Here is a 55,399-nt window from a genome sequence, read left to right as displayed (position 1 = left end):
CGCCCGCGCCGCTGGGCGCTGGATGCCCAAGGGCGAGATCCGCCGGGTGCCGGTGCTGGGCTTCTTCGCCGGCCTGCTCGACGCCAGCGGCGGCGGTGGCTGGGGGCCGATCGCCACGTCCACCCTGCTCGCCCGCGGCGGCCAGGCGCGCACCACCATCGGAACAGTCAACGCAGCCGAGTTCGTGGTCACGTTGACGGTGTCAGCGACCTTCCTGTTGTCGATGGGCGTGCAGCACCTGCAGATCGTTGCCGGCCTGCTGATCGGCGGCATGATGGCCGCTCCGGTGGCAGCAATCCTGGTCAAGCGGGTGAAGGAGCGCTGGGTGCTGGTGGCCGTGGGCGTGCTGGTACTGGGCATCAGCCTGTTCCAGATCGGGCATGCGGTGTACGGGCACCTGGGGCGCTGAGCGCTTGCCGGCCAGCGGCCGGCACTACCGGAACGGAGAAGGGTCGGCACAACCGCGACGGAGAAGGGTAGCGCCGGCCGCTGGCCGGCAGATCCGTCATCGTGCGATGGGGTCAGAACCCCCATGGGATCTGGCCCCGGGCTACGCCTTGTCGCCGCCGCGATCCACGCATCCCCAGTTGAGGATGCGGGTGCCGGCCGGCAGCACGCGGCGGAAGAACGCCACCCGCCCCGGCTTCGGGTTCACCACCACCGGCGCCTTGGCCGCCAGCAGCAGCGGCAGGTCGGCGGTGCTGTCGGAATAGGCGATATCGATGTCGCCATAGCCGCGTTCGCGCAGCATGCGCATCTTCTCTTCGTTGTGGCAGTGACGGGTGGGACCGACGCCGCCCAGCCGCGGGCCGACCTCGGTGCCGATCACCGGCACATCCTGATGGGCCACGAAGGCCAGGATCGCGCGGGCCAGCTCCGGCGGCGCGCCGGTGGCAACCACCACGCGATCGCCTTTGGCGCGGTGCGCGGCGAACACTTCCAGCGCCTGCGGCAGCAGCTTGGCGCGCATCTGCGCCTGGTTGCGCAGCACGTAGGCGTCGATCACCTTGTTGAAATCGCGCGCACGGTGCAGGCCGAAGCTGCCGATCCACACATAGACCGAGATGCCCGCGCGACGGGTCGGCAGCATCGCCACCATCGGCCCGGCGATCGGCGTGACCAACAGCGCCGCCAGCATGCGCAGCGGGTTGCGCTTGATCAGCGAGGCGAACAGGTGGGTACCCGAATCGCCGTCGTAGAGGGTGTGGTCGAAGTCGAAGACCACCAGCGGCGCATCCTCGCGCGGCGTCGGATAGTGCGTTGTCATGTTGCGAAGAATAGCTGACGCAGGCCCTCGCCCGGCTCTTCCACGCGCATGAAGGCCTCGCCGACCAGGAAGGCATGGATGCCGGCGTCGCGCATCAGCGCCACGTCCTGCGGGCCGAGGATGCCGCTTTCGGTGACCAGCAGGCGGTCACGCGGCACCGCCTGCTGCATATCCAGCGTGGTCTGCAGCGACACCTCGAAGGTGCGCAGGTTGCGGTTGTTGATGCCGATCATCGGCGCCGGCACCTGCAGTGCGCGCTCCAGTTCGTCGATGTCGTGCACTTCCACCAGCACGTCCATGCCCAGCGACAGCGCCAGTTCCGACAGCGTGGCCAGCTGGGTGTCGTCCAGCGCGGCGACGATCAGCAGGATGCAGTCGGCGCCCAGCACGCGTGCCTCGTACACCTGGTAGGCGTCGATCACGAAGTCCTTGCGCAGCACCGGCAGCGTGCAGGCTTCACGGGCCTGCTGCAGGTAGGTATCGGCGCCCTGGAAGAAGTCCACGTCGGTCAGCACCGAAAGGCAGCTGGCACCACCGAACTCGTAGCTGACCGCGATATCCGCCGGTCGGAAGTCGGGGCGGATGACGCCCTTGGACGGGCTGGCCTTCTTCACCTCGGCAATCACCGCCGGGTCGCCGTTGGCCACGGCCGCCTGCAACGCGCGTACGAAGCCACGTACCGGCGGGGCGCTGGCCACGGCGGCCTGCAGCTCCTCGAGCGGGCGCTGGGCGCGGCGCTGGGCCACTTCTTCGGCCTTGCGGGCCAGGATCGTCTGCAGGATGTCGCTCATCGTCTTCGATTCGGTGCGGGGGCGCTGAGGACGGCCATTATCGGCCATCGATGGGGTCAGGCTGAACCGCGCGCTCAGGCAACCAGCGCGCGGGTGGTCTCCACATACTGCTGCAGGCGCTGGCGGGCGCTGCCATTGGCGATGGCAGCGCGGGCGCGGGCCAGGCCATCACCGATGTCGCTGGCCACGCCGGCCACGTACAGCGCGGCGCCGGCATTGAGCGCGACGATGTCCAGCGCCGGGCCGGGCTCGTTGTCCAGCACCGCGCGCAGCATCTGGATGGACTGCTCCGGGCTGTCCACGCGCAGGTTACGGCTGGCCGACATGGCGATGCCGAAGTCCTCCGGGTGGATCTCGTACTCGCGCACCTTGCCGTCGCGCAGCTCGCCCACCAGGGTGCCGGCGCCCAGCGAGATCTCATCCATGTTGTCGCGGCCCCAGACCACCATGGCGCGCTCGGTGCCCAGCTCGCGCAGCACGCGCGCCTGGATACCCACCAGATCAGGATGGAACACGCCCATCAGCACCGACGGCGCGCTGGCGGGGTTGGTCAGCGGACCAAGGATGTTGAAGATGGTGCGCACCCCCATCTCGCGGCGGACCGGCGCGACGACCTTCATCGACGGATGATGGATCGGCGCGAACATGAAGCCGATACCGGTCTGCTCGATGGCAGCGGCCACCTGCGCTGGCTGCAGCTCGATGGCCGCCCCCAGCGCCTCGACCGCATCGGCGCTGCCGGACTTGGACGACACGCTGCGGTTGCCATGCTTGGCCACGCGCGCACCGGCCGCAGCCGCCACGAACATCGCGCAGGTGGAGATGTTGAAGGTGTGCGAGCCATCGCCGCCGGTGCCGACGATGTCGACCAGGTGGGTGCTGTCGACCACCGGCACCGCCAGCGCGAATTCGCGCATGACCGTGGCGGCGGCGGCGATCTCGTCGATGGTTTCCTTCTTCACCCGCAGGCCGGTGAGGATGGCGGCGGTCATCATCGGCGACACGTCGCCGCGCATGATCTGCCGCATCAGGTCGACCATCTCGTCGAAGAAGATCTCGCGGTGCTCGATGGTGCGTTGCAGGGCTTCCTGGGGGGAGAAGCTCATGGGAATGCTCCTTGGATCAGGCCGCCGGGCGCTGCAGGAAATTGCGCAGCAGGGCGTGGCCGTGTTCGGTGAGGATGGATTCGGGGTGGAACTGCACGCCTTCCACCGGGAACTGGCGGTGGCGCAGGCCCATGATCTCTTCGATCGAGCCGTCCTCGTTCTCGGTCCAGGCGGTCACTTCCAGGCAGTCCGGCAGACTGTTCTTGTCCACCACCAGCGAGTGGTAGCGGGTGGCCTGGTAACGGTCCGGCAGGCCGGCGAACACGCCCTTGCCTTCGTGGCGGATCGGCGAGGTCTTGCCGTGCATGATGTTGCCGGCGCGGATCACGGTGCCGCCGTAGACCTGGCCGATGCCCTGGTGGCCCAGGCACACGCCGAGGATCGGCGTGGTCGGGCCCAGCCGCTGGATCAGCTCCAGCGACACGCCCGCTTCGTTGGGGGTGCACGGGCCGGGCGAAATGACGATGCGCTCGGGCTTCTGCGCGGCGATCTCGTCCACGCTCATCGCATCGTTGCGCACCACCTTCACCTCGGCGCCCAGCGTCTGCAGGTACTGCACGAGGTTGTAGGTGAAGCTGTCGTAGTTGTCGATCATCCACAACATGGTCAGGTTCCGTCGCTTATCAGGAAAATGGCGTACACGTTTTCGGTGTAGGTGATGGGGCCGGCTTCGACCGACTCGGGCAGGCGGGAGCCCGTGGTCTCGATGCTGTTCATCGGTGCCTCGGGCGCGGGCGGCGAAGGCGGCGTCACCAGATCCCCACTGCTCGGCCAACTGCCGGCCTGGATGCCATAAGCAAAGTTCGGCGCTACGTCGGAAATGCTGTACAGGCCGCGCAGCCGGGTGCCGTAGGCCTTGGCCAGGCCCTGCGCGGACTGGCGGGTCTGGGCTGCGGCCTCGCCCTTGAGTTCGCGCCGCAACGCCGCTTCGCCCGAGTAGGTCGGCGCCATGCTGCTGACCTGCACGTTCTCGTTGGCCTTCAACGCACCCAGCACGTCCTGCATCGCCTTCACGCTGGCGAAGCTGGCGCGCAGCTGGCGCGACACGCGGGTACCGATGAAGACCTGCCGGTTCTGCTCATAGCGCGTCGCCGGGCCGATCCGCAGGTTGTCCGCACGCACGCTGCCCTCCACCGCCTTGTGCTGCTTGAACAGCGCCAGCACGCGGGCCACGTTGCCCTGCACGCGGCGGCGCGCGGCGTCGGCATCCATGTCGGTCTCTTCGATGTTCAACTGCAGGCCGAAGCGGTCGGGCATCACAGTGCGGGTGCCCTGCCCCTTCACCAGCAGGTGCGGCTGCGAGGGGATGGTGTTGGCCTGCGCCCACGCAGACGGGGCCATCGTGGCCAGCAGCGACGACCACAGCAATGCGCTCAGCAGCTTCATGCGGTACTCCTTGTCTTCAATGGGAACAGCGGAAGATGCCGTGGCGCAGGCCACGGCACGGGGAAACTCACAGGCCCTTGGCGGCCTGGGCGACGGCGCGGAACAGCGCACGGCCCTTGTTCATCGTCTCGTCCCATTCCTTGTCCGGGTCCGAGTCGTAGACGATGCCGGCGCCGGCCTGCACGTACAGGCGGCCATCCTTGATGACCGCAGTGCGGATCGCGATCGCGGTATCGGCATCGCCGTGCCAGCCGATGTAGCCGATGCTGCCGGCGTAGACATTGCGCTTGATCGGTTCCAGTTCGCGGATCACTTCCAGCGCGCGGATCTTTGGCGCGCCGCTGACGGTGCCGGCCGGGAACGTGGCGCGCAGCACGTCGGCATAGCTCAGGCCCGGCTGCAGTTGGCCGGTCACTTCGCTGACGATGTGCATGACATGGCTGTAGCGTTCGATCACGAACTGCTCGCCCACTTCCACGGTACCGGCCTTGGAGACGCGCCCGGCATCGTTGCGGCCGAGGTCGATCAGCATCAGGTGCTCGGCACGTTCCTTCGGGTCGGCCAGCAGCTCGGCTTCCAGTGCCAGGTCCAGCTCGGGCGTGGCGCCACGCGGGCGGGTGCCGGCGATCGGGCGCACGGTCACTTCGCCATCCTGCAAACGCACCAGGATTTCCGGCGAGGAACCAACCACCTGCAGGTCGCCGACATCGAGGAAATACATGTACGGCGAGGGATTCAACGCGCGCAGCGCGCGGTACACATCCACCGGGCGCGCCTTGAACGGCACGCTCAGGCGCTGGCTGAGCACCACCTGGAAGATGTCACCGGCGCGGATGTATTCCTTGCTGCGCTGAACCGCATCGACGAAGCCTTCGCGGGTGAAGCCGGAGACGAAATCCGATTCGTCCAGCACGTCGCTGTTGAGCGGCGCCGGATAGCCGGCACCCGGCGCACGCAGCTTCGCAGTCAGGGCATCCAGTCGCGCCTGCGCCTGCTCGAAGGCACCGCCGACACGCGGGTCGGCGTGCACGATCAGGTACAGCCGGCCCTTGAGATTGTCAAATACCGCCAGCTCGTTGGAGTCCAGCAGCAGGATGTCCGGCGTGCCCAGCTCATCACGGCCAGCCGGCGGGGCCAGGCGCGGCTCGATGTAGCCGATGCATTCGAAGCCGAACCAGCCGACCAGGCCGCCGGTGAAGCCCGGCAGGCCTTCCAGCTTGGGCACCGAGTGGGCGCTGCGCAGCGCCTCGACTTCGGCGAAGGGATCGGCTACCTCGCGGGTGTCCACCACCTGGCCGTCTTCGCGCACGGTCAGCGTATGGCCGTGGAAGGCATACACGCGGCGCGCCGGCAGGCCGATGATCGAGTAACGACCAAAGCGCTCGCCGCCTTCGACGGATTCAAACAGGTAGGTATTGGGGCCGTCGGCGAGCTTCAGATAGACCGAAAGCGGCGTGTCCAGGTCGGACAGCACTTCGCGGACGACGGGAATGTGGGTGTGGCCTTCAGCGGCCTGCTGCTGAAACTGAGCGTGCGAGTTCAAGACGACTTTCCTTCCGGGACACAGCGTTATGGGGGCGGACGACGGCAACGGGCCACCATCGCCACCAACGGCGTGCGGAAGAAAGAGTATGCGGGGTCGTCAGGCTGGACACCCTTTGACTGTATCGCAGGATCGGCGGGAGGGGAACCCCGCCCTCGCTACCCCATGCGTCGCGCCTGCTCCTGCGACTCCTCCACCTGCTGCTGGGCCAGCCCGGCGTCCAGGGCGGCGGCGCGGCCGGCGTTGAGGGCGTCGACCTGGGCCGTGCTCACGGCCAGCGGCTGGGCCATGCCCTGGGCCACCTCGACATGGGCATGGCGTCGGTGCGGGGCATTGAGGTCGGCGGTGTCGACAGCGAACACCCGGGCGCGGTCGTCACTGAGAACCACATGGGAGATGGACTGCAGGCCTTCGCGGTTGGCTTGGGCGGCCAGCGCACCGGCCAGCTGGTCGCTCTGCAGGTCGGGCACGCGGTTGTGGGCGCGGTCCAGGGCGTGGACGCCGGCCTGGGCGCCGAGGAACAGGCTATTGCCGGCGTGGGCAGGATGATCGATGCCGATCGCAGGTTTGCCAGGCTCCGTGGTGCTGCCGGCCTGTCGGCCGTCAGCGGCGGGCGCGATGCTCGCCTGCTGCCCGATCAGCGTGCGCGCGGCGGCTTCCTGCTTGATCAGCGCGGAATCCAGGCTGGGAATGACGGTCGGGTCCATGCCATGACGGGCCGTCGCCTCGCTGAAGGCCGCGCCGATGCCACGGACCACGCGTGCGGACTGGTCCAGGTTGCGCAGCTTCACGATGTCCTGCGGCAGGTTGCCGGTAGGCACATGTGTTGCGGCCGCTGTTCCGAGGCCCGCTGTTGCACCGCCCACGGTGGCCAGCGTAACCGGTGCGGTGGCGGTGATGCCCTTCACGTGGGATGCCACAAGGTCATAGCCGCGATCCACATGCGCGCCCGCCGTGGCAAACCCGTTCTGCAGCTTGCCCGCCACCCATTGCCCATCGTGGTTGATGGCGGTGGCCACGCGCTCGCCCGTCGCGCGGACGCCCGCCGCGTCGGTCTGGGCCTGCTTCGTCGCGTGCTGCGCATGCTGCTCGCCCTGGTCGCGAACGGCCTCAGCCTGCCTGGTCAGCGTGTCGGCCATCTTGTCCATGCCCACATGACCCGCCACCCACGACAGTGCGGACAAGCCACGGGCACCGGCCTGCGAGTGCACCCGGTGTGCGGTGGCTTCGATGCTGCCGGTCAACTCGCGCCCGGAAGCGATCACCGTGCTTGCCGCACGCGTGCTCACCTGCAGGCTGGCCGAACCCATGCTCACTACCTGACCGATGGCCATGCCTTCGGTCTTCAACATGCGCTCGACGCCGTCGCCGGTTCTGTCCAGCACATGGGCAGTGGCAGCGCCGGCCTTTTCGACCTTCTCGCCTACCCGTCGGCCGATGTGCATGCCGGCGGCAGTGGAATGCAGCACAGTGGAAATGGGCCCGGCGAGTTCTGCGACCTGGCTGGGTGCGGCCGTGTCCGGGCGATCGATCAGCGCGCCCTGCGCATCGCGCATCTTGGGTTCGAGCAGCAGTTCAAGGCGCCCCGCCGCTAGCGGAATATCGCGCAGCGCCTGCTGACCCGGTTGGGTCGCCAGCTGTTCGATGAACTGTGCTGCAGAGGTCTGCGCGCCTGGCGGCAGCATCTCGCGCAGCTTCTCGCCGACCACCTTCTGCATGACCGGGTCCTTCAGCACCATGCCCAGTTCGTTGGCCAGCAAGCCGTAGCCGCGACGCTGCTGCTCGCTGAGCCGGTGCATGCCGTTCTGCACATCGTTCAGCACTTCACCGGTGGTCTGGTAGGTGTGCACCGTGTGCTGCGTATCGAAGGTCGGCAGGCCGTTGTCCTTGGCGTACCGCGATGGCGTTGCCGGATGCAGGCCGGCGGCGTTGAACGTGGTGGCGCGTACGCCGGTGACGGCGGAAGCAGCGGAAGCCATGCCGCCGCCGAGAGAGTGGCCGGCTATTTCGAAGCCGCCGGGGATCTGCTGATTCATGACAGATGCCAGGCGCATGGCGCGATCATAGTAATCGCTGCGCATGCCCATGCCCTGCTGACCATTGTTGAGAAAATCCTCGCTCCCGGACTGTCGGCGGCCGGCCGGTGCAGACGGATCAACAATCTCGCCCGTAGAGCCCTTGTAGACAATGACCGGCTTGGCATCTTCGCCCAGAACGTTCTTGTCGGGCAGGTAGATTTCCGCCCGGAACCCCGAACGCGTGGGCTCCAGCAGTTCTTTCAGGTCAGCATTGGAAATATTAAACCCAGCTTTTCGAAGTGCAGCGGGATCACTGCTTGCGCGCGCCCATCCCGCAGGAGGGTTCCCTTCGTGCTTCGCAGACTGATACACATCGGCGGCCAATCCCGACATTTCGCGTGCGTGGTACGTCTCTTGTAGACGATTCGCCTCACTTTCATTTCCACTATCGCGCAGCTGCTGGACGAGCATGTTCTGCTCACGGACTACGCGGGCGCGCGCCTCATTGTCCTGATCACTCATGGCAAACTCCATTGCACTTTGAAATGCCGCTTGCTCTGCGGTAGCTATGGATTACCAGAACCCTTTGCTACTGTCACGCTAGGAGCGGACCAAAAGGAAGAAAATGAACGTCATTCTTCACAACGTGACGACAAAATTCCTCGTAAGCGCAGCATGGATCACACTTTTCCTTGCAACGGGCTGTTCTGCGACTACAGCGACATCAGCTCATGGCGCCGAAGGCTACTTTGAAGGCAATGCTTTACGGCTGGCGATTGCCACCGAAAGAGGGGACGCTGACGCCGTACGTCACATCGTCAAAGAGGAAGGCGTAGATCCGGACAAGACGTTTTCATCGCGCGATGGAATTCCTCTGATCGCATGGCCGCTGCGGGCCCGCAGCATCGGAGGACTGAAAGCCCTTCTCGATCTCGGTGCAGACCCCAACGCCCGCGAGTCCAGGCAGATGAACGGGCAGTTGATCAACTTCGACAACGCGATGGTCTACGCGGCGAAAATGGACGACCCGCGCTATCTCGATCTCTTACTGAAACACGGTGGTGATCCCAATACTCGCAACATCAACAATGAGACGTTGCTGCTGCAGGCGTTTCTCAGCGGAAACCAGTGGAAGAACGTGCAGGTTCTGGTCGAAAACGGGGCCGATGTAAACGAATCCAACTTAAGGAGCCTCGGGAGCGACACCGTCCTGAGCTGGTACACAGGAAGAGGTGGGTTCGACTACGCCTACTGGTTGCTGGAGCACGGCGCAGATCCCACCATCTCCCAGCCTGTACAGGAGGGATCGGGCAAGACTGCGCGTCAACTGATGGTCGAAGACATCTACTGGGAAATCACCACGCCCGACAACCTGCCCTGGCAGAAGAAGTGCCAACAGTGGTTGGCTGACCGCAACATCCCGCGCCCGCCGATGCCCGAACACATCCGCAGGAAGCGCGAGGCCTTCAAGTTCCCGAGCAGGGAAGAAGACATCCCCCTGCTGTAGCCCGCGCCTCAGCGGGCGGAGAGCAGCTCGCAATCCGCCGGCAGGTGCATGCGCACCCGGCCCGCCACGCAGTCGATGCGGAAACGCTGCGCCTGCACCGGCTCGCCGTCCAGGTTCAACGTCAGTGCCTGCGGCGCGTCGATCTGCAGCCACGGCAGCTGTGCGCGGTTCGCCACGCGCTCCAATGCCGCCTCCTTGCCACCGGTCAGCATCTGGCCCAGGGTTGCGGCGACCTCGCCGTCCAGTTCGGGTACCACGGTGAGGTCCAGCAGGCCGTCATCGATCAGCGCCTGCGGGCACAGCTGCTGGCCACCGCCGGCCTGGCGGCCGTTGCCGATGCCCAGGGCGATGAACCCGCCTTCCCAGGCGAAATCCGGACCGGTCAGGCGCGCGGCGATCGGCTCGATGCGGCCCAGCTTGGCGATGCCGGTGATGACATAAGCCAGCCCGCCCAGCATCTTCTTCAGGCCTGCATCAGTTTCCACGGTCACCTGGGTACCGAAGCCGCCACTGGCCAGGTTGGCGCACCACCAGGTCCGCCCGTCGGCGTCCACGCGCAGCAGGTCCACAGCGCGCGCGGAGGCCTGCCCGATCAATGCAAAGGCCTGCTGGGGTTCGGTGGGAATACCGGCGGAAGTGGCGAAATCATTGGCCGTGCCCATCGGCACCAGCGCCAGCGAGGGCAGCGCCTCGGCTGGTTCATCGCGATGGGCCAGGGTTTCGGCCACGGCGCTGAGCGTGCCATCGCCGCCGGCGGCCACGATCACGTCCACGCCATGGTCGATGGCTTCGGCCACGTAACGCTCAGCGTCGCCCTCTTCCCAGGTCACCCGCACTTCCAGCTGTACGCCCTGCTGCCGCCAATGGCCGACGGCACTGCGCAGGTCGTCATCGCCTGCGGATTTGCCGTTAAGGATCATGCGCCAGCGCGGGGTGGTCATGCAGTGCTTCCGGGAGGGGGGACGCCCAAGGCTAGCAGCGCCCGATGTCGGGTCCGGTGAAGCCGGTGAAGCCGTTCAGCCGAGCGGGATGACCGCGACCCTCAAGGGCCGCTCCTCGGTGTACATCGGGCCGTCTGCGTTGGCACCGGCTGCGTCGATGCCATCGTGGTCTTCAAGACACAGGTATCGAGGGTTGTTCCAATCGTCGACCACGATGGCCTGCACAATGCTGCGGACATCCGTCGTTGCCACATGGTGGCAGCCGAATGGCAGATGCCCGTGCTGGGAAGACACCAGGCTGAGGCGCAGCTGGCGCACCTTGGCGTCGTGCCAGCAGTAGAACGTCATGGCGTGGCCTGCGACCTGCGCGGCGCGGTACGCGGCAACCCGGTGAACGAAGGCTACGACTGGTGCAACGTCCAGAAAGGTGTCTGGCGGTGGGGAGAACGCGCAGAGATTCCCTCGTGCCTCCGCAGTGATGCAGCCAGGGTCGATGACCAGTGCATCTTCTGCCGCAAACTGAAACCAGGATTCAAGCAGCGCAACAACATCCGCATCATTTTCCATCGCTCCATTCTAGTGCCCGTGCACGGCTCGCCGCAGGGGCATTGGCGACACCCTGTCATCAGGCTGTCACCGATGGCCCGGAGAATGGAAGGCCATAGCAGGGACGACGGATGGAGGCAGGATCAGCCTCCCACGCATGCAGCGAGGCCACGCCAGTGATTGGCGTGGCTTTTTTTTGGGGGGGGCGGGTACCCAGGGAGTGCGAACCAAGGTTCGCACCCACCGGGTTGCGGTTCGCACCCGCCACACGCCTCACCCGTTGGCGAAATCGTGCAGCGCCTGCCCCTGCAGCCGGTACACGGTCCACTCATCCTGCGGTTTCGCGCCGGCGGCGGTGTAGAACTCGATGGCCGGAGTGTTCCAGTCCAGCACCGACCATTCGAAACGACCGCAACCCTCGGCCACGGCCTGGCGTGCGATGTACTTCAGCAACGCTTTGCCGGCACCGGCACCGCGCTTTTCCTGGCTGACGTACAGGTCTTCCAGGTAGATGCCCTTGCGGCCCAGCCAGGTGGAGTAGTTGTAGAAGTACACCGCATAGCCGATGGCCTCGCCGTCGGCCTCGCAGATCAGCGCGCGGGCGGTGGCGTCGGCGCCGAACAGGCTCTCGGCGATGCCGATCTCATCGGTCTGCACCGAATGCTCGGCCTTCTCGTAGATGGCCAGCTCGCGGATGAAATGCAGGATCAGGCCAGCATCGGCCACGGTGGCCGGGCGAATGTTCAACACGGCCACCGTACTCATGGCTCAGCCCCGTGCCGCAGCGACGTTCGCGCGCATCTGCGCGATCACGTCCTGGTAGCTGGTCCTGGCGTTGAAGATGGCCGAGCCGGCGACGAAGGTATCGGCGCCGGCGGCAGCGATCTCACCGATGTTGTCGGCCTTCACGCCACCGTCGATCTCCAGGCGGATGTCCTTGCCGCTGGCATCGATCATCTTGCGCACCACGCGCAGCTTGTCCAGCGCCGAGGGGATGAAGGCCTGGCCGCCGAAGCCCGGGTTGACCGACATCAGCAGCACCAGATCCAGGTCATCCAGCACCCAGTCGAGGATGTCCACCGGGGTGGCCGGATTGAGCACGATGCCCGGCTTGCAGCCCAGCGAGCGGATCAGCTGGATGGTGCGGTGCACGTGCCGGCTCGCCTCCGGGTGGAAGCTGATGTAGGTGGCACCGGCCTCGGCGAAGTCCGGGATGATGCGGTCCACCGGCTCGACCATCAGGTGCACGTCGATCGGCGCGGTGACGCCGTGCTTGCGCAGGGCCTGGCAGACCATCGGGCCGATGGTCAGGTTCGGCACGTAGTGGTTGTCCATCACGTCGAAGTGGACCCAGTCCGCACCGGCAGCGAGGACGTTGTCGACTTCCTCGCCGAGGCGGGCGAAGTTGGCGGACAGGATGGAGGGGGCGATGAGGCAGTGGGACATGGCCGGGCCTTGCAACGAGGGGAAAGTGGGTCAGCGCTTGCGCAGGGACTTGATGCGGTCGTAGGCGGCATTGATCCGCCGCGACTTCTGCTCGGCCTGCTGCTGCAGCTCGGGGGCGGCGCCGCCAAGCTTGTCGGGGTGGTACTGCGAGATCAGCTTGCGGTAGGCGCGTTCGATCTCGGCATCGGTGGCTTCGGAAGTCAGCCCCAGCTCCCGGTACGGGTTCTCCTTGTTCAGGCGGAACCAGTCCGAATCAAAGGCATGGCCGATCAGCAGGCCGACCACCGCGCCGAACAGCGGATTGGGCCGGAACAGCAGGGCCCCGGCGATGAATCCGAGCAGTTTTCCGTACCAGCGCATGGCGCTCCGGGGTCGACCGACGAAATGGACGCTCATTTTACGTCACAGCGGGCCCGGAGGGCTTTACACTAGGCCGCCCGCTGGTCAGCGGGCCCGCCGGGTCCGTTGGGCAGCCGTATCGACAACGCCCCAGGAGTGCCCGTGCCAACCACGCTGTTGCAATCCGATCTCCCCGGCCTGCCCTTGCGCCACCGCGGCAAGGTGCGTGATGTGTTCGATATCCCGCGCGAGCGGCTGCCTGCAGGGACCCCGCCGGGCGACTACCTGCTGATGGTGGCCACCGATCGCCTGTCGGCGTTCGACGTGGTCCTGCCCGACCCGATCCCGGGCAAGGGCGAGATGCTCTGCCAGGTCTCCAACTTCTGGTTCGCCAAGACTGCGCACCTGATGCCCAACCACCTGACCGGCATCGACGTGGCCAGCGTGCTGCCCGAAGGCGTGGACCCGGCCCTGTACGCCAAGCGCGCGGTGGTCACCCGCAAGCTGAAGCCGGTGCCGGTGGAAGCGATCGCCCGCGGCTACCTGATCGGCAGCGGCTGGAAGGATTACCAGCGCACCGGCAAGGTCAGCGGCATCGACCTGCCCGATGGCCTGCGCCAGGCCGAACAGCTGCCCGAGCCGATCTTCACGCCCTCGACCAAGGCCGCGGTCGGCGACCATGACGAGAACATCGATTTCGACGCGATGGTGAAGCAGGTCGGTGCGGAACTGGCCGAGCGGGTGCGCGACGCCACCCTGCGCATCTACAAGTTCGCCGCCGATTACGCCCGCGAGCGCGGCATCATCCTGGCCGACACCAAGTTCGAGTTCGGTACCGACGCCGATGGCCGGCTGTACATCATGGACGAGATGCTGACGCCGGATTCCTCGCGTTACTGGCCGGCCGACGAGTACGAAGTGGGCACCAGCCCGCCGAGCTACGACAAGCAGTTCGTGCGCGATTACCTGGAGACGCTGGACTGGGGCAAGACCGCCCCGGGTCCGAACATCCCGGCCGACATCATCGAGCGCACCCGCGCCAAGTACGCTGAGGCGCTGCAGCGCCTGGCCGGGATCAGCGTCGACTGACCCGCCTGCGCCCCCGGCCGGAAAGGCTGGGGGCGCGTTCGGTAGTGCCGGCCGCTGGCCGGCAACGTCGACGAACACCTGCAGCCAGGCATGGCCTGGCTCTACTGACGGGCCCGGCGGGAGTATGCTGGCCGCATGCAGACATCCACCCAGCTTGCGCGGCCGATCGACCGCTATTTCGCCAGCTACTCCGACGACCACCGCAACGTGATCAACCAGCGCATCCACGTGGTGGCGGTGCCGGCGATCCTGTGGTCGGTGGTGGCCCTGCTGTGGTGCCTGCCGCCGCTGATCACCTGGTTCCAGTACGGCATCTGGTCGGCGTTCGCGATGTTCAGCGCCTGGTGCTTCTACAACAAGCTGTCGCGCCCCCTGGGCATCGGCATGCTCGTCCAGTTCTTCGTGTTCGGCTGCCTGTGCCGCCTGCTGGAGGCCGAGATCGGCCTGCATGCGCTGCGCTGGCTGGCGGTGGGCGTGTTCGTGGTGGCCTGGATCGCGCAGTTCATCGGCCACACGTTCGAGGGTCGCAAGCCCAGCTTCCTGACCGACCTGACCTACCTGCTGATCGGCCCGGCCTGGGTGATGGCCAAGTTCTATCGCAAGCTCGACTGGCGCTACTGATCGCGGGCGGCCGACAGCGGCCGTCGTTTCCTGAACGGGCGAATTCCATCACCCACACTCCACGGCGGCCCTGCCAGCCTGCGCCGGTGACTCGCTCCCCGCTTCCCGTCCGTTGACGGCAGCCCCTGTGCGACAGGGCCTGCGGTCTCCCTGCGTGGGCGTAGGGTGTCCCCGAGAGCAACCCGGGAGGGACCGCAGGAACGTGATGTTGCGCCGCAGAAAAAATGAATCAGCGAACGTTACATGCAATTGATCGCTGTTCGATGGGTTTCGGCGACATTTCGCAGCCTGTTATTCTCCCTGACCTGCTCGTGAATCATGGATTCCCTGCATGCTCCCCAGCCTGCCCCTGCTGCTGGCCCTGCCGTTCCTGATGGCAGCGGCTGTTGCGGCCTTCCCCCGTAGTTCGCGCTCGACTGCTGCCTGGCTGGCGGCACTGGCGCCGTTGGGCGGGCTGGCCATCCTCGGCTGGCTGACCCCGGCAGTACTCGATGGCCAGGTGATCCGCACCCTGGTCCCCTGGCTTCCACAGATCGGGCTGGACTTCACCCTGCGCCTGGACGGGCTGGCCTGGATGTTCGCCGGGCTGGTGCTCGGCATCGGCGCCCTGGTGGTGCTGTATGCGCGCTACTACCTGAGCCAGCAGGACAACGCGCACCGCTTCTACTGCTACCTGCTGCTGTTCATGGGCGCCATGCTGGGGATGGTGCTGTCGGGCAACCTGCTGTTGCTGATGATCTTCTGGGAGATGACCAGCATCAGCTCGTTCCTGCTGATCGGCTTCTGGTCGCACCGCCAGGACGCACGCGAAGGCGCGCGCATGGCGTTGGTGATCACCGGCGGCGGCGGCCTGGCCCTGCTCGGTGGCGTGCTGCTGATCGGCCGCATCGTCGGCAGCTTCGACCTGGATGTGGTGCTGGCCGCCGGCGAGCAGATCCGCGCCAGCACGCTGTACCCGTACGCCCTGTTCCTGGTGCTGGCCGGCATCTTCACCAAGAGCGCGCAGTTCCCGTTCCACTTCTGGCTGCCGCACGCGATGGCAGCGCCGACCCCGGTCTCGGCCTACCTGCACTCGGCCACCATGGTGAAGGCCGGCGTGTTCCTGCTGGCGCGGCTGCATCCGGCGCTGGCCGGCAGCGACCTGTTCTTCTATACGGTCAGCGGCATCGGCGCGCTGACCCTGCTGATCGGTGCCTGGAACGCGATCTTCCAGCACGACCTGAAAGGCCTGCTGGCGTACTCGACCATTTCCCACCTGGGCCTGATCACCCTGCTGTTCGGCCTGTCCACGCCGATGGCGGTGGTCGCCGGCGTGTTCCACATCCTCAACCACGCCACCTTCAAGGCCTCGCTGTTCATGGCCGCCGGCATCATCGACCACGAAACCGGCACCCGCGACATGCGCAAGCTGGGGGGGCTGCGCAGGCTGATGCCGTTCACCAGCGCGCTGGCGATCATCGCCTCGCTGGCGATGGCCGGGATCCCGCTGCTCAACGGCTTCCTGTCCAAGGAAATGCTGTTCGCCGAAGCGATTACGGCCGGCGGCCCGGGCATCATGCGCACGGCGGTGTCGATCGCTGCGTTGCTGGCAGGCGTGTTCGGCGTGGCGTACAGCCTGCGCTTCGTGCACGACACCTTCTTCGGCGCTGGCCCGCACGACCTGGACCGCGTGCCCCACGAGCCGCCGCGCTGGATGAAGGTGCCGGTGGAGCTGCTGGTGGTGATCTGTGTGGCGGTGGGCGTGGCACCCGCACTGACCGTCGCGCCGGTGCTGCACGCCGCTGCGGCCTCGATCCTTGGCACCGCCATGCCCGAATACAGCCTGGCGGTGTGGCACGGCTTCAACCTGCCGCTGGCGATGAGCGCGATCGGCGTGGTCGGTGGCGTGGCGCTGTACTTCGGCCTGCGCAGGCTGATCAACCTGCATGCCGTGACCAATGTCAGCACGGGCCGCAATGTGTTCCACGCCCAGCTGGACGCCGTGTCCGCGCTGGCGATGCGCCTGACCAATGGCATCGCCAATGGCAGCCTGCAGCGCATGCTGCTGGGCCTGGTGCTGGTGGCGATCGTGGTTGCCGCTGCGCCGTTCGTGGCCAACCCAGCCTCGCCGAACTGGACCGCGCCGCAGCCGATTCCGCTGCTGGGCTGGGCCCTGTGGCTGGTGATGATGGCCTGCGCGGTCGCCACCCTGCGCATCTACAAGCAGCGCCTGCTGGCGGTGCTGCTGGTCGGCGGCGTCGGCCTGATGGTGGCGCTGACCTTCGTGTTCCTGTCCGCGCCCGACCTGGCCCTCACCCAGCTGCTGGTGGAGATGGTGACGCTGGTGCTGATGCTGCTGGGCATGAACTACCTGCCTGCGCAGTCCGGCCCGGAGCGGCCGCGCTGGCGCAAGCGCCGCGATGCGGTGATCGCGATCATCGCCGGTGCCGGGCTTGGCGCGCTGGCCTATTCGGCGATGACCCTGCCGCCGAACACCATGGCCGGCGAGCTGCTCGCCCGCGCGTTGCCCGAGGCCTACGGCCAGAACGTGGTCAACGTGATCCTGGTCGACTTCCGCGGCTTCGATACCTTCGGCGAGATCACCGTGTTCGGCATCGCCGCGCTGGTGGTGCATGCGCTGCTGCGGCGTACGCGGATGGCACCGGAGCAGATCATGCCCGGCCCGCCGATCAAGCTGCCGGTGCCGGCCGACCTGGCGCAGATCATGTTCCCGCTGACCCTGACCGTGTCGATTTTCCTGTTCCTGCGCGGGCACAACGCACCGGGTGGCGGCTTCATCGCCGGCCTGGTGTTGGCAGTGCCGCTGCTGATCCAGTACGTGATCCAGGGCACTGCATCGGTGGAGTCGCGCTTCGGCTTCGACTACATCCGCTGCATCGGCATGGGCCTGCTGATCGCCCTGCTCAGCGGCAGCGCCTCGATGCTGTTCGGCGTGCCGTTCCTGACCAGCGGCCATCTCGACCTGCACCTGCCGCTGATCGGCGACGTACCGCTGGCCAGCGCAATCGGCTTCGACATCGGCGTCTATCTGGTGGTGTTCGGCGGCGCCATGCTGATGCTGTCGATGATGGGCACGATCAAGCCGTCGCGAACCCGCACCGCCCGCAAGGGTGAGATCGACCTGCAACGCCGCTCGGCACGCACCGGGGAGATGCACTGATGGAACTGGCCCTGGCTACCGCGATCGGCGTGCTGACCGCCATCGGCATCTACCTGCTGCTGCGTGCGCGCAGCTTCGATGTGATCCTCGGCATGACCTTCCTGTCCTACGCCACCAACCTGCTGATCTTCGCCGGCGGCCGCGTGGTGCTGGGCAAGGCGCCGGTGCTGCAGGAAGGCGTGGACAGCCACCTGGGCAACTACACCGACCCGCTGCCACAGGCGCTGGTGCTGACCGCGATCGTGATCGCCTTTGCGATGACCGCGGTGAGCATTGTGCTGGCCATGCGCAGCCGCAGCGACAACCACAGCGACCACGTGGATGCCCACGAGCCGGATGACGACCTGCAGGATGAGCGCGTGCCGCCGCGCCAGGGCGAGGACCGCGCATGAACCACCTGGTGATCCTGCCGATCCTGATTCCGCTGCTGGGTGCGGCGCTGTCGCTGTTCGTCGAACACCGCCGCTATGGCCCCAGGGTGCAGCGGGCGGTGGCCTGGACCGCGCTGTCGGCGCTGGCGCTGGCGGTCGGGTTGCTGTTTGCCACCACGGCCAGTGGTGAAATCAACGTCTACCTGCTTGGCGACTGGCCGTCGCGGCTGGGCATCGCGCTGGTGGCCGACCGGCTGTCGGCGTGGATGCTGCTGACCACCCTGCTGCTGGCCATTCCCTGCCTGCTGCACGCCTGCTCGGGCTGGGACCGCCGCGCGCCGCACTTCCATGCGCTGTTCCAGTTCCAGCTGGTCGGTCTCAACGGTGCGTTCCTGACTGGCGACATCTTCAACCTGTTCGTGTTCTTCGAAGTGATGCTGATCGCCTCCTACGGCCTGCTGCTCAGTGGTGGCCGCGGCCTCCGCATGCGCATCGGCCTGCACTACGTGGTGTTCAACGTCACCGCCTCGACCCTGTTCCTGGTCGCGCTGGGCCTGCTGTATGCCTCGCTGGGCTCATTGAACATGGCCGAGCTGTCGCAGCGCATCGCCGAGGTACCGCCGGCACAGCTGACCCTGGTGAAGGCGACGATGGGCCTGTTGCTGCTGGTGTTCTGCGCCAAGGCCGCGTTGATGCCGCTGTACCTGTGGCTGCCGGAAGCCTATTCGCGCGCGCCGGCCGCCGTGGCCGCACTGTTCGCGATCATGACCAAGGTCGGCCTGTACTCGGTGCTGCGCATCCAGATGCTGTGGTTCGGCGACGATGCCGGCGCGATGGCCGGCTATGGCCGCGACTGGTTGCTGTGGGCCGGCGTCGCGACGCTGGTGCTGGGCGGCCTCGGCGCGCTGGCCGCGACCCGCCTGCGCGTACTGATCTCCTACCTGGTGATCGTGTCGGCGGCTACGCTGTTCATCGCCTTCTCGGTGGGCACGCCACAGGTGCTCTCGGCTGGCCTGTACTACCTGCCACACAGCAGCTTCGTCGCTGCCGCGCTGTTCCTGGTTGCCGACCTGATCCGCCGCCGTCGCGGTGGCGCCAGCGACCGCAAGGAAGTGGTCGCGCCGATGCCAGGCAAGGAGACGCCCGCCGTGTTGTTCCTGATCGGCGCGGTGTCGGTGGCCGGCCTGCCGCCGCTGTCCGGCTTCCTGGCCAAGGCTGCGCTGCTGGCCGGCATGCCGGCGCAGTACACCGGCCCGGTCTGGACCGCCGTTCTGGTCAGCAGCCTGCTGGTGATCATGGGCCTGACCCGGGGGGGCATCCGCCTGTTCTGGCGCGTGCCACCGGTCGATCCGGAAGCGCCGGTACCGCGCAAGGCGCGGCTGCGCCGGGTCGAGCTGTACGCGGCCTGCATCCTGCTGGCTTACGGCATCGGCATGACCCTGGCCGCAGCACCGCTGATGCGCTACACCGACGCCACCGCCGCGCAGCTGCTGCACCCCAGCGAGTACGTGCAGCAGCTGCGTGCGACTGCACCGGAGATCCGCCAGCCATGACCGCCCAGCGCTCCCTGTTCCGTCGCCTGATTCCGTCGCCGATGCTGAGCATCATGGTGGTGGCGTTCTGGCTGCTGATGTCCGACAGCTTCACCCTTGGCCAGATCGTGCTGGGCCTGCTGCTGGGCGTGGTGGTGCCGCTGTTCGCCGCACGCCTGGACCGCGAGTTCGCCCGCATCGGCACCCTGCGCCCGTTGCCGAAACTGCTGTGCGTGACCCTGTGGGACATCCTGATGTCCAACATCCGTGTCGCCCTGCAGGTACTGGGGCCGGAGAAGAACATCCACCCCGGTTTCATCTGGCTGCCGCTGGACATTGCCAACATCCATGGCATCGCTGCGCTGACCAGCATGATCACGCTGACCCCGGGCACGGTCTCGGCCGCGCTCAGCGACGACCGCAAGTACCTGCTGGTGCACGTGCTGCACCTGGAGGACCCGCAGGACCTGATCGATACGATCAAGCGCCGTTACGAGGCGCCGTTGATGGAGATCTTCCCATGACCGGTTTTGAAGTCATCCAGACCACCCTGGTGGTGTGCATGCACGTGGTCGGCCTGGCGATGCTGCTGGCCACCTGGCGGCTGTTGCGCGGGCCGACCGTGCCCGACCGCATCCTCGCGCTGGACACGCTGTCGGTGACCGCGATCGCTGAGCTGATGCTGTTCGGCATGTACCTCAACTCGCCGATCTACTTCGAGGCGGCGCTGATCATCGCCATGCTCGGCTTCGGCAGCACCGTGGTGCTGAGCAAGTTCGTGCTGCGCCGGGACATCGTCGAATGATCACCGCGATCCAGATCGTCCTGTCGATCCTGCTGCTGTTCGGCTGCTTCTTCATCCTGGTCGGCGCACTGGGCCTGGTGAAGCTGTCCACCTTCTTCAAGCGCCTGCACGCACCGACCAAGGCCAGCACGCTGGGCGTGGGCTGCGTGCTGGTGTGCTCGGTGTGCTACCACATCTTCCTCGGCCAGGACCCGCAGCCACGCGAGCTGCTGATCACCGTGTTCCTGTTCATCACCGCACCGATCAGCGCGCACATGATGGCCAAGGCGGCGTTGTCGCTGCTGATGGAAACCCGCCCCAGCCTGCCGGGCAACGAGCCGGCCGCCGAGGAGCAGCTGCCGCCGCCGGAACCGGTGCGGGAAGAAGAGACCACGCAGGGCCGGTAAATCCGGTAGCGGCCGACCTTGGTCGGCGCATTGTTTGCGCGAGTGCCAACCAAGGTTGGCACCCACCGGGTGATCGGTGGTGGGTGCCGACCGTTGGTCGGCACGAAATCAACCGCATCCACGCATGGCGTGGATCTACAACGCCGGTGCGCCCACCAGCAGCAGCTCCAGCACGAACCAGCCGACGAACGCGACCAGCAGGATCACGCCTTCGCCACGGCTGATCTTCAGATCGCCACGCAGCATCGGGTACAGCACCAGCGCGAACGCCAGCAGCGCCGGCAGCTCCAGGCGCACGAACGAGGCCGGCAACGCCAGCGGCTGCAGCACTGTCATCGCACCAATCACCAGCAGCAGGTTGACCACGCTGGAACCCAGCACGTGGCCCAGCACCATGTCGCCATGCCCGCGACGCGCGGCGGCGATGGCGGTGGCCACCTCCGGCAGTGCGGTGCCGATTGCCACCGGCAGCAGGCCGACCAGCAGGGGCGTCCAGCCCAGGGCTACGCCGAAGTCCGCGGCGGCGCCCACCACCAGGCGCGCGCCCCAGTACAGGGCCAGCACGGCGATCAGCACCCGCAGCACGTTCAACGGCAGGCTGGTGCGGCTCAGTGCGGATTCGGCGATGGCCGCCTGCACCTCGGCGCTCTCGCTCCGGCCACGGCGCAGCAGCAGCACCTGCACCACGATGAAGCCGGCCAGCAGTATGCCGCCCTCCCAACGTGCGAGGCCGCCATCAAGCCCGAACAGGATCAGCAGCACACCCGCCGCCAGCAGCGACCACCACAGCACCGTCTGCAGGCGTGCGCGCAGCAGCAGGGGCGCAGCCATGGCCGCCACGGCGAGGGTCAGGCCCAGGTTGACGATGCTGCTGCCCACCGCGTTGCCCAGGGCCAGCTCCGGTTGGCCCACCGCCAGCGCGCGCGCATTGACCGCCAGTTCCGGCAACGAGGTGGTTACCCCGAGCAGCAGCAGCCCGGCGGTGAACGGGCTGGCCCCGAAACGTTGGGCCAGGCCGGACACGGCCTTGACGATGGAGTCCCCGCCCAGCGCCAGCAGCAGCAGGCCGAGCAGGAACCAGGCAATGGCAATGGCGATCATCGAGCACTCCCCCCAGCAGTGGTGGCGCGATTCTACGCTTGGCCCGCACGCGCGGCTGGGCCGTGGATCAAGGATCAGCCACACCCTTCCGCATAATCGACCTGCGGGGTCTGCCCGACGCGCCAGGCACCCACCCGGCCATCGGCACCGAGCGCGAAGTCGATCACCGCCCCGCCCTCCTGCGCCGGGCGAACGCGCAGGTGCTGGGCCTTCTCGTCGTACTTGTCAGGGCCGACATCGGCCCGCTCCGGATACAGCACCTGCAGCTCACCCAGGGTCATGCCGACCTTGCCGCCGCCTGGTGCGGTGATGGCGGCGCTGCGCACGTCGTAGCGCACCAGCTTGCGGCCTTCGATCATCAGGCGCGGGTCCTCGGCATCCTGCGGGCGCAGGAAGTAACAGCCATCGTTGCCATCGTCAGCCGGCAGCGGCTTGCCGGCGGCATCGGTGCCCAGCCCCTGCAGCGGCGTGCCGAAGCCGGCGCGCACGGCGGCGATGCCGGCCCCCAGCTTCGCACCAGCGAAGCCGTCCAGGCGGGCTGGACTGTCCTTGCGGAGGTCGTTCGCCGGGCGGGCCGCCAGATCAGGATCCGTCGACTGGGCGGGGCCGGTCGCCGAGGCGGTTTCCGCCGGAGTGTCGCTGCCGCTGCCGGCCGCCCCCTGCTTGTCGGGGCCGCCACTGCAGGCGGCGAGCGAAAGGAGCAACAGACCAGCAATCGGGAGGTGCTTCATCGGTGCGGTTCCCTGGCACGAAGATGGCTGCACGCTAGCCCATCCGGTGTGCAGGCGCTGCATTGTCATCGCGGTTTCATCGCCTTCGTTCAGGCTCGGCGAGCACCGACCTGGCCGTCCCTTCCATGCAACCGCGCAAGACCGAACTCGCCCGAACCGCGCTGCAGGCCCATCGCGCGCCGCTGGACATGCGCCAGCGCCGGTTGCTGATCCTGTGCGACGGCCAACGCAGCATCACCGACCTGACCGGTCTGCTCGGCCAGGATGCGCCCGCGATGGTCATCCAGCTGGTGCAGGCCGGCTACCTGAGCACCGGCACCGGTGCCGCAGCCCCGCCACCGCCGCCGGCAGCCACGGTAGAGCCGCAGCCCGCGACACCTGCCGCAGCTGCTGCCACAGCGGTCGAACGCCGCCGCTCGCTGGTGTCCGCGCGCATCTATGTGCTGGGCATCCTGGAAATGCAGCGCCACCCGCAGGCGGCGGCGCTGTTCCGCGACCTGCAGCAGGCACGCGCCGAAAGTGAAGTACTGCAGGTGCTGCACTCGGCGATGCGGATGCTGCCCGGGCTGACTTCGGAAGGCTATTGCCAGCGTGTACGCCAACGCCTGCTGGAAGCGCTGCCGTTGGAGCACTGCGACGCGTTCGCCGAGGTGGCCTGAGCGCAGGCTCCGGCGGGAATCATCCACGCATGGCGTGGATCTACTGCTTCGCATCCCGACCGCCTTTCGGTAGATCCACGCCATGCGTGGATGCGGTCAGGATCCGTGCCGACCAACGGTCGGCACCCAACAATCTAGCGGGACGACCGGAAATTGTTGCGCAGGCCGTTCCAGCACTGCTGGTAGTCGCCCTGGCGGTGGCCGGCGGCCAGCGCTTGTGCGGTCGGGCGGATCACCGCGCGGGTCTCGAACATGAAGGCCATCGTGTCCTTGATCACGTCCGCCTTGGACAGATCGGCATTGGACGCCTTGTCGAAGGTCGGCGCGTCCGGGCCGTGGCCGCTCATGCAGTTGTGCAGCGACGCGCCACCCGGCACGAAGCCTTCGGCCTTGGCATCGTAGGCGCCATGCACCAGGCCCATGAACTCGCTGGCGATGTTGCGGTGGAACCACGGCGGGCGGAAGGTGTTCTGCGCCACCAGCCAGCGCGGCGGGAAGATCGCGAAGTCCATGTTGCTGGTCCCCGGCGTGTCGCTGGGCGAATGCAGCACCAGGAAGATCGACGGGTCCGGATGGTCGTAGCTGATCGAACCGAGGGTGTTGAAGCGGCGCAGGTCGTAGCGGTACGGCGCGTAATTGCCGTGCCAGGCCACCACGTCCAGCGGCGAATGGTCGATCGGCGCACGCCACAGGCGGCCCTCGAACTTGGCGATCAGCTCGAAGTCACCGTCGATGTCCTCGAACGCTGCGTGCGGGGTCTCGAAGTCGCGCGGATTGGCCAGTCCGTTGGAACCGATCGGGCCTAGGTCGGGTAACTTCAGCAGCGCACCGTAGTTCTCGCAGATGTAGCCGCGACTGGGGCCGTCCGGCAGCTCGACGCGGAAGCGCACGCCGCGCGGAATCACTGCGATCTGCTGCGGCTCGATCTCGATCACGCCCAGCTCGGTCAGCAGGCGAAGGCCGCCCAGCTGCGGCACGATCAGCAGCTCGCCGTCGGCATCGTAGAAGTAGCGGCCGACCATGTCTCGGTTGGCAGCGTAGAGGTGGATGCCCACGCCAGCATGCGCGTCGGGCGAACCGTTGCCACCCATCGTGTACAGGCCTTCGACGAAGTCGGTCGGCAGCTCCGGCAGCGGCAGCGGACTCCAGCGCAGCTGGTTCGGCGAGGCCGGCTGTGCGCCGAAATCACATTGCAGCTGCGACTGCGCGAACGGGGTGAACTCGCCATGGGTCACCGCCGGACGGATCCGGTACAGCCAGCTGCGGCGATTGCTGCCGCGCGGCGCGGTGAAGGCGGTGCCGGTCAACTGTTCGGCGTACAGGCCGTGGGCCACCTTCTGCGGCGAGTTCTGCCCGACCGGCAGCGCGCCGGCGACGGCCTCGGTGGCGAACTCGTTGCCAAAGCCGGACTGGTAGCCGCGGGCGATGATGGCGGGGGACATGGGAACTCCAGAGATGGCCGGCCAGCGGCCGGCACTACCATTCGGACAGGCAATGTCGACCGGAAGCCGACATTGCCTGCAGACCTTACAGCACGCCGCGGCGGATCTGGTCGCGCTCGATGCTCTCGAACAGCGCGGTGAAGTTGCCTTCGCCGAAGCCCTCGTTGCCCTTGCGCTGGATGATCTCGAAGAAGATCGGGCCGATGCAGTTCTGGGTGAAGATCTGCAGCAGCTTGCGCTGGTGGGTTTCCGGATCGGCATCGATCAGGATCTTGTTCTTGGCCAGGCGCGGTACGTCTTCACCGTGGTTCGGCACGCGCTGGTCGATCACGTCGAAGTAGGTCTCCGGCGTGTCGAGGAAGTCCACGCCCTGCGCGCGCATCGCTTCAACGGTCTCATAGATGTTCTCGGTGAAGCAGGCGATATGCTGGATGCCCTCGCCCTTGTACGCGTCCAGGTACTCGTTGATCTGGCTCTTCGGATCGGACGATTCGTTCAGCGGGATGCGCACGATGCCGTCCGGCGCGGTCATCGCCTTGGACACCAGGCCGGTCTTCAGGCCCTTGATGTCGAAGTAGCGGATCTCGCGGAAGTTGAACAGGCGCTCGTAGTAGTCCGACCACTGCTGCATGTTGCCGAAGTACAGGTTGTGGGTCAGGTGGTCGATGAAGGTCAGGCCGAAGCCCACCGGGTGCAGGTCGGCACCGGCGATCGGCTCGTAGTCGCCGTCGTAGACGCTGCCGGCCGCGCCGTAGCGGTCGACCAGGTACAGCATGCAGTCGCCGATGCCCTTGATGACCGGCGCGCTGACCGCCTTGCTGTCCGGCTTGAAGGCGATGGCTTCGGCGCCGTTGCCCAGCGCGGCCTGGTAGACCTCCTGGCCCGGCTTCTTGAAGCGGATGGCGAAGCCGCAGGCGCAGGGGCCGTGCTTTTCGGCGAAGTCCGAAGCGAACGAATCGGGGTCTTCGTTGACCAGGAAGTTGACGTCGCCCTGGCGATAGACGGTAATCGGACGCTGCTTGTGCTTGAGCACCGCGCTGAAGCCCATCTTCCGGAAGTACTCGTGCAGCTCCTGGCCGCGGCCGGCCGGGGCGGCGAATTCGACGAACTCGAAACCGTCGATGCCCATCGGGTTCTCGAAGGTGGTGACCTGCATGCCGGGGTTGGGGTGCGAGGCGGTCGGGACTGCGGTATTCATGGCGTGGCTCCGAATCGGTACCGCATCGGTACAAACCAGGTGCGGGCAGGTAGGGACCCGGCGAGAATGCAGGGTCTGGACCTACCCCTTATAGTTACACTTGAAACCACCAGCAAGGTGCACCGCAACATGAGCCCCGATCCCGCCTCGACCCGCCTGCGTGCCTCGCACGTCCTGCTCGACCTGGAACAGTTCCTGCCGTATCGGCTGAGCGTGCTGTCAAACCGGGTCAGCGGCAACATCGCCAAGCTGTACGGCGATCGTTACGGTCTGGCGATCCCCGAGTGGCGGGTGATCACCATCCTGGCGCTGTACCCGGGCTCCTCGGCCAGCGAGGTCTCCGACCGCACGGCGATGGACAAGGTGGCGGTCAGCCGCGCCGTGGCCCGCCTGCTGGAGCGCGGCTTCATCAAGCGCGAGACGCATGGCGACGACCGCCGCCGCTCGGTACTGGCGCTGTCGGCCGCCGGTTTCGAGGTGTACGAGACCATCGCGCCGATGGTGATCGAGATCACCCGCAAGCTGATGTCGGTGCTGAGCGAGGAGGAAGAGCAGGTGCTGGAAAAGCTGATCCTGCGCCTGGCCGGCGAAGGCCTGGAGCGGATGGGCGAAGGGGTCTGAAAGAAAAAGGGGACGGAGGGGATTAAGTCGTTTTGGGCCCCAAGTCGCGGGTGCCGACCTTGGCCGGTAGCGGAACAGCGGCTGAGCGATTGTCGTCCGCCACCTTTGATCTGACGGGACCCGCTCTTTGGCGGGCTGTGGGCCGGCCACAAACAAGGCCATCGGACACATTCACTTCCCGCGGAACCCGTCCTGAAGTGTCGCCCTCGCCCGGCGGCATTTCCGCATTGGCCCGATACGGCCCGTTTCCGCGAGGCTGGTGTATCGAAACAGGCTGATCCAGTGAGTTCTCCTATTGGACTGTCCGTGTGTACGGCCTGACGGTAAGCGTTCAACGGGTGCCAGCCCGGCCATGGATCCACATCGGACGGGCTCCCTCATGGATGACTCGCGTTCAACGCTGCCGCATGGCCAGGAATTGCTGGCCGATCTCAGAGCGCTGATCTGTTCCGCGCGCAGCAGGATGCACAGAACCATCAACGCCGAACTGACCCTGCTGTACTGGCGAATCGGGCGTCGCATCCATGTGGACCAGATGGCTGGGCAACGTGCGCGCTACGGAGAGGTCCTCTTCCCACGGATAGCCAAGGCGCTGTCCGCCGAGTTCGGTACCTCCTTCGGTGAGAAGAGCTTGCGCAGGATGGTGCAGTTCTCCACCGCATTTGCAGATGAGCAGATTGTCGTATCGCTGATACGACAATTGAGCTGGACTCACTTCATCGCGCTGATCCCACTGGCGGATCCGCTCAAGCGCGACTTCTATGCGCAGATGGCCGCCACCGAGGGCTGGAGCGTGCGCACATTGCGCCAACGCATCGATTCGATGCTGTACGAGCGCACGGCGCTTTCCAGTCAACCCGAGCAGACCATCGCCGAAGAGTTGGCAGCACTGCGCGGCAACCAGCAGCTGTCTCCGGGGCTGGTACTGCGTGATCCCTACGTACTGGATTTTCTTGGCCTGAAGGACAGCTGGGATGAGCAGGACCTTGAAAGCGCGATCCTTCGCGAGATGCAGGGCTTCCTGCTCGAACTTGGCACGGGTTTCAGTTTCGTCGCCCGCCAGAAGCGCATCCAGATCGATGGTGATGACTTCCACCTGGACCTGCTGTTCTACAACCGGCGTCTGCGCAGGCTGATCGCCATCGAGCCGAAGATCGGCGAGTTCAAGCCCGCCTACAAAGGGCAGATGGAACTCTATCTTCGATGGCTGGACCGCTACGAACGTGAGGACGGCGAGCAGGCGCCGTTGGGCATCATCCTCTGCACAGGGAAGAAGGCCGGCCAGATCGAATTGCTGGAGCTGGACCGCTCAGGCATCCATGTTGCGGAATACCTGACCACCCTGCCCTCTCGGGAGGTCCTCGAGCAAAGATTGCAGACCGCCATGGAGCGGGCCCGGCAACAGCTGCAGACTGCGGCACCCAGCCCCCTGTAGATCCGCGCCGTGCGTGGATGGCGCCCGCGCCTCAGCTCAGGTGCTTGCGCCGTGCGTGGATCCACGGCACGGCCAGTGCTGCGATGGCGCCGCCGGCGAAGCCCAGCGAGGCGGCAACCGTGGCGGCTTCGACGGCCCCGGGCAGCGCCAGCGCCGCAGCCACCAGCAGCAGCGACGGCAGGCCGACGAAGGTGCCCAGGAAGAAATGCCAGCGCGGTGACCATGTATTGAGCTGCAGCAGGCTGACCGGTTGCCAGGCGTCGGACGCGGCATCCTCGGCGATCTTCGCCACTACCTTGCCCAGATCCACTTCCGGCAGCGCGCGCCCCGGGCGGACGGTCGCCAGCAGTTCGGCCACGGCCTCCACCGGTGGGAAGCTGGACGGCCACGCCACCGGGGCCGGCACGCCGTAAGCGGTCAGCAGCGGCACGCTCAGCCACGGCGCCACCAGCGGGCGCATGCGGCGGCGGCCATGCACGCACCAGATCTGCGGCTGTCCATGCGCGGTGACGTTGTACAGCGCCAGTTCGTTGGCGGGCGGATAACCCAGCATGGTCACCCGCGCCGCCAGGCTGTCCTGGCCCATCGCACGCAGGAAGCCCGGGCGGCTGCGCCCTTCCTGCATCCACGCCAGGCCCAGCGCACCCACCAGGTACGCCTCCGCCACGTCCTTGCTGCCCGCAGTGGCGCGCTCATCACTGGCCAGGTACCACGCCAACGACTTCGGCTCGGCGACATCCTCCAGGCCCCATCGGCTGTCATCCCCCAGCACGTGCCGCACCGGCAGGCGGGCAGGCGCAGTTTCGCCACGCTCCCCGGTCTGCAGGAACGGCAGCACGGCCTGGATGAAGGTGGACAGCTCGATCGCGCGCGCGCCATGGCCCTGCCATTCCGGCGGCAGCAGCCCGGCCAGCTGGCCCTCGGCCGCCAGCGCATCAAGCCGCGCCTTCTGCTCGACCAGATTCTGCACCGCGCCCTTCAGCACCACGTTGTCGGGCAGCGCGATCTGCGGCAGGCGGTGGCGTGGTGGTGCCAGTTCGACGGTTTCCTCGCCGGTGCCGGCGTCGTCCAACAGGGTTTCCTGCGCCGGCAGGGTCACGCCTTCGCCTGCCCCACCCTCGGCCAGGTGGCTGGCAGGTTCGGGCAATCGTTCGGCGTGGTCGCTGTGCATGGGCGTTCCGGTAGGTAGCATCGACAGGATGTCGACTGAGGTCCTTGCCGGTAACGGCGAGCGCGTTGGGAAGTTGAGATGCCGATTCAGGGAGTGTGACGGCGCGCGCAGTAGAGCCACGCCATGCGTGGATGCGACCCGGCATCAGTGCCGGCCAGCGGCCGGCACTACCGGTCAGGTGCCCACTGCTTGAGGAACGCGCTCACCCGCGCAGGCTGGAAGGCTTCGCCCCTGCGCAGTTCGCCGGTGGCCTGCGAGACCAGCAGGCTGCCATCGGCGTCCAGTACCAGCAGGTGCGGGTAGTCGCGCTCCATCACCGGGAACTGGGCGAAGAAGGCGGTGTTGGGCTGTTCATCGCTGGCGTTGACCTTCACCCACACGTAGTGGGCGTCGCGGAAGCGGCGCAGGTCGCCGTTGCCCTCGACCATTTCGTCCAGCGCCCGGCAGCGATCGCAGGCGGCGTTGCCGATCTCGAGCAGGATGCGCTTCTTGCCGCGCTGGGCTTCCACCTTGGCGGTGGCCAGGTCATCGGCGGGGTCGCGGGCCGGGTCGAACTGCGCGCCGAGCCCGGCGATGGCGGCAATGTCCGCCGCCACCGGGGTGTTGCCCGAGGCCACCGGTTCGCTGGGGTCAGCGACCGGTGGCTCGGTGGGCCGGGTATCCAGGGGCTGCGTGGGCTCGGCGGTGGCAGGCGGTTGCGGTTGGGAACAGGCGCCGATCAGCGCCGCACAGACCACCACCATTGCACCACCGAGCTTGCTGCGCATGCCTTCTACCCTCGCTTCATTACTTGACGCCGTGCATCAGCTTGTTGATCAGCGGGGCGATCAGGAACAGCACCACGCCGGAGCCGATCAGGGCCCAGAACCCGAAGGTATACCCCTTCAGGGCCGACTCGACCGTCATGCCGCCTTCACCACTGACCACACCAGCGAAGATGCCCGACAGGTTGTTGCCGATGCCGGTGGACAGGAACCAGCCGCCCATGCCGAAGCCGACCAAGCGCACCGGGGCCAGCTTGGTCACCATCGACAGGCCGATAGGCGACAGGCACAGCTCACCCACCGACTGGATGACGTAGACCATGAACAGGGTCCAGAACGGGATCTTGCCGTCCACCACCATCTGCGACAGGGCGAACATCAGCAGCGCGAAGGCGGCGCCGTTGAACAGCAGGCCCAGGCCGAACTTGCGCGGGATGGACGGATTGGCGCGGCCCATCGCCACCCAGATCCAGGCGATGACCGGGGCCAGGGTGATGATCGCCACCGAGTTGACCGACTGGAACCACGCGGTCGGGAAGGTCCAGCTGCCGAACTGGCGGTTGACGATGTTCTCGGCCAGGAAGGTGAACGAGCTGCCGGCCTGCTCGAAGAACATCCAGAACATCACGTTGAAGGCGAAGATGATCAGCATGGCGATCACGCGGTCGCGCTGCACCTTGCCTTCGCGGATGCCCTCGACCAGCAGCAGGATGGCCAGCGCGGTGAACATCGCGCCCAGGATCCAGGCCAGCGCGGTGGCGCCGGTGGCCAGCAGGAAGTACGCGACCGGGATAGCGACCACGGCACCGGCCAGCACCATGATGATGCGGCCGAAACCTTCCGCGCCGGCCGGCGGTGCGCCGATGCCCTTCAGGCCGGCACGACCGATGTAGAACCACACCAGCGAGATCAGCATGCCCACGCCCGAGGCGATGAACACGACCTTGTAGGACGGCATCGCATCGGTACCGAACACCTTGCGGGCCAGGTACTCGGTCAGCACCGGGGCGATCATCGCGCCGATGTTGATGCCCATGTAGAAGATGGTGAAGCCCGAATCGCGGCGCTCGTCCTTCAGGCCGTACAGCTTGCCGACCATGGTCGAGATGTTGGGCTTGAACAGACCGTTGCCGACGATGATCGTGGCCAGGCCGAGCTTGAAGATGTGCTCCTGCGGAAGCGAGATCATGAACAGGCCGGCGGCCATGATGATCGCGCCGGTCAGGATCGAGCGCTGGTAGCCCAGTACCCGGTCGGCCACGTAGCCGCCGAAGATGGCCGCGGCGTACACCAGGGCCAGGTAGGCGCCATAGATGCGGCTGGCGTCGCCTTCACCGGCAGCGCTGCCGTTGTAGAACTGGGCAACGATGTAGAGCACCAACGCCCAGCGGATGCCGTAGAACGCAAAGCGTTCCCAGAACTCGGTCATGAACAGCATCCACAACGGGCGCGGGTGGCCCAGCGTGGTCTTGAAGTCCGGCAGTGCCGGCTCTGGGGTGTTCGCAGTGGCGTTTACGCTCATGCGGATTTCCTGGTTCGGTGGATGACGAGCACGTCCGCTGTGCAGTTGGAGCAACGCGCGAGGATCACCGACTTCTGGCGTTCACGTCAAATACACGCCGTTTGAGGCAGGTGGCAGCCTGCTCCCTGAACTTGCATCTGAAACGATCCAGCCGCGGGCCGGGAACCAAGCTGAATGGGGATCAGCCCAGCGCTGCCGGGGGCGCGGCCTGCAGGCTGGTGCGCACCTGGAACAGCTCGGGGAAGAAGGTCAGTTCCAGCGCCTTGGCCAGGAAGCCCACGCCGGACGAACCGCCGGTGCCACGCTTGAAGCCGATCACCCGCATCACGGTGCGCATGTGTCGGAATCGCCACAGCTGGAAAGCCGTCTCCAGGTCCACCAGGTCCTCGCACAGCGCATACTCGCGCCAGTAGCGGTCGGTGTCCTGGTAGATGCGCTCGAAGACCGGCTGCAATGCGTCGTCGGCCACGTGTGGCTGGGTCCAGTCGTGGGCCTCGTAGACCGCCGGCACGGCATGGCCGAAGCGGGCCAGGTACTTCAGGAATTCCTCGTACAGGCTGGGCGCCTCCAGCACGGTGCGCAGCTGCGCCTGCCCGGCCGGGTCATGCTCGAACACCTGCAGCATCTGCGCGTTCTTGTTGCCCAGCAGGAACTCGATGTAGCGGTACTGCAGCGACTGGAAGCCCGACGACGGGCCCAGCACGTCGCGGAAGCCCATGTACTCGGACGGGGTCAGCGTTTCCAGCACCGACCATTGCTCGGTCAGCTGGCGCAGCACCTGCTTGCTGCGCGCCAGCACCTTGCGGCACTGCCAGACTTCATCGCGCTGCAGGAAGCCGATTGCGGCACGCAGCTCATGGCCCAGCAGCTTCAGCCACAGCTCCGAGGTCTGGTGCTGGATGATGAAGAGCATCTCGTCATGGTGCGGCGGGCTGGACAGCGGCTGCTGCGCGCTGAGCAGCTGGTCCAGCCGCAGGTAGCCGCCGTAGGTCAGGCGTCCCTGCAGGTCGGTGTGGATGCCGGCTTCGAGATCGCGTTGGTTGTTGTCGACGGACATGGGCGGGACCAGATCGGGGGCGGCAAGGGTAGCGCGTTGCCGCCGCGCTGGCAGCCGCCCGGTCCATACCGGGGCGTGCGGCTGGCCGTGGAGCATCGGCCGACCACCGGCCTGCGCGTGGAACCGTCCGCGCCGTTGTACCGGCAGTCAGCCAGAGGCGTATTCTGATGCTTTGCAGCAACGACTGAATACGTTGTTGTTATTGGCCCCCCACCCGCCGGCAGGGGTAAAACGGGGAATCTCCGTGTTGCGGCGCAGGAAGGCTATTCCGTACGCGTTCCTTAACATGGCGATTCATATCATTTGTAACTTCTCTGTCGAAGGTGCAGTACGCAATGACGGTTGCCGCTGAATTCAAGATCGAATACCTGCAGTACCTGAACACGGACGGCACGCTCGTCCGTGACGACCTGCCCGTGTCGCTGCGCGACCCCAAGGTCCTGGTACCGCTGTTCAAGCAGATGCTGTTCGTACGCACGTTCGACAGCAAATCCATCGCGCTGCAGCGCACCGGCAAGCTCGGCACCTACGCCGCCTGCCTGGGCCATGAAGCCGCGCACGTGGGTATCGGCGCGGCGATGCAGAAGGAAGACGTGTTCGCGCCTTCGTACCGCGAGTATGGCGCGATGTTCATGCGTGGCGTGCGCCCGCACGACGTGCTGATGTACTGGGGCGGCGACGAACGCGGCAACGATTACGGCGGCAACGCGGCCAAGGACTTCCCGTTCTGCGTGCCGATTTCCACCCAGTGCCTGCATGCGGCAGGTGCCGCGCTGAAGTTCAAGCTCAACAAGGAACCGCAGATCGCCGTGGCCGTGTGCGGCGACGGTGGCAGCTCCAAGACCGACTTCTACGCGGCACTGAACTCGGCCGGCGCCTACAAGCTGCCGCTGATCCTGTGCATCGTCAACAACGGCTGGGCCATCTCGGTGCCGCGTTCGGCCCAGACCGGTGCCGAAACGCTGGCGCAGAAGGGCCTGGCGGGCGGCCTGCACTGCCTGCAGGTGGACGGCAACGACCTGATCGCGGTGCTGGCGGCAATGGAACAGGCGCGCGAACGTGCGCTGGCCGGCGACGGTGGCACCGTGCTGGAACTGATGACCTACCGCCTGTCCGACCACACCACCGCTGATGACGCGCGCCGCTACCGCGACGATGCCGAAGTGAAGGATGCCTGGCAGCGCGAGCCGATGCTGCGCCTGCGCAAGTACCTGATCAACGCCGGGGTGTGGAGCGAGGAAGAAGAAGCCGCCTGGACCGCCGAGTGCGGCGCGCGCGTGGACGAGGAAGTGAACCTGTACCTCAACACGCCGGTGCAGCCGGTCGAGGCGATGTTCGACTTCCTGTATGCCGATCCGCCGCCGGACCTGCTGGCCCAGCGTGCCCAGGCGATCGCCCTGGAGAAGCGCCATGGATGAGATCAAGAACGGCGCGCCCGGCGCGCACACCAACGCCGCCGACAGCGCTGCAGTCGCGCGCGGAGATGACAGCATGACCACCACCCCGATCACCCTCATCGAAGCCATCACCCAGGCGCTGGCCTGGGAGCTGGAACACGATCCGTCGGTGCTGGTGCTGGGCGAGGACGTGGGCGTCAACGGCGGCGTGTTCCGCGCCACTGCCGGCCTGCAGCAGCGCTTCGGCTCGGACCGCATCCTCGACACCCCGCTGGACGAAACCACCATCGCCGGCCTGACCATCGGCCTGGCCGCACAAGGCATGAAGCCGGTGGCCGAAGCCCAGTTCGATGGCTTCATGTACCCGATGGTCGACCACATCGTCTGCCACGCCGCACGCCTGCGTTACCGCACGCGTGGCCGCCTGCACTGCCCGATGGTGCTGCGCGTGCCGTGGGGCGGTGGCATCCGCGCGCCGGAACACCACAGCGAAGCCAACGAGGCGATCTTCACCAACGTGCCGGGCCTGCGCGTGGTGCTGCCGTCGTCGCCGCAGCGTGCCTACGGCCTCCTGCTGGCCGCGATCCGCGAGCCGGATCCGGTGATCTACATGGAGCCCAAGCGCATCTACCGCCAGTACAAGGAAGTGGTCGTCAACGACGGCGAAGCCTTGCCGCTGGACGTCTGCTTCGTGCTGCGCGACGGCACCGACGTGACCCTGGTGACCTGGGGCGCGCAGGTGAAGGAAGCCCTGGAAGCGGCCGACAAGCTGGCCGGGGAAGGCATCAGTGCCGAAGTCATCGACGTGGCCACGCTGCGCCCGCTGGACTTCGCCACCATCGCCGAATCGGTGGCCAAGACCGGCCGCTGCGTGATCGTGCAGGAGGCCCCGAAGACCGCGGGCTTCGGCGCCGAGATCGCCGCGCGCCTGGCCGAGGAATCGATCTACGACCTGCTGGCCCCGGTCGAGCGCGTCACTGGCTACGACACCCACATTCCGCTGTTCCGCCTGGAAATGAAGTACCTGCCGAGCGTTGAGCGGATCGTGGCGGCGGCCAAGCGCGCGGTGGCGGCCGGCTGACATGCGGGCCCGCCTTCTGGGGGCTTACCGCAGCCAGTATCCCAACCCGCTTCGGTTCCACACCGGCCAGATCGTCGAAGTAGGTGTACGTGACGAGGAATGGCCGGCGTTTGCCTGGGTACGCACCAACGATGGGCGCGCTGGATGGGCGCCCATCGCCTGGTTGCAGCTGCTGGACGAGGGTCGCGCCGAAGCCCTGTGCGACTACGACGCCCGCGAGCTGGATGTGGAAAGCGGCGAGATGGTGAAGCTTCATCACGAACACGGCGGGTGGTGGTGGTCCGAGCGCGCCAATGGCGCGACGGGTTGGCTGCCGGCCCGCGAACTGGAACTGCTGGAAGAGAACTGCAAATGAGCCAGACCAAGAACTTCAACCTGCCCGACCTGGGCGAAGGCCTGCCGGACGCGACCATCGTCGAGTGGTTCGTCAAGGAAGGCGATGTGATCAAGCTGGACGAGCCGCTGGTGTCGATGGAGACCGCCAAGGCCGTGGTGGAAGTGCCCTCGCCGTTCTCCGGCAAGGTGCTGAAGCTGTCCGGCGCTGCCGGCGACATCATCCCGACCGGTTCGGTGCTGGCCAGCTTCGAACTGGACCCGAACCTGCCGCAGCGCGCCGATGGCCAGGACACCGGCCACAGCCATGGTCACGCCGCACCGGCGGCGCCGGCTGCCGCACCGGCGGCGCCGGCTGCCGCACCGACCCCGCCGCCGCTGCCGGCTGCGGCCGCTCCGGTTGCCGCCGAGGACGCCAAGCCCGCCGCAGCCGAGCGCGATGACGCCGGTACCGTGGTCGGCGCGATGCAGAGCTCCAATGCCGTGCACGCCGAGCAGGCGCTGGCCGTCGGTGGCGTCAAGGCCGTGCCGGCCGTGCGTGCGATGGCGCGCAAGCTGGGCGTGGACCTGAGCCGCGTGGCCGCTACCGGCACCGATGGCGCGGTGACCATGGCCGACGTCAAGCAGGCCGCCGCCAACGGCACCGCCAAACTCGGCGCCGCCCCGGCACCGGTTGCCGCCGCGTATGCCGCGCCGGCCCCGGGGCAGGTACCTGCCCCGGTGCAGAGCGAAGCCCGCACTCCGCTGTCCGCCGCCGGCAAGCCGATGCGCACCCAGCCGCCGGGCGTGGTCGCCAAGGGCCAGCCGGAACCGCTGAAGGGCGTGCGCCGCAACATGGCCCGCGTCATGGCCGACGCGCACAGCAAGGTCGTGCCGACCACGCTGAACGACGACGCCGACATCCACGCCTGGCTGCCGGGCAACGACGTCACCGCCCGCCTGGTTCGCGCCATCGTCGTTGCCGCACAGAAGGTGCCGGCCATGAACGCCTGGTTCGACGGTGAAGCGCTGACCCGCACCCTGCACGCCCAGGTGGACATCGGCATCGCCGTGGACACCGACGACGGCCTGTTCGTGCCGGCCCTGCGCAATGCCGACATGCTCGATGCACGCGGCATCCGCGAAGGCGTCAATCGCCTGCGCGAGCAGGTGGAATCGCGTTCGATCGCCGCCTCGGAACTGAGCGGCTACACCATCTCGCTGTCCAACTTCGGCATGTTCGCCGGCCGCTACGCGACCCCGGTCGTGGTGCCGCCGTGCGTGGCCATCGTCGGTGCCGGCCGTGCCCGCCACCAGATGACCCCGGTGATGGGCGGCGTGGAAGCGCACAAGGTAATCCCGCTGTCGGTCACCTTCGACCACCGCGCGGCTACGGGTGGTGAAGCCGCCCGCTTCCTGCGCGCGATGATGGACGACCTGGCGCTGGCCAGCTGATCGGCCACCTGACCGGTAGGTGCCAACCGTTGGTTGGCACATGAACTGGAAAAACGCCGGGCACAGCCCGGCGTTTTTTTGTGCCCGCTCCGTCGCGCTCCATCCACGCATGGCGGGGATCTACTGGGCTATCCGACCGTCGGTTGAAAGCCCAACGGAGCATTTTGAGAATAGTTGCATGGATTCCCAAGAGCAGCTCAATAGCATTGAACCTCTCTGCAGACGTCGAACTTCCGTGATTGAGACACCACCCACACTCGAAGAATTCATGAAGGCGGGCAATGATTTTTCCGCGCCTCTCCATTCTTCCTACGGTTGACGAGGGATGAGGATCCGTCAGACACGAACTGGGTCCTTGGCATCATCTTCCTGCGCTGGCTCGCCCGAAATCACGCTTTCCTTGACGCATCGGTCGGCTCTACGGTGGCAGCCGCCCCCTCGCCAGCAGATGCCTTGGCATGCATCGAAGGCGCCTTCCAGGACGAAATCCCCGGCGCTGCGTTCGACCCGGAATTGCTGGAGTTCACCGTTCGCTACTTCTGCATGGCCGCTCCCTACTTTTCGGACTTCTTCTCGTTGTTCCCCGAAGACGCCATGCCTTCTCCGGACGCCATGTGGGACAAACAGGAGCAGGTGTACGCAATTATCGACGCCCGCCTGCGGTCATGGCGCAACGGCGAGCCAATCGTCCGCGCGGTCATCCCCAATGCTGATCAACAAGGACATGCCAAACCGGCTACGCCGCTGGATGCTGACGTCTGGATCTCAACGCTGGCAACGCTATCGGATGCTGCGGTCACTCACGAAGCTTGCTGTGCATACGCCGACCACTTCTACAGGACTCTGACGAAACCAGCGTCAGTAGAAGTCATCCTGGCGGTCATGAGGGAGTTCCTTCGGAACCCGCCACATGATGCGTCGATCATGAGCTCAGCTGAGAACTTCCTGTCGGATATTCCGTTCTCCCGCTACATCAAAGCCTACTCCATCCTCGCGCCTGACCTCTTGGACGTCTCTTCAGATGCCGCGCTCAATCTCTTCAATTATCCAGGTTGTGAATTGACGCCACGTCAGGTCCGGCAGTTCATCAAGGAGCTCAGGCGGTGCAACCCCGAGCGCGATGTGGTCGGAGAACTGGCCCAGCTGGCCATTGCATGGAATTCGGAAGACGACGAGACATTTTCAATCGTCATCGAAGCCGCACAGAAGCATGGCTAGGTCCAGGAGCCGGAACATACCGGCTCCCTCCCTGAATCAATCGCGCGCGACCAAGCCCTCGGCGCGGCTGTACACGCGCAGGCGGTGCCCATCCGGATCGGCACCGACGAAGGTGTGGCCGAACTCCAGCGTCACCGGCGCCTGCAGGATCTGCACGCCGAGTGCGCGCCACGCATCGTGCATCTGCTGCACAGCCTCCGGGTTGGCCACCACCATCGCCAGTTCCGCGGCGCCGGCCTGCGCGGACACCGGCGGCTGCACGTCATCGCGCTGCCACAGGCCGAGTGCGGCGCCATCGCCGAGCAGGAACAGGGCAAAGCCGGGCGACTGCTCGACCGGTGGTTTGCCGAGAATGCCGCTGTAGAACGTGGCGCTGGTGGCGACGTCGCGCACGTACTGCAGCAGGGTGCTGGGTATGAACATGGGGAACCTCCGTTGTTGGGAGCGTTCATGGTGGAACACGCCTGCTGACATACTCTGTCAGTAGATCAAGCGGATGAAATCGATCGGGTAGAGCCGATCGTCGTTCGAACATCTCGCGTATTTCGGGCACTTCCGCCATCGGATGCAAAAACAGGCGACCCGCTGTGATCTCGCGATATATCGCAAAGCCAAGTCATGATGGGAGCTGTCGTCGGCGATGAACCTTCGCTCGGACCAATCAAAGGGAGACGCAGTTACCAGTTGCAACAGACAGAAGTTATTTAGAGTCAAATGCAGATGGAACGCCACTTCACGTAATACACATGAAAAGGAAAGTTCATGACCACAATACGCAGTTATCTCCCGTTGTTGGCAGCCATCCTCACCGCCTCTCCCGCCCTTGCGGACGACGCCCCCAAGGATGTAGCAATACAGCACTACGCGGAAACCATGCACATAGGCACGTTCGAAGCCGCGCAACGAATGGATGCGGAACGGGCCGCAGGTAAACTCAGCGCACGGCTTCAGAGGGAGAAGCCGGAGACGTTCGCCGGCCTTTACATCGAGCACTCCCCTGAATTCAGGATCGTGGTGAGGTTCACCGGCGATGCCTCACGCCAACTTTCTGCTTACACCAAGGACCGCCTCTACGTCGCAGAAACCGCGCCACGTTCTCTCGAGCTTCTCCGCGCCACCCAAGAGGAGGTGTCCGATCAGCTCGTCAAGGCCGGCATTGAGTTTGCAGCCACGGTAAACACGAAGATCTCTATCGTAGAGGTATATGTACGTGATCCCGATGCCGTACGCGCCAGACTTTCCAAACTTCTCTCTGTCGCCGACTTCATCCACATAAAAGAGACCACAGGTTTCATAGAGCCAACAAACACCGTAGCGGGCGGGCGGCGACTGGAGGCTACCAGCAGCAGCTCTGCACAGCCGGCTTCAACGTGGTCGAAACTGCAACTCGCGAACTAGGCTTGGCCACTGCCGGTCACTGTGACAATGACAATTATCAGCGCAATCCAACCGCTCGCATTCTGTTCAAGAGTGAACGCAACAAAGGATCTTACGACGTTCAGTGGGGTGCACAGCAGCGTGGCGGCGTCATCTTCTCCCAGTCGAACGAAATCATTGTCGATGGGGAAAAACTGACGATAACCGATGAGGCATCACTTGCCGACATGACACCAGGCACAACGGTCTGCAAGTTCGGCGTAACGACCGGTCGCACATGCGGATCCATCAAAGACGCAGAGTTCGCAGCCAACTGGAATGGGGAAGCCGGCACCTACGTCCAAGTCGTCAGCCTTGATGGAACCGTGATGAACAAAGGCGGCGATAGTGGTGGCCCCGTCTATGCCGGCAACTCGGCCTACGGCCTTGTTCATGGCAGGGGAAACGACGGCTCTCCTTGGGCGAATGACCTTTTCTTCATGCCCATAGAGAGGATGTCCACCCTGGGCGTGGCTACCTTGACGAAGCCATTTCAGCTGGACAGCGTTCCGAACGTGTCTGGAACAGGCGCCAGTGTTACTGCCACGATGAACTTCAGTGGGTATCCGAGGTTTCCGGTATGTATCAACCTCGAGATCTTGACTTGTCCTGCCGGATGGATCTGCAGCGGTGGCCGCGCCAAAGTCGACAGGAACATCCCATCCCCCATCACCTTCACTTGGGGTTGTACACCAAGTAAACCTGGTGAACCTCAAGTTTCGAGAGTCAGGACATTCTTGGAAGATGCGTCGGGCCTCGTAACCCAGGCCATAGAGTCGACGATTACCTGTACCCCCCCGGCCTCCCCCGGCACATAGCCCACCAGCTGTGTAAGCCCACCGCGTTGACGCACAGCGCCATTCCTCGATGTGGTTACGAGCGGTCCAACCAGTCCGGCGCGATGCCCTGCGCCTTCTGCCAGCGCCGCAGCAGCGTGGCGCGCGGCACGAGGTAGCGATCCTCCAGCACGCGCACCTGGCGGATGCGGTCCAGGCGGAAATGGCGGAAGTCCTCGCGGCCTTCGCACCACGCCGCCAGCATCGGCACTTCATCGAAGTAGCCCAGCGCGAACGGCCAGACAATGCGCTCGGTACGTTGGCCCTGCGCATCCTGGTAGCCGAACTGCAGGCGTTGTTGCGCGCTCACCGCTTCGCGCACAGCCTGCAGGCGTGCAGCAGGTACCTTGGCCGCAGCGCGCGAAGGGCCAACGCGCAGGCCGCTATCACGCAAGGCTTCCCGGCGTGCTGCGGGCAGCACATGCGCGATACGCGCCAAAGCATCACGCGCGGCCTCAGCCAGCGCCGGCTCGGTGCGGGCCGCAACCCAGCGCAGGCCAAGCACCAGTGCATCGATCTCGGCGGGCGGCAGGGTCATCGGCGGTAGGGTATCGCTCGGCGCCAGCTGGTAGCCGACGCCGGCCTCACCACGCAGGTCGGCGCCCTGCTCGCGCAGCGTTTCGATATCGCGGTACAGCGTGCGCAGGCTGATGCCCAGCGCTTCGGCCAGCGCCTGCCCGGCCACCGGCCGTCGATGACGGCGCAGCAGCTGCAGCAGCTGGGTCAGGCGCAGCGCTCGCGACATCAGCCGACCAGCGTGCTCGACGCCACCACGTGCTCGCCCGGCTGCGGGGCCAACGCAGCCTCGACCAGCGCCCTGGCAATCTCTGTGGCCGGATTGATCCGCCACGCACGCGGCAACACCGGCCCCAAAGCACCCAGCACCGTCAGTGCCAGGCGTTCGCCGCGACGCACCTCGTTGCGCTCGCCCCCGATCAGCCCTGGGCGGACCAGGGTCAACGAGTTGAATCCCAGCGCGCGCAGGTCACGCTCCAGCTCGCCCTTCACCCGGCTGTAGAAGATCGACGACTGCGGGTTGGCGCCGGCGGCGGAATTCAGCACGTAGGCCTGCGCACCCTGTGCCTGTGCCAGGCGGGCGAACGCCAGCGGGTAGTCATGGTCGATGCGATGAAAGGCCTCGCGGCTGCCGGCCTGGGCGATGGTGCTGCCCAGCGCGCAGATGACCGCGTCAACGCGCGCCCATTCTGGCGAAGTGGGCAACGCGTCGAATGCCAGCACCGGGTTCTCCAGCTTCCCGTGAGTCAACGCCAGCGGGCGGCGGGTCGGGGCAACCACGGCGCTGCAGCGCGGGTCGTCCAGCAGCCTGCGCAGGGTCAGCCCGCCGACCAGGCCGGTCGCCCCCAGCAACATCACGCGCATCACCACCTCCACTGCGGCATCCTGTCGCCCATCCTAGCCGTTCAAGCCCTCGGCGGCCGCGCCGATATGCTGGAACCAGTCCCTGCCAGCCCCAGGATTCGCTCCATGACGGACCAGCCCGACCACCGCCCTGCCCCCGGTACCGCCCTTGGGCCGCCGGCACGCGTGCGCGCGGTGGTGGACGATGGGCGGGGTGACCGCGTAGTGCTGCAGGGCGGCGGTGGCGTGGCGCTGCAGCAGCTGTTCGCAGGCGCCGATGCGCCGGAACCGCTGCTGGCGGCGTTCGCCAACGGCATGGCCACCCTGCCCGGCGAACTGGGCGACATGGGCGACCGCCTGCAGTCCGCACAGGCCAGCGCCGATTGGCCGCGCTATGGGCGCGCGATGCGGCAGCTGATCGACAAGTACATCCGCACCATCGAGCAGCATTCGCCGGACGGGCAGCCGGAAAGCCTGCGCCTGTCCGAGCAGCTGCGGCTGCTGCTGGGCGGTGCGGTGGTGGCCCTGCTGCAGCATGACCCGGACCTGCGCGAGCAAGCGCAGGCGCTGGCCCTGCGCCTGCGCCAATGGCAGCCGGGCACAGCCCTGGAACCCATCGAACAGGGCGTGCGCGAACTTGGCCACCAGGTCGGCGTGCGTGCCGAAAGCTGGCAGGAGCAGCAGGCGCTGCTGCTGGAGCTGTTCGCGCTGCTGCTGGAGAACGTCAGCGAGCTGCTGGATGACCGCAGCTGGCTGCAGGGCCAGATCGCGGCGGTACGCCAGTTGCTGGACGGTCCGTTGGAAGCGGAAGCGGTTGAGCGCACCCGGGCCGAACTGCGCGAAGTGATCTACAAGCAGGGACTGCTGCGCCAGGGCATCGACGATTCGAAGGCGGCGATGCGCGGGTTGATGGGCGAGTTCATCGAGCGCATGGATGGCATGGCCACCAGCACCGGTGAGTACCACGACCGCATCGGCAGCTACGCGCTGCAGCTGCGTGAGGCGCGCAGCATCGCCGACCTCAACCAGCTGCTGCAGGAGGTGATGCGCGACACCGGCAAGGTGCAGCAGCAGGCCGCGCAGGCCCGCGATCATCTGGCCAATGCGCGGCAGGAAGTGGAGCGCGCAGAGCAGCGCATTGCCGAGCTGGAGCAGGAACTGCGCGCCGCTGGTGACCTGGCACGCATCGATCCACTGACCCAGGCGCTGAACCGCCGTGGCCTGGACGAACTGCTGGAGCGCGAGCTGGCCCGCGCCGCACGCAACAACTCACCCCTGGGCGTGGCCGTGATCGACCTGGATGATTTCCACCAGACCAATGACGCGCATGGGCATGCCGGTGGCGATGCGCTGCTGCAGCACCTGGTGGCCGTGTGCAAGCTGCTGCTGCGCGCCACCGACGGTATCGCACGGCTGGGCGGCGACGAGTTCGTGCTGGTGCTGCCGGAAACCCAGGGCGCCGACAGCATGGCCACCGTGCAGCGCCTGCAACGTTCACTGGCGCACCGCGTGCTGACCGTGCAGGACCGACGCGTGCCGGTACATTTCAGCGCCGGGCTGGCGCAATGGCAGCCCGGCGACGATACCGAGACCCTGCTGCGGCGCGCCGATGACGCGCTGTATGCGGCCAAGCGGCAGGGCAAGAACCGGGTGCAGGCGGGGTGATCGTGGAATGGGGTCAGATCCCTTTTCCAACGGGAAAAGGGATCTGACCCCGAGGGTCTACGGGCTTATTTACCGCGCAGCTTCTGCAACCCGGTCACCGCCGCCAGCACGATGGCGCCGGCGATGATGCCGACCACCATGTTGCCCACCGCGCTCACCAGCCAGCCCCACTGCCCTTCGCCGCCCAGCGCCTGCACCGCGTGGTGCAGGGCCGGCACGTTGTGCACCAGGATGCCGCCGCCGACCAGGAACATGGCGATGGTGCCGGCCACCGACAGGAACTTCATCAGCCACGGCGCCGACGCCACCAGCCCGCGACCGAAGGCGGCAATGGCACCGCCCTTGCGCGAAAGGTACAGCCCAACGTCATCGAGCTTGACGATGCCCGCCACCAGTCCGTAGACGAACACGGTCATCGCCAGCGCGACCACGCTCAGCGTGAGGATCTGGTTGGTGAACGACGCAGTGGCGACCACGCCCAGGGTGAGCACGATGATCTCGGCCGAAAGGATGAAGTCGGTGCGGATGGCGCCCTTCACCTTGTCCTTCTCCCACGCGACCATGTCCACCTGCGCGTCAGCCAGCGCCTTGCGGCGTTCGGCCTGGCGCTCGGCATCGTCGTCGGAGGAATGCAGGAAGCGGTGCGCCAGCTTCTCCACGCCTTCGAAGCACAGGAAGGCACCGCCGATCATCATCAGCGGCACGATCAGCGGCACGTTCCAGCCGCGGCTGCGCAGCCAGGCTTCCAACGCACTGATCGCCAGGGCCGCCGGCACCAGGATCACCTTGTTGACCAGCGAGCCCTTGGCCACCGCCCACACCACTGGCAGCTCGCGGTTGGCGTTGACCCCGGTCACCTGCTGCGCGTTCAGCGCCAGGTCGTCGCCCAGCACACCGGCGGTCTTCTTCGCGGCGACCTTGGTCAGCACCGAGACATCGTCGAGCAGGGAGGCGATATCGTCGAGCAGGGCGAACAGGCTGGCACCGGCCATGGGGCGTCCAAGAGAGGGAATGCGCCGATTCTGACCGATCCGCCGGTCTCTGCGATAGCTGCGGGGTTCACCGCATGCCCACCTTCCCCCGGCGACACTGCCGAATCCGGACATTGCCGGCCAGCGGCCGGCACTACCGTCCTTGCCGCATGGGAGTTCCGCTTGAGCAATCCGCCCACCGCCAATGGCAATCCCCCGCTGGTCAAAGGCATGAACCGGCGCAGCCAGATCCTGCGCCTGCTGATGCGCTACCGCCATTCGGGCGTGTTCTCCGGCATGAACCTGGACGCCGCCAGCAACCAGGCCGACGTGCCCGCCGATGGCAACCCGGAACAGTTCGTCAGTGACCTGGAGGCCCTGGGGCCGACCTTCGTCAAGCTGGGCCAGATGCTGTCCACCCGCCCGGACATGGTGCCGGTGGAGTTCGCCACCGCCCTGGAGCGCATGCAAGAGAAGGTGGCGCCGATCCCGGTCGAGCGCATCCACGCCATCATCGAGCAGGAGCTGGGCGTGGGGGTTAGCAAGCTGTTTGCCTCGTTCGATCCCGAGCCGTTGGGTTGTGCGTCGATCGCGCAGGTACATCGCGCGGTACTGCACGATGGCCGCCAGGTGGCGGTGAAAGTGCAGAAGCCCGAGGTGGCCGCGCAGCTGCGCTCGGATCTGGAGGCGCTGCGCAGCTTTGCGCTGGCCGCCGATCACCTGACCCAGGTGGGCCGCCGCGTGCGCCTGCGCGACTGGCTCAACGAGTTCGCAAAGACCCTGATGCAGGAGCTGGACTACCACGCCGAGGCCGAGAACCTGGCACGCTTCGGACGGCATCTGCGGCCCTTCCGCCGCCTGTGGGTACCGCAGCCGATCTGGGACTACAGCAGCCAGCGCGTGCTGACCATGGAGCTCGCCACCGGCGTGCGCGTGGATGCGATCTCTGGCGTGCGCCGCACCGAGCAGGACATGGATCCGCTGGCAGCGGCGCTGATCCGCGGCTACCTGGACCAGATCTTCGTGCATGGCGAGATCCATGCCGACCCGCACCCGGGCAACCTGCGGGTGATGCCCGATGGCCGGCTGGCGATCTTCGACCTGGGCATGGTCGCGCACATGCCGCCGCGCCTGCGCGAGCGGCTGCTGAAGATCCTGTTCGCCGCCGTCGATGGCCGCGGCGAAGAAGTGGCCGACGATCTGATCAGCATCAGCACGCGGCTGGAGGCCTTCGACGAAGAGCGCTACCTGCGCGAGACCGGCCAGCTGATCGCGCGCTACGCCGCCAGTGGCAGCTTCTCCGAAGGCCGCGTGGTGCTGGACATGGTGCGCATCGCCACCGCCTGCGGCCTGCGCACGCCGCCGGAACTGAGCCTGCTGGGCAAGGCCCTGCTCAACCTGGAAACCGTGTGCCGGCTGCTGGCACCGGAGCTGGACACGCGCCGCATCGTCGAGCGCCAGCTGCAGCACGTGATGCGCGCGCGCCTGAAGAAATCCCTGTCGGCGGCCAACATCGCCAGCGAGGCGATGGAGCTGCAGCAGCTGCTGCGCGATGGGCCGCGCAAGCTGTCGGACATCATGGCGCTGCTGGCCGAGAACCGCCTGCAGATGAAGGTGACCGGGCTGGAAGAATCGCGGTTGATGGAGAACCTGCAGAAGATCGCCAACCGCGTGGCGGCCGGCATCATCAGCGCCGCGTTGATCATGGCTGCGGCAATGATGATGAAGATCGACACCGGCTGGCACCTGTTCGGCTATCCCCTGATCGCACTGATACTGCTGCTGATCGGCGTGGTGCTGGGACTGGGCATCGTCACCAGTGCATTGCTGTTCGATCGCCGCGCGCGGGCACGCGAGGAACGCGGGCACCGCTGATGCATTGGCGAAAAAGCCGCGTATTCATGCGGTTTTTAATGCAATCCAACGAAGCCTTTCACGCTCGTTTTACCTTCGCGGCGTGATCGCGCGCGCGTCATTCCAACAAACATTTCAGTCAGGTTCGTGCATGCACTATCGGGTCATCGGCCTGTCATGTGGATGTGCTTGCAGCAGCGCCGGTCGGATGGACACGCGTCGGTACGACGTCCATCACCACCACCCCGTCACTGCCGAAGCTGCCTATGCTCTGGATACTGCTGCTGTCGTTGTTGCTGCTGTGCTGGCTGTTCCTCGCGTCCGACAAGTGGGTGTGGTGGAAGGCCGGTGCATTCTCGCTGCTACTGCTGATGCTCAGCGCGTGGTGGCTGATCGACAAGCTGTCCGGGGATGGGCTCAACGCCGCCACGCTTTATCACCTCGGCGCCGACATGGAAGGCGCTGGTGTCTCCGACTTCAAGGGCTACATCGCCGGCTTCATCGTGCTGGCGCTGGTCTCGCTGCTGCCGCTGTTTGCCACGCGGGTGAAGCGCTGGCGCCGGCCCGGCCACGGTGGTGCGCTGTTCGCCGGTTTCGCGACCGTGTGGGTGGCCACGATCCTGATCAGTCCGCTGGCCCGTGACGGCCAACGCCTCTACCAGCAGCTGCGCCCGGTCGATTTCGCCCGCATCGCCCCCGAGTACCAGGTGCCGACGCAGCCGTTGCAGCGCCCGCGCAACATCGTATGGATCTACGGCGAGAGCCTGGAACGCACCTATCTGGACGAGGCCGTGTTTCCCGGCCTGATGCCCAACCTCAACCGCCTGGCATCCGAGTCGCTGGACGTACGTGGCCTGGCCTCGGCCGAAGGCAGCGGTTGGACCATCGCCGGCCTGGTGTCGTCAATGTGTGGCGTGCCGCTGACCACCTCGCAGGGCGACGAGAACAGCATGGACCGCATGGGCAGTTTCCTGCCCAAGGCGGTGTGCCTGGGCGACTACCTGAAGCAGCAGGGCTACACCAACCATTACCTGGGCGGCGCCAACGGCCAGTTCGCCGGCAAGGGCCAGTTCCTGGCCAGCCATGGCTTTGACGAAGTGCATGACCTGGCATGGTTCAAGCAGCAGAAGAAGATCGGCCGCATCCACTACTCGGCCTGGGGCGTGCACGACGACGTGCTGCTGGACACCGCCTACCAGCGCTTCGAGCAGCTCTCGCGCGCCGGTTCACCGTTCATGCTGACCACGCTGACCATGGACACCCACCACCCGGCGGGCCACCTGCCGGTGTCGTGCAAGGGCGAGCGCTACCGCAGCGGGTACGGCAACATCGGCCTGCTCAATGCACTCAAGTGCAGCGACCGCCTGATCTCACAGCTGGTCGAGCGTATCCAGGCCAGCCCGTATGGGAAGGACACGCTGATCGTGATCGCCTCCGACCACCTGGCGATGCCCAACGACCTCAGCCACGTGCTGGCCAAGCAGGAGCGCGAGAACCTGCTGCTGTTCCTCGGCGACGGCATTGCCCCGCAGCAGCTCAGTGCCGACGCTGGCACCACCCTGGATTCCGGTGCGACCCTGCTCAGCCTGCTGGACCCGAACCTGAAGACGATGGGCTTTGGCCGCTCGCTGATCGACCCGCAGCGCGCGCCCAGTGCCAGCGTGGCCGCGCGGCGCGATGATGGCCGCGACTACCCGCAGTACCTGGCCTTCGCCCGTTCGCTGTGGCTGGGCCAGCCGACCCGCGAACTGAAGATCGATGGCGATGACCAGGTGGTCGTTGGCCTGCAGCACGTGCAGCCGCCGGTGCTGCTGGAATACGACAAGGAGTGGGGCTTGAAGTCGGTGTACCTGGAAAACACCTCGCGCCAGTTCGATGATGCCAACCCGGACAACACCCTGGCCTACGTCGACCGTTGCACCGCGTTCGAGGACGGCTCGGCCGATGGTGACTGGTGCGCCCTGCTCGTCAACCGCGACAACGGCTTCAAGCTGTACCGCGACAACGACCTGCGCGGTGGCATCGCGGTGGATGCACCGCTGGATACGCTCCAGGGCCCGCGCCCGAGCGTGCGCCAGGCACACATGATCACCCAGAAGGGACGCCGTACGCGTGCCGGCCAGTACATGCTGCAACTTGTGGCGAGCACGCGCCCGGACCGCGGTTTCTGGATCGAAGCGGTGTCCTCGCAGCGCAAGGTGGTACTGGCCCAGCAGTGGGTACAGCCCGATGCCAACGGCAAGATCAACGTGTCGTTCGGGTTGGATCACGAAGTGGACGATCTGGAGATCCGCGCGTGGTTGAACCACGCCGAGAAGCTGGCGGTGGATACGTTCGCACTGGTGCCCTCGCGCAGCCGACCGCGGGGGTAGGGCTATTTGCAGGGCTGCGCCCTGCACCCGTGGTAGTGCCGGCCGCTGGCCGGCAACCTCAGAAGCAACAGCAACAGCTGGCATTCCGTGGGATGGCGGGGCGGTGTGGGTTGGCAGGACACGCCGTAAACCCGTCCATGGGGGCTCGATGGCGCCATCCATGGCGCCAACGGTCCTGCCAACCCACACCGCCCCACCTTTGACAGATTCCGTGTGCTGTTGGTGGGTGTCGACCTTGGTCGACACACTCTGTCAGTTATCGAAAATCAAAATGGGGTCAGATCCGTTTTCCTCCGGAAAACGGATCTGACCCCAAAAGCAATTCCAAAAGATCGCGGAAAACTGTCGAAGGCGGGGTGGGTCCGGTTGCGGGAGTGTCCGCGGCATGGATGCCGCGGCCAAGCCCCCATGGACGGGTTTACGGCGTCTCCCGCAACCGGACCCACCCCGCCATCCCTCAGGAAGCCAGCTTTTGCTGTTGCTGTTGAAGTTGCCGGCCAGCGGCCGGCACTACCGCGGGTGCAGGGCGCAGCCCTGCAAATAAACCCCTACTCCTGCGGATCGCGGGTGATGTGGATATCCGTCGGGGTCGACAGCGGAATGTTCCGCTCGGCCAGGATCTGCAACAGGCTGAAGTACAGGTCGCTGCGGGTGGCGTACACCTGCCGCGGGCTGGCCACGTAAGCGAAGCTGTTGATGGTGATCTGGCCACCGGCAATGCTGTCGATGTAGACCGTCGGTGCCGGCTGTTTCAGCACGTTGGTGTGCGCGGTGTACGCATCCAGCAGCGCCTGCCGCAGATTGCCGACATCCGTGCTGGGCGGCACCGCGAACTGGATCTGGATGCGGCCCTGGTTGTTGCCCATCGTCATGTTGCGCACGGTCTTGGTGACCAGCTCGGAGTTGGGCACGATCAACGTCGACTTGTCGCCCACCTGGATCTCGGTCGATCGCAGGCTGATGCGGCGGATGTCGCCCTCCTGGTCGCCCAGCTTCACCCAGTCGCCGATCTTCACCGGCCGCTCGGCCAGCAGGATCAGGCCGGAAACAAAATTCTGGGTGATCACCTGCAGGCCGAAACCGATACCCACCGACAGCGCGCTGACCAGCAATGCCAGCTTGCTCAGCTGCAGGCCCATCGCCGACAGCGCCCAGATCACCGCGATGATGATGCCCACATAGCGGGCAACGGTACTCACCGAATTGCGCGCGCCCAGATCCAGCTCGGTCTTGGGCAGGTAGGTGTCGGTCAGCCAGCGCTGTACCAGCTGGGTAACGGCCAGGCCAGCCAGCAGCACCAGCACCGCCAGCACGATGCGCACCGGCTCCAGCTTGGTTCCGCCAATGTCGAATCCAGAGGTGAACAGCGAGGAGAAGCGCTCCACCACCGCGCCGATGTTGCCGAACGGTGCCACCAGCGCCAGCAGCGCGATCAGTACGACGATGGTGCGCAACGCCGCCGACAGCAGCACGCCCGCCTGTTCCAGCCGCGATACGCTCAGGCCGGTGCTGAGCAGGATGGTCTGGCCGACCTTGCTGTCGGCGTTGAGCATCCAGGTGCTCAGGTCATCGACGAACTTGAACAGCAGGGTTGCGGCCAGCACGACGATGCTGCCGCCGATCAGCTGCTGGTTCACGAACTTGGCGAAATTCAGGTAGCCCAGCAACGTGGCAACGATGGCCGCCACCACCGCGATATTGCCCGCTACCCGGGCCAGCACCAGCCAGCTGCTGCGGCGCACGGGCGTGGTTGCCCCCACGCCATCGGCCTGTGCTTCCAGCTTGGCCTCGGCCTCGGCGGTCTGCCGGCGATGCAGGCGCGCCAGGGTCACCAGCATGGCCATGATCAGGCCGAGGTAGGTCAGGGCAATCAGGCCGTCCAACGCCACCGTGGTGACGTCGCTGGTGCGCGTAGCCTGGTCGAGGGCCACCAGCACCGTGCTCAGCCAGGCCAGCGCAGCCGCGCCCCAGGCATATTTGCGCAGCTTCAGCGCGGCGGTGTCGTCCAGGTTCAACAGCCGCCATGACGGGCGCTTGGGCACCAGCAGGCAGGCGCTGAGCGCGGCAATGAACGCCGCACGGAAGGTGGCGGTCTCCAGGCCGTCGGCCACGACCTGCAAGCGCGGCGCGATGGCATCGATCGCATCCAGCGCCGCCATCAGTACCACCACGGCATAACCGGGCAGCAGCGTGCCCACCAGCAGCAGCCACATTGCCAGGCCAGACCGGCGCAGTCGTCCATCAGGCGCGCGCTCGGACGCGGCGAACTGCCGCCCCAGCCTGCGCAGCCACAACCGCAGCGGGAACATCATCACCAGCGCGGCCAGCAGGCCCAGCAACGGCGTGCCCCAGCCATGGGTGCGGATGCCGGCCACCAGCGCGTCACGCCCCTGCTCGGCCAACGGCGCAACGCGCGCGATATCGATCGGCAGGCGCTCGGCCACCTTGCTCCACAACGCAGGCGACAGCGGCGAGGCGACCTTCTGGCCCAGTTCTTCCGTACGTTGTGCGGTGCGCTGCTGCTCGATGTCCGCCGCCAGCTGCTGTGCACGCACGGCACTGGCCTTGGCCTGCGCTACCGACGCGGCCAGGCCGTCGCGCTGCCTGGTTATGGCCCGTCGCTGCGCTGCCAGCTCCGGCGGCTCCGTGGTGCCCTCGGCAGGCGTCCCCAGCTGCGCCAGCTGCTCGTTGATGCGATCCAGCTGGGGCTGCAGTGCCTTTTCCAGTGCCTCGGCGTCACGCCGTGCCTGCGAGGCATTCTCGGACAGCATCGCCAGCGTCTCGGTGGCTTCCGCATCGCCACGTTTGCGCTCGACATCCTTCAACCGCGAATCGATGTCCGCCAGCTGTTGCTTGGGCGTGGGGTCCTCCTCCTGCGCCAGCACCGGCGCGGACAGCAGGAAGGCAGTGCACAGCAGCAGGGCCCACCAGGGCCCTCGTGCACGGATCGATCGCAGGAAAGAAGACACGCAGCCACACCGGTTCGCGCGGACCACCGCGCCTGCGCGCGACTATACGGCAGAGGCGGTAAAGGACGGATGGGGGACGCGCAGCAGTATCAGTACTTCAGGCGCAGCTCTTCCACGGTCGGCTGCTGCAGCGCGTACCAGTCCTGGAACTCTTCCTCGGTGATCTCATCGGGCGCATATACCGCCACCGGGTGCCACTCGTGGTCGGTCGGCAGTGGCTGGCGCGGGCCGGCTCGCAGGCTGTAGCTGACGCCCTCGTAGTCGACCAGGTCGTCGACCTGCGGCCACTGTTCGCGCGCGAACGCGGATTCACTCTTCAACAGGATCACCTGGTACATCGGCACCTCCACCTCGGTTGGATCAGGAAAACACGGCGCTGGCGGCAGGATACCGCCATGCCGGTGACAACAGGCACGTCGCAGCGGCGACGGATCGTTCTGGACACGGCCATCGCCCCGGCTTCACCCGCCCATGGCGAGCCCATCGGCATCGTGGAGGCCCGCCCCTGCCACGATGACCGATGACCGAGCACCCGCCGCTGAAGACCGTCGCCGACCTCAAGCTGCCGCGCTACCTGGGCACCTGGTACGAGATCGCGCGCCTACCGATGCGCCACGAGCCGGAAGGCTGCACCGATGTGTCGGCGCACTACACCCTGCTCGACAACGGCAATGTCGGCGTCACCAACCGCTGCCGCATGGACGGCGAGATCGAAGAGGCCACCGGCGAGGCCTGCGCCGTCGACAACGACAGCGCGCGCCTGGAGGTCAGTTTCCTGCCCAAGGGCCTGCGCTGGCTGCCGTTCGCCAAGGGCGACTATTGGGTGATCCAGGTCGCCCCGGACTACAGCGTCTCGCTGGTCGGCAGCCCGGATCGCAAGTACCTGTGGCTGCTGGCGCGCGAGCCACGCCTGGACGCAACCGTGCAGGACCATTATCTGGCCGCGGCCCGCCTGCAGGGCTTCGATCTGTCCGAACTGATCCAGACCCCGCATACCGGCCACCCCACCGCCTGAGCACGACCACGCATGGACCTGAAAAGTGGCTACCCCTGGTGGGCAGTGCGCAACGGACTGCTGCAGGCCTTTCCCCCGCTGGAGCAGGATCTGCGCTGCGACGTGCTGGTGGTCGGTGGCGGCATCACCGGTGCGCTGATCGCCGACGAACTGTCCGCCCACGGCCACGAGGTGGCGGTGATCGAGCAGCGCGACATCGGCTGGGGCAGCACGGCGGCCAGCACCGCGCTGTTGCAGTACGAGATCGATACCCATCTGCTGGAACTGGCCGAGCGCTATGGCAAGGATGCCGCCGCCCTGGCCTACCTTGCCTGTGCCGACGCGATCCCGGCACTGGCTGAAGTGGCACGCGGGCTGAAGGAGGTGGACTTCCGGCAGATGGACAGCCTGTACCTGGCCAGCCGGCGGCGCGACGTGCCGCGCCTGATGGCCGAAGGAGCTGCACGCCGTGATATTGGACTGGACGCGCGTTGGCTGGACAGCGAAGCCCTGCGCGAACGCTTCGACGTGGATGCCGGCGGCGCCCTGTTGACCCGCCAGGCGGCGCGGGTCGATCCCTACTGCCTCACCTACGGCCTGCTCAAACGAGTGCGCCGTCGCGGCGGCCATGTGCACGACCGCACCGTGCTGCACACGCTCAAGCCTGGCGCGCAGGGCGTAACCGCGATGACCGAGGCCGGCGCCACGGTCCGTGCCCGCCACGTGGTCCTGGCCATGGGCTACGCCAACCAGCGTTGGCTTGAACAGCCGGTCGCGCGCAACCGCAGCAGCTACGCCTTCATCACCGACCCGATCGATGCGGACACGCTGGGCCGGCTGCAGCGCACGATGGTGTGGGAGAGCGCACGCCCGTACCTGTACCTGCGCGCCACCGGCGACCGCCGCCTGCTGGTGGGTGGGCTGGACGACGCCATCGATATCCCGGCGCGGCGCGACCGGCGCGTGCAGCGCAAGGCCGAAAAGCTGATGGATCAGCTGCTGCATTGGTTCCCGCGGCTGGACCCGGTGCCCGCCTTTTCCTGGGCCGGCACCTTCGCCGAAACCGCCGACGGCCTGCCCTTCTTCGGCCCGCACGCGCAGTGGGGGCCGCGGGTCCATTTCGCCATGGCCTACGGCGGCAACGGCATCACTTATTCAATGATCGGCGCCCAACTGCTGCGCGCCCGGATCGAGCGGCGCAGGCATGCGCTGGAACGGCTGTTCGGGTTCGGGCGGCTGTGACCTGCAGCGGCAATGGCCGGCTCTACCCCGATCCGGCGCCGACAGGCATCATTCAAGCAACCCCTGCTAGCGTCGGCCTGTACCGCCGCGTGTTGCGTGGCCACCTGTCCGCTGGAGCGCCGTCATGATCCGCCCCCTGACCCTGCTGCTGTGCCTGGCCCTGCCGGGAACCGTGCTGGCCCAGTCCGCCGCCGGCGCCACCGCGCCGCAGGCTGCCGGCCTGGACCTGACGCTGCCGCAGGCGCCGATGCGCTATCTCAACGACCCGGCCCTGCAGCAGGACCCGCCCGGCACCTATTACGGTGACAAGAGCGGCCCGCGCGTGCACGGCGATGCGAAGATCGCCGACGTCACCGACGACAAGGTCAAGGTGTCGGGCAGCTTCACCACCGGCATCGGCTATTCCAAGAACGGTGGCAACAGCCACTACAACGCGGCCACGCTGAACCTGAGCAAGAACTACACCACCGATGAGGGCAAGACCCACGGGGTCAACGTCAACATCCACGTGAGCGAAGGCAAGGGACCGGGCTTCTTCGGTCCGTATGGCGGCTATTACGGCCGCGGCCCGGGCTATTGGGACTACCCGCCGCCGTACGGCTGGTAAGCTCCGCGCCGGGCCCGGGCCGACCCAGGTCGGCCGCTACCGCTGCGTACGCTTGGTAGGTGTCGACCTTGGTCGACACGCTTTCTCCCCGTGAGCCGGCCAGCGGCCGGCACCTACCGGCACGCGAATCAATCCAGCCAGCCATCGCGCTCGCTGTGCAGGATGCGGCCGTCATAGCCGCTCAGGCGCACCTCTACCTTCTGGTTGCGGGCATTGCGGGCTTCCAGCGACCAGGTCGCACCATCGCGTTCCAGCGAATGGATCTCGCGCAGGCCATGCGACTGCGCCCGTGCCAGCACCTGCTCGGTAGTCAGCAGCGCGCGGCCGCTGTGCTCGTCGAAGATCTCGCCGGTCTTCGGGTCCACGTAGACCTCGCTGAAGCGGCCATCGGCGCGGCTCACGTCGGCCTCCCACAGGCCATCATCGCGTTCGATTTCGTGGATCTGGGTATAACCGGCCTTGCGCAGGGTCTGTTCAACCTGGGCCATGCCCAGCGGCGCGGCCTGTACGGCCGGCGCGACGGCAAGCAGGGCAACAGTGGCGAGGGTGAGCGACTTCAACATGGGGGTTCTCCTGTTCGTGGCCGGACCATCCCGGCAACGCCACGATGCATGGCCCGGTTAACAGCGCCTTAGCCGTGGCTGTTAGCCGGCTGTTAGTCATCCCCGCCACACTCGCGCCTGTGCCCCTCTCTCTTTCCTTACCCGCATGCTCGCCACCCTGCCCCTGCTGCTGGCCCTGGCCAACGCCCCGACCGCCGCCGCGCCCCTGCAGGACCCGGCGCAGCAGGTCGCGCGTCGCGCCGTGCAGCAGGGCCGCTACGTGCCGCTGGAGAGCGTGGTGCGCGATGCGCTCAAGCGCTACCCGGGCCAACTGCTGGAAGTGGAGCTGGACGACGGCGTCTACGAAGTGGAGATCCTGCGCGGCGACGGCGTGGTGGTGGAGCTGGACTATGATGCGCGCAGCGGAAAGCTGCTGAAGACGGAGCTCGACGACTGATGCGCATCCTGTTGGCCGAAGACGATGCCGCACTGGCACAGCGCCTGGTGCCCCTGCTGGAACAGGCCGGCTATGTGGTGGCGGTGGTCGCCGACGG

At 66.5% G+C, this 55,399-nt stretch carries 54 protein-coding genes and 1 pseudogene (2 of these 55 only partly in view); 28 read left to right on the top strand and 27 right to left on the bottom strand.

What is annotated here, in order from left to right; all coding sequences use genetic code 11:
• Nucleotides 1-409: the 3' portion of a sulfite exporter TauE/SafE family protein gene (locus AC5P7S_RS01290; RefSeq protein ID WP_095378398.1), read on the top strand. The gene continues 353 nt to the left of window position 1, outside the view; only the last 409 of its 762 coding nucleotides appear in the window; its start codon lies beyond the left edge, outside the window; it ends in the stop codon at nt 407-409.
• A gap of 141 nt (nt 410-550) precedes the next feature.
• On the opposite strand, the gene AC5P7S_RS01285 is transcribed toward AC5P7S_RS01290, so the two are convergent.
• The 7 genes from AC5P7S_RS01285 to AC5P7S_RS01255 all read right to left on the bottom strand — a co-directional run bounded on the left by AC5P7S_RS01285 (nt 551) and on the right by AC5P7S_RS01255 (nt 8,504).
• Entirely contained in the window at nt 551-1,267 is a 717-nt protein-coding gene (locus AC5P7S_RS01285; protein ID WP_005419826.1) for a haloacid dehalogenase-like hydrolase, read from the bottom strand.
• Entirely contained in the window at nt 1,264-2,058 is a 795-nt protein-coding gene (gene trpC / locus AC5P7S_RS01280; protein ID WP_005419828.1) for an indole-3-glycerol phosphate synthase TrpC, read from the bottom strand. The genes AC5P7S_RS01285 and trpC overlap by 4 nt, the downstream gene beginning before the upstream one ends.
• 74 nt (nt 2,059-2,132) lie before the next feature.
• Nucleotides 2,133-3,164 (bottom strand): anthranilate phosphoribosyltransferase, encoded by a 1,032-nt coding sequence (gene trpD, locus AC5P7S_RS01275; RefSeq protein WP_005419829.1) that lies wholly within the window; start codon nt 3,162-3,164, stop codon nt 2,133-2,135.
• 16 nt (nt 3,165-3,180) lie between these two features.
• Nucleotides 3,181-3,768: an anthranilate synthase component II gene (locus tag AC5P7S_RS01270; RefSeq protein WP_005419831.1), complete on the bottom strand. Its 588-nt coding sequence runs from the start codon at nt 3,766-3,768 to the stop codon at nt 3,181-3,183.
• Between the two features lie 2 nt (nt 3,769-3,770).
• A complete protein-coding gene (locus AC5P7S_RS01265) occupies nt 3,771-4,550 on the bottom strand; it encodes an SIMPL domain-containing protein (protein WP_053497688.1) in 780 nt (259 codons plus the stop codon).
• 67 nt (nt 4,551-4,617) lie between these two features.
• Entirely contained in the window at nt 4,618-6,093 is a 1,476-nt protein-coding gene (trpE, locus tag AC5P7S_RS01260; protein ID WP_095378397.1) for an anthranilate synthase component I, read from the bottom strand.
• Nucleotides 6,094-6,251: 158 nt separating this feature from the next.
• A complete protein-coding gene (locus AC5P7S_RS01255) occupies nt 6,252-8,504 on the bottom strand; it encodes a Tle-like phospholipase domain-containing protein (RefSeq protein ID WP_495213590.1) in 2,253 nt (750 codons plus the stop codon).
• A gap of 232 nt (nt 8,505-8,736) precedes the next feature.
• Here AC5P7S_RS01255 and AC5P7S_RS01250 point away from each other — a divergent pair, with 232 nt between their 5' ends.
• Nucleotides 8,737-9,618, top strand: coding sequence for an ankyrin repeat domain-containing protein (locus AC5P7S_RS01250; protein WP_242441373.1), 882 nt, complete (start codon nt 8,737-8,739; stop codon nt 9,616-9,618).
• Nucleotides 9,619-9,626: 8 nt separating this feature from the next.
• On the opposite strand, the gene yegS is transcribed toward AC5P7S_RS01250, so the two are convergent.
• From yegS to AC5P7S_RS01225, 5 genes are all read right to left on the bottom strand, one after another.
• A complete protein-coding gene (gene yegS, locus AC5P7S_RS01245) occupies nt 9,627-10,559 on the bottom strand; it encodes a lipid kinase YegS (protein WP_095378395.1) in 933 nt (310 codons plus the stop codon).
• 75 nt (nt 10,560-10,634) lie between these two features.
• Nucleotides 10,635-11,126: a hypothetical protein gene (locus AC5P7S_RS01240; RefSeq protein WP_005419839.1), complete on the bottom strand. Its 492-nt coding sequence runs from the start codon at nt 11,124-11,126 to the stop codon at nt 10,635-10,637.
• Nucleotides 11,127-11,378: 252 nt separating this feature from the next.
• Nucleotides 11,379-11,861: a GNAT family N-acetyltransferase gene (locus AC5P7S_RS01235; RefSeq protein WP_065178874.1), complete on the bottom strand. Its 483-nt coding sequence runs from the start codon at nt 11,859-11,861 to the stop codon at nt 11,379-11,381.
• A 12-nt stretch (nt 11,862-11,873) separates the two neighbouring features.
• Nucleotides 11,874-12,551 (bottom strand): ribulose-phosphate 3-epimerase, encoded by a 678-nt coding sequence (gene rpe, locus AC5P7S_RS01230; RefSeq protein WP_005419843.1) that lies wholly within the window; start codon nt 12,549-12,551, stop codon nt 11,874-11,876.
• A 30-nt stretch (nt 12,552-12,581) separates the two neighbouring features.
• The gene (locus tag AC5P7S_RS01225; RefSeq protein WP_005419845.1) at nt 12,582-12,911 is read right to left on the bottom strand and encodes a J domain-containing protein; all 330 of its coding nucleotides are present in this window, start codon (nt 12,909-12,911) and stop codon (nt 12,582-12,584) included.
• A gap of 141 nt (nt 12,912-13,052) precedes the next feature.
• On the opposite strand from AC5P7S_RS01225, the gene AC5P7S_RS01220 reads away from it, so the two are divergent.
• The 8 genes from AC5P7S_RS01220 (at nt 13,053) to AC5P7S_RS01185 (ending at nt 20,854) form a co-directional block, all read left to right on the top strand.
• Nucleotides 13,053-13,979 carry a phosphoribosylaminoimidazolesuccinocarboxamide synthase gene (locus tag AC5P7S_RS01220; protein WP_032954595.1) on the top strand — a complete coding sequence of 309 codons (927 nt, stop codon included), beginning with the start codon at nt 13,053-13,055 and terminating at the stop codon, nt 13,977-13,979.
• A 135-nt stretch (nt 13,980-14,114) separates the two neighbouring features.
• On the top strand, nt 14,115-14,600 hold the full coding sequence (locus AC5P7S_RS01215; RefSeq protein ID WP_005419852.1) for an Mpo1 family 2-hydroxy fatty acid dioxygenase: 486 nt from the start codon (nt 14,115-14,117) through the stop codon (nt 14,598-14,600).
• A gap of 331 nt (nt 14,601-14,931) precedes the next feature.
• Entirely contained in the window at nt 14,932-17,760 is a 2,829-nt protein-coding gene (locus tag AC5P7S_RS01210) for a monovalent cation/H+ antiporter subunit A (RefSeq protein ID WP_095378394.1), read from the top strand.
• Complete coding sequence (locus AC5P7S_RS01205) at nt 17,760-18,152, top strand: Na+/H+ antiporter subunit C (protein ID WP_005419863.1); 393 nt, start codon at nt 17,760-17,762, stop codon at nt 18,150-18,152. The genes AC5P7S_RS01210 and AC5P7S_RS01205 overlap by 1 nt, the downstream gene beginning before the upstream one ends.
• Entirely contained in the window at nt 18,149-19,684 is a 1,536-nt protein-coding gene (locus tag AC5P7S_RS01200; RefSeq protein ID WP_095378393.1) for a monovalent cation/H+ antiporter subunit D, read from the top strand. Before AC5P7S_RS01205 ends, AC5P7S_RS01200 begins: the two co-directional genes overlap by 4 nt.
• Complete coding sequence (locus AC5P7S_RS01195) at nt 19,681-20,187, top strand: Na+/H+ antiporter subunit E (protein ID WP_005419867.1); 507 nt, start codon at nt 19,681-19,683, stop codon at nt 20,185-20,187. Before AC5P7S_RS01200 ends, AC5P7S_RS01195 begins: the two co-directional genes overlap by 4 nt.
• On the top strand, nt 20,184-20,468 hold the full coding sequence (locus AC5P7S_RS01190) for a K+/H+ antiporter subunit F (RefSeq protein ID WP_005411334.1): 285 nt from the start codon (nt 20,184-20,186) through the stop codon (nt 20,466-20,468). The genes AC5P7S_RS01195 and AC5P7S_RS01190 overlap by 4 nt, the downstream gene beginning before the upstream one ends.
• Nucleotides 20,465-20,854 (top strand): Na+/H+ antiporter subunit G, encoded by a 390-nt coding sequence (locus tag AC5P7S_RS01185; RefSeq protein ID WP_095378392.1) that lies wholly within the window; start codon nt 20,465-20,467, stop codon nt 20,852-20,854. The genes AC5P7S_RS01190 and AC5P7S_RS01185 overlap by 4 nt, the downstream gene beginning before the upstream one ends.
• Nucleotides 20,855-20,989: 135 nt before the next feature.
• On the opposite strand, the gene AC5P7S_RS01180 is transcribed toward AC5P7S_RS01185, so the two are convergent.
• Together AC5P7S_RS01180 and AC5P7S_RS01175 are read right to left on the bottom strand one after the other, a co-directional pair.
• Nucleotides 20,990-21,955, bottom strand: a complete 966-nt coding sequence (locus tag AC5P7S_RS01180; protein WP_095378391.1) for a sodium:calcium antiporter — start codon at nt 21,953-21,955, stop codon at nt 20,990-20,992.
• Between the two features lie 74 nt (nt 21,956-22,029).
• Nucleotides 22,030-22,686, bottom strand: coding sequence for a hypothetical protein (locus AC5P7S_RS01175; RefSeq protein ID WP_095378390.1), 657 nt, complete (start codon nt 22,684-22,686; stop codon nt 22,030-22,032).
• 125 nt (nt 22,687-22,811) lie between these two features.
• On the opposite strand from AC5P7S_RS01175, the gene AC5P7S_RS01170 reads away from it, so the two are divergent.
• The gene (locus tag AC5P7S_RS01170) at nt 22,812-23,345 is read left to right on the top strand and encodes a hypothetical protein (protein WP_069138716.1); all 534 of its coding nucleotides are present in this window, start codon (nt 22,812-22,814) and stop codon (nt 23,343-23,345) included.
• A gap of 134 nt (nt 23,346-23,479) precedes the next feature.
• Here the strand turns inward: AC5P7S_RS01170 and hmgA are convergent, their stop codons facing one another.
• Entirely contained in the window at nt 23,480-24,787 is a 1,308-nt protein-coding gene (gene hmgA / locus AC5P7S_RS01165; protein ID WP_005419876.1) for a homogentisate 1,2-dioxygenase, read from the bottom strand.
• Nucleotides 24,788-24,872: 85 nt separating this feature from the next.
• Nucleotides 24,873-25,985, bottom strand: a complete 1,113-nt coding sequence (gene hppD, locus AC5P7S_RS01160; RefSeq protein ID WP_170944944.1) for a 4-hydroxyphenylpyruvate dioxygenase — start codon at nt 25,983-25,985, stop codon at nt 24,873-24,875.
• 129 nt (nt 25,986-26,114) lie between these two features.
• Here hppD and AC5P7S_RS01155 point away from each other — a divergent pair, with 129 nt between their 5' ends.
• Both AC5P7S_RS01155 and AC5P7S_RS01150 read left to right on the top strand, forming a co-directional pair.
• On the top strand, nt 26,115-26,606 hold the full coding sequence (locus AC5P7S_RS01155; RefSeq protein ID WP_005419884.1) for a MarR family winged helix-turn-helix transcriptional regulator: 492 nt from the start codon (nt 26,115-26,117) through the stop codon (nt 26,604-26,606).
• Nucleotides 26,607-26,985: 379 nt separating this feature from the next.
• On the top strand, nt 26,986-28,041 hold the full coding sequence (locus AC5P7S_RS01150; RefSeq protein ID WP_095378389.1) for a PDDEXK nuclease domain-containing protein: 1,056 nt from the start codon (nt 26,986-26,988) through the stop codon (nt 28,039-28,041).
• Between the two features lie 31 nt (nt 28,042-28,072).
• Here AC5P7S_RS01150 and AC5P7S_RS01145 read toward each other — a convergent pair whose 3' ends face one another.
• The 4 genes from AC5P7S_RS01145 to AC5P7S_RS01130 form a co-directional block, all read right to left on the bottom strand.
• On the bottom strand, nt 28,073-29,212 hold the full coding sequence (locus AC5P7S_RS01145) for a hypothetical protein (RefSeq protein WP_095378388.1): 1,140 nt from the start codon (nt 29,210-29,212) through the stop codon (nt 28,073-28,075).
• A 167-nt stretch (nt 29,213-29,379) separates the two neighbouring features.
• Complete coding sequence (locus tag AC5P7S_RS01140) at nt 29,380-29,979, bottom strand: thioredoxin family protein (protein WP_005419888.1); 600 nt, start codon at nt 29,977-29,979, stop codon at nt 29,380-29,382.
• Between the two features lie 19 nt (nt 29,980-29,998).
• Complete coding sequence (locus AC5P7S_RS01135) at nt 29,999-31,498, bottom strand: peptide MFS transporter (protein WP_065178867.1); 1,500 nt, start codon at nt 31,496-31,498, stop codon at nt 29,999-30,001.
• Between the two features lie 181 nt (nt 31,499-31,679).
• Nucleotides 31,680-32,555 (bottom strand): tryptophan 2,3-dioxygenase, encoded by an 876-nt coding sequence (locus AC5P7S_RS01130; protein WP_005419892.1) that lies wholly within the window; start codon nt 32,553-32,555, stop codon nt 31,680-31,682.
• A gap of 335 nt (nt 32,556-32,890) precedes the next feature.
• On the opposite strand from AC5P7S_RS01130, the gene pdhA reads away from it, so the two are divergent.
• The 5 genes from pdhA (at nt 32,891) to AC5P7S_RS01105 (ending at nt 38,018) form a co-directional block, all read left to right on the top strand.
• Nucleotides 32,891-33,973: a pyruvate dehydrogenase (acetyl-transferring) E1 component subunit alpha gene (gene pdhA, locus AC5P7S_RS01125; protein ID WP_095378387.1), complete on the top strand. Its 1,083-nt coding sequence runs from the start codon at nt 32,891-32,893 to the stop codon at nt 33,971-33,973.
• Nucleotides 33,966-35,033, top strand: coding sequence for an alpha-ketoacid dehydrogenase subunit beta (locus AC5P7S_RS01120; protein WP_005419896.1), 1,068 nt, complete (start codon nt 33,966-33,968; stop codon nt 35,031-35,033). The genes pdhA and AC5P7S_RS01120 overlap by 8 nt, the downstream gene beginning before the upstream one ends.
• 1 nt (nt 35,034) lies before the next feature.
• A complete protein-coding gene (locus AC5P7S_RS01115) occupies nt 35,035-35,388 on the top strand; it encodes an SH3 domain-containing protein (protein WP_005411349.1) in 354 nt (117 codons plus the stop codon).
• Nucleotides 35,385-36,800 (top strand): dihydrolipoamide acetyltransferase family protein, encoded by a 1,416-nt coding sequence (locus tag AC5P7S_RS01110; protein WP_095378386.1) that lies wholly within the window; start codon nt 35,385-35,387, stop codon nt 36,798-36,800. The genes AC5P7S_RS01115 and AC5P7S_RS01110 overlap by 4 nt, the downstream gene beginning before the upstream one ends.
• A gap of 453 nt (nt 36,801-37,253) precedes the next feature.
• Entirely contained in the window at nt 37,254-38,018 is a 765-nt protein-coding gene (locus tag AC5P7S_RS01105; protein WP_495213589.1) for a hypothetical protein, read from the top strand.
• A 36-nt stretch (nt 38,019-38,054) separates the two neighbouring features.
• Here AC5P7S_RS01105 and AC5P7S_RS01100 read toward each other — a convergent pair whose 3' ends face one another.
• Nucleotides 38,055-38,441, bottom strand: a complete 387-nt coding sequence (locus AC5P7S_RS01100; protein WP_053497723.1) for a VOC family protein — start codon at nt 38,439-38,441, stop codon at nt 38,055-38,057.
• Between the two features lie 339 nt (nt 38,442-38,780).
• Between AC5P7S_RS01100 and AC5P7S_RS01095 the strand changes: the two genes are divergently transcribed.
• Together AC5P7S_RS01095 and AC5P7S_RS01090 are read left to right on the top strand one after the other, a co-directional pair.
• Nucleotides 38,781-39,416 carry a hypothetical protein gene (locus AC5P7S_RS01095; protein WP_229766003.1) on the top strand — a complete coding sequence of 212 codons (636 nt, stop codon included), beginning with the start codon at nt 38,781-38,783 and terminating at the stop codon, nt 39,414-39,416.
• A gap of 2 nt (nt 39,417-39,418) precedes the next feature.
• The gene (locus AC5P7S_RS01090; protein ID WP_242441371.1) at nt 39,419-40,252 is read left to right on the top strand and encodes a S1 family peptidase; all 834 of its coding nucleotides are present in this window, start codon (nt 39,419-39,421) and stop codon (nt 40,250-40,252) included.
• A 55-nt stretch (nt 40,253-40,307) separates the two neighbouring features.
• On the opposite strand, the gene AC5P7S_RS01085 is transcribed toward AC5P7S_RS01090, so the two are convergent.
• Nucleotides 40,308-41,015, bottom strand: a complete 708-nt coding sequence (locus AC5P7S_RS01085; RefSeq protein ID WP_070490182.1) for a helix-turn-helix transcriptional regulator — start codon at nt 41,013-41,015, stop codon at nt 40,308-40,310.
• Nucleotides 41,015-41,650, bottom strand: coding sequence for a Rossmann-fold NAD(P)-binding domain-containing protein (locus AC5P7S_RS01080; protein ID WP_095378406.1), 636 nt, complete (start codon nt 41,648-41,650; stop codon nt 41,015-41,017). Before AC5P7S_RS01080 ends, AC5P7S_RS01085 begins: the two co-directional genes overlap by 1 nt.
• A gap of 105 nt (nt 41,651-41,755) precedes the next feature.
• On the opposite strand from AC5P7S_RS01080, the gene AC5P7S_RS01075 reads away from it, so the two are divergent.
• Nucleotides 41,756-43,294: a GGDEF domain-containing protein gene (locus tag AC5P7S_RS01075; protein WP_095378383.1), complete on the top strand. Its 1,539-nt coding sequence runs from the start codon at nt 41,756-41,758 to the stop codon at nt 43,292-43,294.
• Between the two features lie 65 nt (nt 43,295-43,359).
• Here the strand turns inward: AC5P7S_RS01075 and AC5P7S_RS01070 are convergent, their stop codons facing one another.
• On the bottom strand, nt 43,360-44,286 hold the full coding sequence (locus AC5P7S_RS01070) for a DUF808 domain-containing protein (RefSeq protein WP_005419938.1): 927 nt from the start codon (nt 44,284-44,286) through the stop codon (nt 43,360-43,362).
• Nucleotides 44,287-44,493: 207 nt separating this feature from the next.
• Between AC5P7S_RS01070 and AC5P7S_RS01065 the strand changes: the two are divergent.
• Nucleotides 44,494-46,140 (top strand): annotated as a pseudogene (locus AC5P7S_RS01065) (ABC1 kinase family protein); the annotation flags it as partial.
• 245 nt (nt 46,141-46,385) lie between these two features.
• The gene (locus AC5P7S_RS01060; protein ID WP_095378381.1) at nt 46,386-48,491 is read left to right on the top strand and encodes a phosphoglycerol transferase I; all 2,106 of its coding nucleotides are present in this window, start codon (nt 46,386-46,388) and stop codon (nt 48,489-48,491) included.
• A 548-nt stretch (nt 48,492-49,039) separates the two neighbouring features.
• Here the strand turns inward: AC5P7S_RS01060 and AC5P7S_RS01055 are convergent.
• Both AC5P7S_RS01055 and AC5P7S_RS01050 read right to left on the bottom strand, forming a co-directional pair.
• Nucleotides 49,040-51,460: a DUF3772 domain-containing protein gene (locus AC5P7S_RS01055; RefSeq protein ID WP_005419946.1), complete on the bottom strand. Its 2,421-nt coding sequence runs from the start codon at nt 51,458-51,460 to the stop codon at nt 49,040-49,042.
• An 89-nt stretch (nt 51,461-51,549) separates the two neighbouring features.
• Nucleotides 51,550-51,798, bottom strand: a complete 249-nt coding sequence (locus tag AC5P7S_RS01050; protein ID WP_005419952.1) for a hypothetical protein — start codon at nt 51,796-51,798, stop codon at nt 51,550-51,552.
• A 182-nt stretch (nt 51,799-51,980) separates the two neighbouring features.
• Here AC5P7S_RS01050 and AC5P7S_RS01045 point away from each other — a divergent pair, with 182 nt between their 5' ends.
• The 3 genes from AC5P7S_RS01045 (at nt 51,981) to AC5P7S_RS01035 (ending at nt 54,303) form a co-directional block, all read left to right on the top strand.
• Nucleotides 51,981-52,475, top strand: coding sequence for a lipocalin family protein (locus AC5P7S_RS01045; RefSeq protein ID WP_005419954.1), 495 nt, complete (start codon nt 51,981-51,983; stop codon nt 52,473-52,475).
• A gap of 12 nt (nt 52,476-52,487) precedes the next feature.
• On the top strand, nt 52,488-53,696 hold the full coding sequence (locus AC5P7S_RS01040) for an NAD(P)/FAD-dependent oxidoreductase (RefSeq protein ID WP_095378380.1): 1,209 nt from the start codon (nt 52,488-52,490) through the stop codon (nt 53,694-53,696).
• 124 nt (nt 53,697-53,820) lie between these two features.
• Nucleotides 53,821-54,303, top strand: a complete 483-nt coding sequence (locus AC5P7S_RS01035; protein ID WP_095378379.1) for a hypothetical protein — start codon at nt 53,821-53,823, stop codon at nt 54,301-54,303.
• Between the two features lie 128 nt (nt 54,304-54,431).
• On the opposite strand, the gene AC5P7S_RS01030 is transcribed toward AC5P7S_RS01035, so the two are convergent.
• Nucleotides 54,432-54,866, bottom strand: coding sequence for a PepSY domain-containing protein (locus AC5P7S_RS01030; RefSeq protein ID WP_065178854.1), 435 nt, complete (start codon nt 54,864-54,866; stop codon nt 54,432-54,434).
• A gap of 145 nt (nt 54,867-55,011) precedes the next feature.
• Here AC5P7S_RS01030 and AC5P7S_RS01025 point away from each other — a divergent pair, with 145 nt between their 5' ends.
• A complete protein-coding gene (locus tag AC5P7S_RS01025) occupies nt 55,012-55,302 on the top strand; it encodes a PepSY domain-containing protein (protein WP_049403791.1) in 291 nt (96 codons plus the stop codon).
• Nucleotides 55,302-55,399 carry the 5' end (the start) of a response regulator transcription factor gene (locus tag AC5P7S_RS01020; protein ID WP_095378378.1) on the top strand. 562 nt of this gene lie beyond the right edge of the window, so the window shows 98 of its 660 coding nt (coding positions 1-98); it begins with the start codon at nt 55,302-55,304; the stop codon falls past the right edge of the window. The genes AC5P7S_RS01025 and AC5P7S_RS01020 overlap by 1 nt, the downstream gene beginning before the upstream one ends.

The organism is Stenotrophomonas sp. YJH_SMC_32, from assembly GCF_059369975.1.
The sequence above is the reverse complement of the archived record's forward strand: the minus strand, read 5'-3'. Positions and strand labels throughout refer to the sequence as shown.

Coding starts and splice junctions, on each gene's coding strand:
- AC5P7S_RS01285 (WP_005419826.1), bottom strand. CDS start 1,267: ATGACAACGCACTATCCGACGCCGCGCGAGGATGCGCCGCTGGTGGTC.
- trpC (WP_005419828.1), bottom strand. CDS start 2,058: ATGAGCGACATCCTGCAGACGATCCTGGCCCGCAAGGCCGAAGAAGTG.
- trpD (WP_005419829.1), bottom strand. CDS start 3,164: ATGAGCTTCTCCCCCCAGGAAGCCCTGCAACGCACCATCGAGCACCGC.
- AC5P7S_RS01270 (WP_005419831.1), bottom strand. CDS start 3,768: ATGTTGTGGATGATCGACAACTACGACAGCTTCACCTACAACCTCGTG.
- AC5P7S_RS01265 (WP_053497688.1), bottom strand. CDS start 4,550: ATGAAGCTGCTGAGCGCATTGCTGTGGTCGTCGCTGCTGGCCACGATG.
- AC5P7S_RS01255 (WP_495213590.1), bottom strand. CDS start 8,504: ATGTCGGGATTGGCCGCCGATGTGTATCAGTCTGCGAAGCACGAAGGG.
- AC5P7S_RS01250 (WP_242441373.1), top strand. CDS start 8,737: ATGAACGTCATTCTTCACAACGTGACGACAAAATTCCTCGTAAGCGCA.
- yegS (WP_095378395.1), bottom strand. CDS start 10,559: ATGACCACCCCGCGCTGGCGCATGATCCTTAACGGCAAATCCGCAGGC.
- AC5P7S_RS01240 (WP_005419839.1), bottom strand. CDS start 11,126: ATGGAAAATGATGCGGATGTTGTTGCGCTGCTTGAATCCTGGTTTCAG.
- rpe (WP_005419843.1), bottom strand. CDS start 12,551: ATGTCCCACTGCCTCATCGCCCCCTCCATCCTGTCCGCCAACTTCGCC.
- AC5P7S_RS01225 (WP_005419845.1), bottom strand. CDS start 12,911: ATGCGCTGGTACGGAAAACTGCTCGGATTCATCGCCGGGGCCCTGCTG.
- AC5P7S_RS01215 (WP_005419852.1), top strand. CDS start 14,115: ATGCAGACATCCACCCAGCTTGCGCGGCCGATCGACCGCTATTTCGCC.
- AC5P7S_RS01210 (WP_095378394.1), top strand. CDS start 14,932: ATGCTCCCCAGCCTGCCCCTGCTGCTGGCCCTGCCGTTCCTGATGGCA.
- AC5P7S_RS01205 (WP_005419863.1), top strand. CDS start 17,760: ATGGAACTGGCCCTGGCTACCGCGATCGGCGTGCTGACCGCCATCGGC.
- AC5P7S_RS01200 (WP_095378393.1), top strand. CDS start 18,149: ATGAACCACCTGGTGATCCTGCCGATCCTGATTCCGCTGCTGGGTGCG.
- AC5P7S_RS01195 (WP_005419867.1), top strand. CDS start 19,681: ATGACCGCCCAGCGCTCCCTGTTCCGTCGCCTGATTCCGTCGCCGATG.
- AC5P7S_RS01190 (WP_005411334.1), top strand. CDS start 20,184: ATGACCGGTTTTGAAGTCATCCAGACCACCCTGGTGGTGTGCATGCAC.
- AC5P7S_RS01185 (WP_095378392.1), top strand. CDS start 20,465: ATGATCACCGCGATCCAGATCGTCCTGTCGATCCTGCTGCTGTTCGGC.
- AC5P7S_RS01180 (WP_095378391.1), bottom strand. CDS start 21,955: ATGATCGCCATTGCCATTGCCTGGTTCCTGCTCGGCCTGCTGCTGCTG.
- AC5P7S_RS01175 (WP_095378390.1), bottom strand. CDS start 22,686: ATGAAGCACCTCCCGATTGCTGGTCTGTTGCTCCTTTCGCTCGCCGCC.
- AC5P7S_RS01170 (WP_069138716.1), top strand. CDS start 22,812: ATGCAACCGCGCAAGACCGAACTCGCCCGAACCGCGCTGCAGGCCCAT.
- hmgA (WP_005419876.1), bottom strand. CDS start 24,787: ATGTCCCCCGCCATCATCGCCCGCGGCTACCAGTCCGGCTTTGGCAAC.
- hppD (WP_170944944.1), bottom strand. CDS start 25,985: ATGAATACCGCAGTCCCGACCGCCTCGCACCCCAACCCCGGCATGCAG.
- AC5P7S_RS01155 (WP_005419884.1), top strand. CDS start 26,115: ATGAGCCCCGATCCCGCCTCGACCCGCCTGCGTGCCTCGCACGTCCTG.
- AC5P7S_RS01150 (WP_095378389.1), top strand. CDS start 26,986: ATGGATGACTCGCGTTCAACGCTGCCGCATGGCCAGGAATTGCTGGCC.
- AC5P7S_RS01145 (WP_095378388.1), bottom strand. CDS start 29,212: ATGCACAGCGACCACGCCGAACGATTGCCCGAACCTGCCAGCCACCTG.
- AC5P7S_RS01140 (WP_005419888.1), bottom strand. CDS start 29,979: ATGCGCAGCAAGCTCGGTGGTGCAATGGTGGTGGTCTGTGCGGCGCTG.
- AC5P7S_RS01135 (WP_065178867.1), bottom strand. CDS start 31,498: ATGAGCGTAAACGCCACTGCGAACACCCCAGAGCCGGCACTGCCGGAC.
- AC5P7S_RS01130 (WP_005419892.1), bottom strand. CDS start 32,555: ATGTCCGTCGACAACAACCAACGCGATCTCGAAGCCGGCATCCACACC.
- pdhA (WP_095378387.1), top strand. CDS start 32,891: ATGACGGTTGCCGCTGAATTCAAGATCGAATACCTGCAGTACCTGAAC.
- AC5P7S_RS01120 (WP_005419896.1), top strand. CDS start 33,966: ATGGATGAGATCAAGAACGGCGCGCCCGGCGCGCACACCAACGCCGCC.
- AC5P7S_RS01115 (WP_005411349.1), top strand. CDS start 35,035: ATGCGGGCCCGCCTTCTGGGGGCTTACCGCAGCCAGTATCCCAACCCG.
- AC5P7S_RS01110 (WP_095378386.1), top strand. CDS start 35,385: ATGAGCCAGACCAAGAACTTCAACCTGCCCGACCTGGGCGAAGGCCTG.
- AC5P7S_RS01100 (WP_053497723.1), bottom strand. CDS start 38,441: ATGTTCATACCCAGCACCCTGCTGCAGTACGTGCGCGACGTCGCCACC.
- AC5P7S_RS01095 (WP_229766003.1), top strand. CDS start 38,781: ATGACCACAATACGCAGTTATCTCCCGTTGTTGGCAGCCATCCTCACC.
- AC5P7S_RS01085 (WP_070490182.1), bottom strand. CDS start 41,015: ATGTCGCGAGCGCTGCGCCTGACCCAGCTGCTGCAGCTGCTGCGCCGT.
- AC5P7S_RS01080 (WP_095378406.1), bottom strand. CDS start 41,650: ATGCGCGTGATGTTGCTGGGGGCGACCGGCCTGGTCGGCGGGCTGACC.
- AC5P7S_RS01075 (WP_095378383.1), top strand. CDS start 41,756: ATGACGGACCAGCCCGACCACCGCCCTGCCCCCGGTACCGCCCTTGGG.
- AC5P7S_RS01070 (WP_005419938.1), bottom strand. CDS start 44,286: ATGGCCGGTGCCAGCCTGTTCGCCCTGCTCGACGATATCGCCTCCCTG.
- AC5P7S_RS01060 (WP_095378381.1), top strand. CDS start 46,386: ATGCTCTGGATACTGCTGCTGTCGTTGTTGCTGCTGTGCTGGCTGTTC.
- AC5P7S_RS01050 (WP_005419952.1), bottom strand. CDS start 51,798: ATGTACCAGGTGATCCTGTTGAAGAGTGAATCCGCGTTCGCGCGCGAA.
- AC5P7S_RS01045 (WP_005419954.1), top strand. CDS start 51,981: ATGACCGAGCACCCGCCGCTGAAGACCGTCGCCGACCTCAAGCTGCCG.
- AC5P7S_RS01040 (WP_095378380.1), top strand. CDS start 52,488: ATGGACCTGAAAAGTGGCTACCCCTGGTGGGCAGTGCGCAACGGACTG.
- AC5P7S_RS01035 (WP_095378379.1), top strand. CDS start 53,821: ATGATCCGCCCCCTGACCCTGCTGCTGTGCCTGGCCCTGCCGGGAACC.
- AC5P7S_RS01030 (WP_065178854.1), bottom strand. CDS start 54,866: ATGTTGAAGTCGCTCACCCTCGCCACTGTTGCCCTGCTTGCCGTCGCG.
- AC5P7S_RS01025 (WP_049403791.1), top strand. CDS start 55,012: ATGCTCGCCACCCTGCCCCTGCTGCTGGCCCTGGCCAACGCCCCGACC.